Genomic DNA, 57,671 nt, shown 5'->3' with positions numbered 1-57,671 from the left:
TCCCGTCATATAAGAACGTGTGATTCGATTTGAATACACATCCAACATGCTGATTAACCAATCATATGCTTTGTTAAAACTCAATTTTCCTGGGAGTAACTTATAAACTCCATTCCATTTTTTCCGTGTTGAAACAAGAACTGTACCAATACCTACTACAACAAGTGACATTTGGAATGCAGTCGAATCAATGCCGTGCCAGAATTTAAGTTTTTTAACAACCTCACTTCCATACACTGACTCTGCAGCATGGGCGATAAATGTTCCATTAACTAAATTAGGGAACAGTCCAATTAAGATAACACCTAGGACAAGCACGATTGGAGATATCAACATACCAAATGGTGCTTCATGTGGTTTTTTAGGTAACTGGTTTAGTTGTTTTTTCCCTCTAAACACACCGAAGAAGAAATACAGCGAGTAGACAAAGGTGAAAATACTGCCTAATACTGCCAGGTAAGGAATCACTTGTACCAGAAAACCTGCTAAATCGCTTACTCCCTCTGTTAAATGAATTGCTGAATCAAAAAACAGTTCTTTACTGTAAAACCCATTTAGAAATGGTAATGGAACACCTGCCATAGAAAACGTACCAAATAAAGCTAGCGTGGCTGTCATTGGCATAAAGGTTAATAAACCTCCAAGTTTTCGAATGTCGCGTGTGCCTGTTTCATGGTCTACAATACCTGCGACCATAAATAAACTTCCTTTAAACGTAGCATGGTTTAAGATGTGGAATACTGCAGCAAAGACAGCAATTTTTGTCCCAAATCCAAGCATTGCCATAATCATACCCAACTGACTGATTGTTGAGAACGCAAGAATTGCCTTTAAATCAGTTTGGCGCACGGCCATATAAGACCCCCAGCATAACGTAACAATTCCAGCTATACTTACGATAATAAAAAACCACTCATAACCAGAAAAGATAGGAGAAAAACGTGCAACCAGGAAGAGTCCTGCCTTAACCATTGTCGCAGAATGGAGGTAGGCACTTACAGGAGTAGGTGCTTCCATTGCATCCGGCAGCCAGATATGGAAAGGGAATTGTGCTGATTTAGTAAATGCCCCTAGAAGTATGAATCCTAAGATGAGTGGCAGGTATTTGCTTTCTAAAATAATATCAGTTTGCGCAATCATCGCTTGAATACTGGTAGTTCCAGTAATGACAGATAATAATATAAAGCCACCAAACATACTTAAACCACCGAAGATAGTAATTAACATTGACTTCATTGCACCGTATCTAGACCGTTCGTTGAAATGCCAATATCCAATTAGTAAAAACGATGAAATTGATGTTAATTCCCAAAATGTGTAAAGAACAAAGATGTTATCTGATAATACTACACCAAGCATTGCGGCCATGAACATGATTAAGTAAACATAAAAGTGACCTAAACGCTCTGAATTATCAAGGTAATAAATAGAATAAAGAACAACAAGTGCGCCGATTCCACTTATCAGTAATGCAAACAGGAGACTGAGACCATCTAAATAAAAATTGAAATTAATATCGAGAGATGGGATCCATTTATATGTTTGATGGATTGGTGTGAATTCGTTCCCGATGAAACGAATAAAGTATAGAAATATCGTAAAGGGAATAATGAATACAAAAATACCGGTATGTATCTTGTCTTTAAACTTACTTATAAATGGAATAAAACAAGCAAGCAAAAGCGGGATTAATACTATGTAAATCATTTGTTTGTAGTCCTCCTTATTGAATACGGGTAGGTATGTATGAACGAAACGGGGAATCCATTTAGTTAATTTACGTGACTAGCTTTATTATTTATTATTATACCAAAATAGCTTATCATAATCTGATACTAGATAAAATAAAAAACCCCTATCATTTAATTGATAGGGATGAGTATAGTCACGATTATTCTATTGGCAAACCGATTCAACTTGAACATTTGATTTTGTGTGTTAATGATCTTTTCCTGATTTCTTTTTCAATAAGATATACAAAGTCGGGGCTCAAATTTAACTCATTTGCTTTATGGTAGGATTCTAATAACAGTTCGTCTGACAAATATTCCATAAATTTAGCCCTCCCCTAACTTTTTTTGCAGTTAAGAAAGAATAAATCTTTTCTTACTGCATAAGTGTAACTTATGCTTTCGCCATTGGCGAGAAGCAAAATCTAGTATGTCTTGTTCTTATATAATAATTTACCACGAATTGATAGGCAGAACAAGGTTGTAGTTATCTACAATCGCTTGTAGATAACTTGTGTATAAAAGGTAAAAATCCGTCGAAAATGTTGATTTTTCACTGTGGATTTTGTTGACAGAGTTATCCACAACTCGAAATTTGAAAGAAATTGTCGAACGGTTTTTGGCATAAATGACATGATTATAAATAAAAATAACACTTTGGGATTGGATTATTTCTTTATTAATGTAGAAAGTTATTATAGGATTAAGTTATAATATTTATTTGCACCTGTATCTACGGAAATAATATCCTGGGCAGAAAAATTACATAGAAAACAATACATTTGCAGCATAAATGAAGAGGTGTAACAATTGTTTAAAAAATTTTTACCAAATGAACATGTGAAAACCATTTTTGATATACATCCAGCCTTGCTGAAAAAAAAAGGAATTAATGGAATTATTACTGATTTGGATAATACACTTGTGGCTTGGGACGTAAAGGATGCTACTCCAGAAGTCATTCAGTGGTTTGAACAGATGAAAAAACAAGACATTAAAGTGACAATTATTTCGAATAATAAACAGGAGCGCGTTAAACTATTTTCGGAACCACTTGATACACCATTTGTGTTTAGTGCAAGGAAGCCATTAAGTCAAGCTTTTAAAAGTGCGGCTAAAGAAATGAAGCTGAAAAAGGAAGAAGTTGTAGTAATTGGAGATCAGCTTTTAACGGACGTGCTTGGTGGTAATTTCGCAGGATTTCACACGATACTTGTTGTACCTATAGTTCAAACTGATGGAAAAATTACTCGTATCAATCGAAAAATTGAACGACGAATATTAAGCTACATGAATAAAAAAGGTAAGATAAGCTGGGAGGAATGAGAATGGAGAAAATATACTGTCAAGGTTGTGGAGCCCTAATACAATCAACTAATCCTGATGAAGTCGGATACACACCAAAATCGACCCTTGATAAAGAATCTGTTCTATGTAAACGATGTTTCCGCTTGAAACATTATAACGAAATACAGGATGTTTCCATGACGGATGATGACTTTTTAACAATGGTAAGCCAGATTAGGGATACTGAAGGGCTTGTTGTTCATGTAATAGATATTTTTGATGTAAATGGAAGTATGATAAAAAGTCTTCCCCGCATTATAGGCGATAAATCAGTTCTATTGGTTGGCAATAAGATTGATTTGTTACCTAAATCAACAAACAAGCGTAAACTAACACAATGGCTTCAAGCCACTGCTAATGAGGCTGGTATAAAAGTGGAAGGTATATACCTTATTTCATCAGTAAAAGGATATGGTTTAGCAGAATTGACTGAGGCTATTGAAAAGTATCGAAACAAAAATGATGTTTATATTGTTGGTACAACAAATGTTGGGAAATCCACTTTTATAAATCGGTTGATACAGCAGTCAAATGGCGTAAATGATGTGATAACTACTTCCTATTTTCCTGGTACAACTTTAGGGTTTATCGAGATACCTCTGGATAGCGATACATCAATAATTGATACACCTGGTATCGTAAATAAACAGCAAATAGCACATTATATATCAGATAATGATCTCAAGCTAATAACACCAAACAAAGAAATCAAGCCTAGGGTATACCAATTGAATGATCAACAAACCCTCTATTTTGGAGGTTTAGCACGTTTGGACTTTGTCAAAGGTGAGAGGCAGTCGTTTGTTTGTTATTTTTCTAATGACTTAACGATCCATCGGACAAAGTTAGAAAAGGCTGATCAGCTATTAAGTGAACATAAAGGCGGTCTTTTATCTCCGCCGGATGATAAATCAATTGAAACATTACCTAGGTTAATTGAAAGCACGTATCGAATTACAGATAAACAAACAGACATTGTTTTCCCTGGACTAGGGTGGGTAACTATTCCAACTGGTAACGTTACAGTTGCTGCGCACAGTCCTAAGGATGTTAATGTTTCAATCCGAAGATCGTTTTTATAGGAGGACTAGTATAGTATGCATATGAAGCTGGGACTTATTGGTTTCCCCATAAAACACTCTCTATCTCCCTGGATCCATAATCAATTTCTGGAAAAATCCGGAATGAAAGGCACATATTCAATTATGGAAATTAGTCCAGATAATACGTTTGAGCAGGAATTAGAGCGAATAAAAGAAAGTGGATTAGATGGATTTAATGTTACCGTTCCGTACAAAAAGCAAATAATAAATTATCTGGATGACTTAGATAAGAATGCTGAAATAATTGGGGCGGTTAACACAGTAGTTTGTAAAAATGGTAAATGGATAGGCTATAATACCGATGGAATCGGGTATGTTATCGCCCTCAGAAAAAATTTTCCGGAAATCTTTCACGATAAAAAAAATAGAATTCTGATTTTCGGTGCCGGCGGTGCTGCTTATGGAATTTATTATGGGTTGAAATCAGAAGGATTTACGCAGATTGATATAGCAAACCGTACACATTCAAGTGCGAAAGCAATAGCAATACTTGGAGATAATAATGTTGAGACATCAATATTGTCGCTGGATGAAGCACAAGAATCCATTAATAGCTATAATTTAATTATTCAAACGACATCAGTTGGGATGAAACCAAATACTGAAGATACGATAATACCAATCAAATCACTTAATCAAAAGAGTGTTGTAAGTGATATTATTTACCAGCCGTTAAACACTAGATTTTTGATGGATGCGAAGAAAACAGGGGCGTCTATTCATTATGGCCATACGATGTTGTTGTATCAAGCACAATATGCATTTGAACTTTGGACAAATAAGAAAATACCTATTGATAATATGGATCAGCAACTAAAAACTATTTTGGAAGGAAGATAATGTATGCTAACAGGAAAACAAAAACGATTTTTGCGTTCAAAAGCAAACCAATTAAAGCCTATATTTCAAGTAGGTAAAACAGGTGTTAATGACAATATGATTGAACAAATTAGTGAAGCTCTTGAAAAGAGAGAATTAATTAAAGTTAGTATTTTACAGAACTGTATGGAAGACAAAAATACAGTTGCTGAAAAGTTATCGGCTGGGGCGGAAGCGGAAGTAGCTCAGATTATTGGCAATAATATTGTACTTTACAAAGAGTCTCAGGAGAATAAACATATTCAGTTACCTTAAAGGAGTTTGGAATGAAATATATAGGTATATTGGGCGGTACATTCGATCCGCCACATCTCGGTCATTTGATAATAGCTGAAGAAGTGCGAGTTGCATTGAAGCTTGATGAAGTCTGGTTTATTCCTTCACAAGAGCCGCCACACAAAGAGAAGGCTTTCATTGGGGCAATGCATCGGGTTGAAATGGTGAAAAGAGCAATCGATAGTAACCCGAATTTTAAATTAAACACGATTGAAGTAGATCGTTTAGGCAAGTCTTTTACGTTTGATACAATGAAATTATTGACTAAAGATAACCCTAACGTTGTATTTCATTTTATTATTGGTGCGGATATGGTAGAGTATTTACCAAATTGGAGAAATATAGATGATTTATTAACCATGGTTAAATTTGTTGGTGTCAAACGCCAAGGATATAAATTAAACAGTGAATATCCAATTATAGAAGTGGATATCCCTCTCATTGAGATATCTTCAACTAATATAAAAGAGCGATTAACCAATAATGTATCAGTTAGATATAGGCTGCCGGATTCGGTTGAAACCTATATAAAGGAGAAGCAATTGTATGAAAAAAGAGGAAGCGATTAGTCTTGTGAAACCTTATCTGAAAACGGAGAGGTTTGAACACACGTTACGTGTAGCTGAAACTGCGGTAAAATTAGCGAAGTTGTACAGCGAACCTGTCGATAAAGTGGAGCTGGCTGCCATTTTTCACGACTATGCCAAATATTTTTCATTGGAGTATATGAAACAGGTGATTAAAGAAGGTGAGTTGCCACAGGATTTACTCGAACACCATCATGAATTATGGCATGGACCAGTAGCTTCAATAATAATAGCTCGTGAATTTGGTATATCTGATACTGGTATCCATAGTGCAATTCACTATCATACAACAGGTAAGGCAGATATGAGTAAGATGGATATGATCATCTTTACAGCTGATTATATTGAGCCTGGACGGTCATTTCCAGGTGTAGAAGAGGTTCGGGAAATGGCTGAAGTAGATTTGTATCGTGCTACTTGGATGGCGTTACGGAATACAATTCAATTCCTGGTTAGTAAACATGTTTGTGTTTATCCTGACACCTTTTATGCATATAATGATTTAACAAGACGATTAAACGGAGGTAATTAAATTAATGGATAACAAAGAAATTATTCAACTAATTGCAAATGCATGTGATGATAAACGAGCGGAAGATATTGTTGCTTTGGATATGCAGGATGTATCGTTAATGACGGACTACTTTCTAATTTGTCATGGAAGTAATGAACGTCAGGTTCAAGCGATTGCGAGGTCGATAAAAGATTCTATGGAAGAAGAAGATATTATAATTAACCGTCTGGAAGGCTATGAACAGGCTCGCTGGATTTTAGTCGATTTAGGTGATATTGTATGTCACGTTTTCCATAAGGAAGAGCGCTCATATTATAATTTAGAACGATTATGGGGCGACGCATCAAAAGTTGAATTAAGTGTTGGACAATAATGGATAATCCTATGAGTTATCAACAAATGTCAACCATATACGACCGGTTAATGAATGACGCTCCATATGACCAGTGGCAATCATTTACAATTAATATTATCAGTCAATTAGGGAAATCAGTCGAAAAAATAGTTGACTTAGGCTGTGGCACAGGCCAGATTACTACGAGGTTGGCTCGTGAAGGATATCGTATGACAGGTGTTGATTACTCTAGTGATATGCTGAGCTATGCTGAACAGCGCGCAAGCACCGAAAGGCTTAATATACAGTGGATTCACCAGAATTTAATTAATTTAAATGGAGTTATAAATCAGGATGTAGCAGTAAGTTACTGTGATGTAATTAATTATATAACGCAAGAGGACGAGCTGCAAACTGTTTTTCAAAACGCAGCAGATTCATTGAAGATAGGTGGACTGTTTATTTTTGATGTTCACTCCCTTTTTCACGTTGAGCATAACATGGTAAATCAGACTTTTGGCGAAGTAAATGATGATGTTTCATATATCTGGTTTTGTTCGGAGGGAGAAGAACAAGGAGAAATGTATCACGACTTAACATTCTTTGTAGCTGATCAAAAGAAGTATTCCCGATTTGATGAATATCACCATCAACGTACATATTCAGTTGATTTTTATTCCCATTTATTAAAAAAGACCGGCTTTAAAATAAAGCATTTATCTGGTGACTTTTCGTTAATAAATGAAAATATTAATGCAGAATCCGAGAGAATCTTTATAGTAGCTGAAAAACGGTCGGAGAAATAATTTCCGATCGTTTAATTTTGAAAGAGGATTATTAAAAAGAATGTCGAATAGATAATTATAGACCCTTCAAATACCCTCTATTAAACCTCAAAGGAAGTGACTTCAAATTGCTTGAACTCCTCAGAAAAAATATTTTCTTGATTGTCATTGTTATAGCCATTAGTGGTTTTTTATTATTAAATAATGATGAAATTGATGAAAAAGCAACCCAATTAAATTCTGCATCTACCTCAACCAATATATTGAAAGAAGAAATTCCTGACCAGCCTCCAACAGTTATTATTGATGTAAAAGGTGAAGTTCTACAGCCGGGAGTTTATGAAATGGATTCAAAATCTCGTGTTGATGACGTAATTAAAATAGCCGGTGGCTTTACCAAAAGTGCAGATCAGACAATGGTTAATCTTGCTCAAAAAGTTCAAGATGAAATGATTATCGTTATTCCCAAAATAGGGGAAACCTCGGCAGGGAACGAACCGAATGTGAGTGGAAACGACAAGGTAAGGATAAATTATGCTACCAAAGCAGAAATCGAGGGTTTAAATGGAATAGGGCCATCGAAGGCACAGGCCATTTTGCAGTACCGCGAAGAAAATGGATTTTTTAAAAAAATTGATGACCTGCTACTGGTTTCAGGGATTGGCGAGAAAACACTTGAAAATCTGAAGGATGATGTACAAATTCCATAGGTTTGTTGACCAAAATAATAGAGAAATTGTAAACTATAAAATAATATGACATAAAGGTGGTTTAACAATGGAAAGGATAACTTGGGATCAATATTATATGGCACAAAGTCACTTATTGGCACTTAGAAGTACATGTACTAGGCTTATGGTTGGTGCAACAATTGTACGCGAAAAGCGAATTATAGCAGGTGGTTACAATGGAAGTGTTTCCGGAAGTGTTCATTGTATTGATGAAGGTTGTTATGTAATAGATGGTCATTGTGTACGTACAGTACATGCGGAAGCTAATGCGTTATTACAATGTGCCAAATTTGGAGTTCCAACAGAAGGTGCTGAGATGTACGTAACACACTTTCCATGCTTGCAGTGCTGCAAACAGATTATCCAAAGTGGGATTAAAACCGTATATTATGCTGAAGATTATAAAAACCATCCATATGCTATTGAGCTTTTTGAGGATGCTGGGGTGCAAACCAATAAGGTAGAATTGACATATTTAGCTGTGGATACGCAATATCAGGAAAAAGAAGCATACATAAATAATCTGCTTCAAGAACTTAAATCACAAACGAACAACAAGCAAAAGTATGATGCGTTAAAAATAGAAGCTGATAATTTATTTGATTTATAGGGACCAGACATGAAAGGATATTGGTATGTTCCGGCATTAGGAATTGTCAGCAGTGCGTTATCCATCATCTACCATAGCAATTGGTTTATACTGGTATTTTTTATATGGCTGCTTGTTTTGTACTATGATAGACGGCTAGGGAAGTTAATTACTTTTACTTCTATAGCCCTTTCCATCTTTTTCTACTTTTATATCCCCAATCTAGAAACAATCCTCCATACAGAAGAAACCAATACAGCACATGAAACTGACTTAGCAGGTCGGATAGTAAGCCCCATTAATGAATCATCTTCAAAAATTGATTTCGAATTAAAAGAGTATACTTCAAACAAAAAATTACTTATTGTTTACTATAAAAATAAGCAGGAGATAAAACATAGTTTAAAATTTGGTGCCACCTGTAATATTGAGGGTACTCCAGAATTGCCAAGTCAAAGCAGGAATCCAGGTCAATTTGATTATCAGCATTATTTGCTGTCAAAAGGGATTACACATGAAGTGGTAATTAACTCATTGGAAAGTCTTGACTGCAGTGGTTCATCAACTTTAAATAAAATCCACACAATCCGCACAAGTTTAATAAATTATACATTAGATAAGCTTAGTCCACAGACAGCTGTATGGTTAAATGCTCTCGTATTAGGAGATGATTCCCAGATGCCTGAAGATACTGTAGACTTGTTTCAGCGGTGGAATCTTTCGCATTTGTTAGCCATATCCGGGCTTCACGTTGGATTGATTGTTGGATTACTATATTTCCTGCTTATCAGGCTTAATATCCTGACAAGGGAAAAAGCACAGTGGGTGGTAATATTCTTCTTACCATTGTACGCTTTAATCGCTGGTGGAGAGCCGTCAGTATGGCGCGCAAGTTCAATGGTATTACTATTTCTGTTCATAAATAAAGTGCAGTATAAATTCAGTGTAACTGATGTACTCAGTATGGTATTTATCATGCTGATTTTTCTGGATAAATATATTATCTATAGTATTGGATTTCAATTATCTTTCAGCGTCACGATGGGGCTTCTTCTGTCAAAAAGGTGGTTAGCGCAAACAAATGTATCTTTCTTTTCGATTCTTAAAATAAGTTTTCTTTCCCAGATGGTAATTTTACCACTTCAATTATTATATTTTTCCACTTTTCAGCCACTTTCCATTTTATTAAATGTCATAGTTGTTCCTTATTTTTCGTTCTTTGTAATTCCGCTTATGTTCCTGCTGCTACCACTCTCTCTATTTGCGGGAACCCTCATACCATACATTGAAACACTTTTTAACTGGATACATGAACATTTCATATCGTTTATTTATTTTATTGATCAAATTTCATACTATCCATGGGTTATAGGATCGTTCTCACTTGGTAGTACAATAGTGTATTACTCGATTTTGCTTATATTTCTGAAAAAACTGGAACTTGCAAAGTTAAAACAATCTTTTATATATGGGTGTTTCCTGACTATGGTAATCATGGCTATTGCTCTAAGACCGTACTTTTCTCCGGTTGGATCTGTAACGATGCTTGATATAGGCCAGGGAGATGCGATGGTTGTTGAACTTCCCTACCGAAAAGGTGTAATTTTAATCGATGCAGGAGCAAGAATGTCTTTTGAAGATGGTCGGTATACTCCAGGTGTTTATAAGCAAATTATAAAACCATACTTACTCTCCAGAGGTATTCGGGAATTAGATGCACTATTTATTTCACATGAAGATAGTGACCATATGGGTAGCTTACCGTTTATGTTAGATAATGTTGAGGTGAATAAGGTAATTGTTAGTGAGTACTATGAATTTGATGAACAATTATCCCGTCTATTAGTTAAAGCAGAAACTCGAGTTGAACGATTTGAAACAGATAAAGAAATAATGGTTGGGGGACAGTCTTTTTATGTGCTTTCACCAAATCAGGATAAACAGAATTCGAACGAAAATTCACTTGTATTATATACAATTCTTGGAGGAAAGTCATGGCTTTTCACAGGTGACATTGGAAAGGAAACAGAAAAAGAAATCATATCTTTATATCCTAACTTAAAAGTTGACGTATTAAAGGTTGCGCATCATGGCAGTAATTCCTCAACCGGTAAAGATTTTCTTAAACAAATTATACCTGCATATGCACTAATATCTGTTGGTTTGAATAACAGTTATGGACATCCGCACAATGAAGTAATCACAACACTTGAAGAGCAAAACGTGGTATTACTCAGAACCGATAAGCACGGTGCAATACAATATTATTTTAAAGACGATGATGGAACGTTTTTCACCTATTTTCCATAGGCTGTAATTGTACACAAAAAGAGACTGCATGATGTCAGTCTCTTTTTAACAGGTAAGAAAGTAAAAGTACCTTCTAATTGCATAAGTGCAACTAAGGCACTCGACATTAATGCTTGGCGAATACCAAGTTTCTAATAATTAATTACGATTTTAAGAGCCAGCTACACTAATTACTGCACCTATGGTAAAAATTAGGACAAAGAAAAGAAATGAGAATCCAAAACCTTTAATTGAATCTACAACATCATTATTTTTTGACTGTACGTCCTTTTCAAATTCGTTCACATCTACCCCTCCTATACAAACTCAAGTATAAAATAAATACATAAAAAAATCTACTTATGAACTAAAAATTTCACACAAAATTAAAAGTCACCATATTTAGTAAGAGTTAACATCTATACTTTTGATTTTACAGGTAATTCTATAACTAAACAAACATCGTTTAAAATACAGTTTCTAGAGCTGGATTTTAAGCGTTTATATAGATGCGGAGGGGAATTATTAATTTAATCCCCCTCTTTCCTTTTTATCCTTGATTTTTCGGTAAGGTTTGTTGCTATTTACTCTTCGCTATTATAAAATGCGTTACTGCAGAAATGCGCACTTTTGAGCGGTATATTAGTTGTTGTTAGATTTTTGGAATATACCACAGAGACCTGGCGAATAACAATTTTTCTAATAAACAACGACAATTATATAGAAAATAGCCTTCTTAAAAAAACCCCTTGCTATTCTATGGGATACGTTTTACGATTGTTTATATCGTATTGGAGTGAATAGTATGGCATACTCAGAGGTATTACAGCAAGTAAAGAAGAAGCAAATAAAACCAGTATATTTATTATACGGAACAGAGTCTTATTTCATACAAAATATTACGAAGTACGTAACAAAAGCAGTGTTACCAGATGAGAGCAATGATAATTTATCTACATATGATTTGGAAGAGACACCTATTCAAGAGGTAATAGCTGACGCTGAAACTTATCCATTTTTTGGTGAAAAAAAGTTAATTATCGCCAGTAATGCTTCTTTTTTAAAGGCTAAACCAGATAAATTATCCTTTGAACATGATCTGGAAGTGTTAAGCCGTTACTTAGTACAACCTGTTGATTATTCGGTGATTATACTAATAGCGCCATATGAAAAAATTGACGAACGAAAAAAAGTGAGCAAGGCACTTAAAAAAAATGGCGTGGTCGTAGCTTGCAACCGAATAAAGGATTATGAACTGAGGGGCTGGATCACGAATCTTGCGGGAAGTTTGAAAATAACCATTGAAGAAGATGCCTATGAAATGCTTGAGACAGAGCTCTCTACTGACCTGCATCTGTTGCGAAATGAACTAACCAAACTCGCATTGTATGTTGGTGAAGGTGGAATTGTTACGAAAGAAATTGCTGAAAATCTAATATCACATACCGCAAGTAATTCTTCTTTGCGTCTGGTAGATGCCGTTATTGAACGCAACTTATTTAAAGCAATTTCCATTTACAAAGATTTAGAAAAGATGAAAGAAGAACCAATTGGGTTGATTGCTTTATTGGCTTTTCAATTTCGGACCATATTGAGAGTTAAACTATTAAAGCAAAAAGGATATAGTCAGGCACAAATGCAAAAACAGCTTTCAACTCATCCATATGTAATAAAAATCGCGATGAGCAGGGAAGGTAGGTTCTCTATCGGAAGATTACAGGATATCATTGTAAAATTAACTGAAGCTGATGCAAATATAAAGCAAGGGAAGATGGACAAAGAACTTGTCTTTGAGCTACTATTACATGATTTAGTAACCCCATAAAGACAAGGTAATATAAACTAAAACAAACAAAAAACGATCCTTTAACAGGGATCGTTTTATTTGTTTATTATGCGCTTAGTTCATTAACCTTTTTACTTAAGCGAGATTTTTGGCGATCACCGTTGTTTTGATGAATTACACCTTTTTGTACAGCTTTATCAATTTTCTTGATTGTAGTTTCTAATGCAGATTTTGCATTTTCAACATCTTTATTCTCAACCAATTTTTCAACACGTTTAATTTGTGAACGCATATCTGATTTATATTGCAGGTTTTGTTCATGTTTTGTTTTATTTGTTTCAACACGTTTGACAGCAGATTTAATATTAGCCATTGTTTCACCTCCTAATTAAACACCATATCGTTACATTATTAGAAAACTTGGCATACGCCAAGCCTTAATGGCGAGTGCCTTAGTTGCACTTATGCAGTAAGAAGGAATTTATACTTTCTTAACTGCTAACAAATGACATTCTACCAAACGAACCCAACCTTTTCAATAGCTTTATTTCGCTCTCGTATGTTTTTTATTGAAATAGTTAAGCCTATATATAAGGAAAAATCCTAAAAAAGTAAAAAGGGGTTTCGGTAATGAAAAATAACGAAGAGGAATACCAAGTAAGAACAGATCTCGCTGTAGAAGCAAAGGATATGTATGTGGATAAAGAGGATGAACAAAAACAGTTAAAAGGAGTTACAGTAAAAGAACGACAAGAAGATAATATAACTATATCCTATGTCGAAGTAGATGCTGAAGGCGAAAAAATGATTGGCAAAAAACCAGGATCATATATCACAATCTATGCTGATGGCGTTAAGAAGCAGGATACGAAGCGGCAGGAGTCAGCTGCAAAGATATTTGCGGGAGAGTTAGAACAATTGCTCGAGAAAAATGAAGTTCCGCTAGATGGCAATGGTCTAATAGTGGGACTGGGCAATTGGAACGTAACTCCAGATGCACTTGGGCCAATGACCGTTGATAAAATTATGGTAACAAGCCATTTGTTTCAATTGGAACATGAATCAGTATCGGAAGGCTATCGATCTGTTGCGGCAGTCACTCCTGGTGTAATGGGAGTAACTGGAATGGAAACAAGTGATATTATATTTGGTATAGTAGAAAAATTTAACCCTGACTTTGTTATTGCAGTTGATGCATTAGCATCAAGGTCGATTGAACGTGTGAATGAAACAATCCAGCTTTCGGATACAGGAATACACCCAGGATCTGGTGTAGGAAATAAACGGAAAGAGCTTAGTCAGGAAACATTGGGAATACCCGTTTTTGCAGTAGGAGTTCCAACAGTTGTTGATGCGGTGACGATTACGAGTGATACTATCGATTTTATATTAAAGCACTTTGGAAGGGAATGGAAAGAAAAAGATAACCCTTCCAAATCATTAGCACCTGCTGCATTATCTTTTGGAAACAAAGAATTTACAGAAGAAGACTTACCAGATGAAGAAAAACGTGAGACCTTTCTTGGAATAGTAGGTAATTTAACAGAAGAAGAAAAAAAATCTTTAATTAAAGAAGTACTGACACCAATAGGTCATAACTTAATGGTAACTCCTAAGGAAGTAGATGGCTTTATGAAGGATATGGCAACTTTAATAGCAACTGGCTTAAATGCAGCTCTCCATGAAAAAATAACTGTAGAAAACTTCGCTTCATATACGAGATAATCACTCTTGTAAATCTCTATCATTTTTATAAATTTAAAAGAATTTGTTCTATCTTCTGAAGTTATTTCATAGATTTTACCATTGAGGATTACTTCAGAAGGGGTGGAACCATGTATCTCGGGAATAGACAAAATAATGGGAAGAAAAACGTGTTAAATCATTTCTATAAGAAAAGTGGTGCTTACTTTATATGTTTGATTATTTTATTTGTTGTAATAGGGTTTTTAACTACAGTAGCACCAGCCTATCGATTCTCTTCCCATACGATAACAACTTGGACTAGTGACCTTGATAGTTCCACCTTTCTCTATCTTATGGGAATGGAAAATAGAGCATTTAAGGGAGCATACCCAGAAGATAAAGCATTACCAAACTTGTCAAGCGTTGCATTTCAAATGGCAACAAGTATCAAACCGAATGATACACGAAGCTTACTCGGGAAGGAGTTACCTGGATTTTCTACCTTTGAAAACGAAATAATTATTGCTGGTGAAGGGACCAACTATACCAACTTACCAGTTGAATCTGCACCACCTCTTGATGAAATTTTAAAAGATAGAGAAGCAGTTGTTGATGATTCAACTGAATCTGAAAACCCAACAAAAGAACCAGATAAAGATAAAGACGAAGAGCAGTTAGACACCGGTGATAAGGATGTAGTTTTTATTTACAACACACATAACAGAGAATCTTTTTTACCGCATTTGCCTGATGTCACTGACCCTGATTTGGCGCAGCATGGTGAAGTAAACATTACGAAAGTCAGTGATAGGCTCTCTAAATCATTAGAATCAAATGGCATTGGGTCAAGTGTTGACAATACAGATATCATGAAAATATTAAACAATAACGGATGGGGATATGGTCAATCGTATACGGCTTCGAGGAAAGTCGTGAAAGAAGCCTTTGCATCCAATGAAGAAATTCAATATGTCTTTGACTTACACCGTGATTCTCAAAGACGGGATAAAACAACAAAATCCATAAATGGAAAAGCATATGCGAAAATTGCTTTTGTTGTAGGGGCAGAATATGCTTCTCATGAAAAAAATCTAGCTTTAGCAACAAAACTTCATAATATGATTGAAAAAAAATATCCCGGATTAAGCAGAGGGGTAATTAAGAAAAAAGGTCCTAGAAGTAATGGTATCTATAACCAGGATCTATCTCAAAATTCGCTTGTAGTAGAATTCGGTGGGGTCGACAATAATTTAGATGAATTATATCGTACAGCAGATGCTGTTGCAGATGTATTTAGTGAACTGTATTGGGATGCTGAAAAGGTAAATAAAAATCAGTAGGAGGAAATTATATGCGTTCTCTAGTTGTTCTTTTGTTACTTGCACTATTCTTTCTGGTTGGTATCGTAGTGGGATTAGATCGAGGAGAAAATGCAACTGACAAAATCCAAAGTACTGACAATACTATAATCCAAGAAAAAGTGGATGAAAAACAGGTTATGGCAGTAGAAAAAACAACTAGTGAAGATATAATGACAGCAGAAGCGCCAGTACATTTCACGCAAAAAATGGCTACATTCTTAGAAGCAAGTGTGCAAGGATTTTATGAAATAGTCGTAGAAGTTATATATCAGATCGTTCAAGTCTTTTTTTAACGGGAATTCTATTACTCACTCCTTTAGTCCTTGATTGTATGTGATGCAGTTGCTATAATCAATGCTAGTTATTGACGTCTTAAATTTGCACTTTTATTGGTGAAACGGTAAAAGACAAGTAGGAGTGAGCATCACTTATGGTGAAGAAACAAAGTAATGTACGTAATTTTTCGATCATAGCGCATATTGATCATGGAAAATCAACCTTGGCTGATCGAATTCTTGAAAATACAAAAGCACTGACACAGCGGGAAATGAAAGAACAGTTTCTTGATGCGATGGACTTAGAACGGGAACGTGGGATAACAATAAAATTAAATGCTGTGCAGCTTCATTATGAAAATAAAGCTGGAGAAGATTACACGTTCCATTTAATAGATACACCTGGACATGTCGATTTTACATATGAAGTATCAAGAAGTCTCGCGGCATGTGAAGGTGCAATACTGGTAGTTGATGCAGCCCAAGGGATCGAAGCCCAGACATTAGCGAATGTTTACCTTGCGTTGGATAATGAATTGGAAATTATCCCCGTTATTAACAAAATAGATCTTCCAAATGCTGATCCGGAACGGGTAGCACAGGAGCTTGAAGATGTTATTGGTATTGATAAAGACGATGTTATTTTAGCTTCTGCGAAAGATAATATTGGAGTAGATGAAATCCTGGATCGGATTGTTACAGATATACCTGCTCCTTCTGGTGATCCAGACTCCCCTTTAAAGGCACTTATTTTTGATTCATTGTATGATCCCTATCGCGGTGTTATAGCTTATGTCTGTATTAAAGATGGTTCCGTAAAGGTTGGAGACAAAATTAAGATGATGGCAACTGAAAAGGAATTTGAGGTTAATGAAATTGGTGTCTTTACACCAAAACCAGTAGCAAAAGATGAATTAACTGTTGGTGATGTCGGATTTCTTACTGCATCGATTAAAAACGTTGGTGATACCCAGGTTGGTGATACTGTTACACATACCAATAACCAGGCAGAAACACCACTACCTGGTTATCGCAGGTTAAATCCTATGGTATTTTGCGGATTATTCCCAATTGATTCTAATAAATATAATGATTTACGTGAAGCCTTAGAACGACTGGAATTAAACGACTCATCATTACAATATGAAGCAGAAACATCACAGGCACTGGGATTTGGATTTCGTTGTGGATTTCTTGGTTTGTTACATATGGAAATCATTCAGGAGAGGATCGAACGTGAGTTTAATATCGATCTAATTACAACAGCGCCAAGTGTAATATACGAGGTAGAGCAGACTGATGACACTACAATTGTAGTGGATAACCCATCCGTTATGCCAGATCCTCAAATTGTTAAAGAAATTTATGAACCATTCGTAAAGGCGACAATCATGGTTCCAAATGATTATGTTGGGCCTGTAATGGAAATCGCCCAAAAGAAGCGTGGACAATTTATCGACATGGAATATTTGGATGATGTACGTGTGAACGTCGTTTATCAAATTCCTCTTTCTGAAATAGTGTACGACTTCTTTGATCAGTTAAAATCTCATACAAAAGGTTATGCCTCTTTTGATTATGATTTAATCGGCTACCGTCCATCAAACTTAGTAAAGATGGATATATGGTTAAATGGCGAAACGATTGATGCTTTATCATTTATCGTTCATCGTGATTTTGCCTATGAACGAGGAAAACTGATTGTCGATAAATTGAAAGATCTTATTCCAAGACAGCAATTTGAAGTTCCGGTCCAGGCGGCAATCGGAAATAAAATTGTCGCACGTTCCACTATTAAAGCAATGCGCAAAAATGTATTGTCCAAGTGTTATGGTGGAGACATAACACGCAAACGTAAATTATTGGAAAAACAAAAAGAAGGAAAAAAACGTATGAAAATGGTAGGATCGGTTGAAGTTCCACAAGAAGCGTTTATGGCCGTTTTACAAATGGATGATGATTAATTTTTTAAGGGAGAACTTAAGGCATTCCTGCTTAAAGTTCATCCCTTTCTTAGAAATTTTAGAAAGTAAGTATACTATGGCTTTTGCCATTAAAACTTGCACTACATAGAATGAGGGGTTCTAAGAAAGCAAAATATGCTTTCGAAGGAATCCCTTTTATGAGAAGCCAAGTTTTCTAAGCATTGGAGAGGATAATTGTGGTTAATTCCGTTTATATTCATATACCATTTTGCCAGCAGATTTGTCATTATTGTGATTTTACAAAGTTTTTCTACAATGAGAAATTAGCTACAGAGTATGTAGAGGCACTTTCAAATGAAATAAACACAAATATAAATGGTACGAAGAACAAGGTAGATACTATATTTATTGGTGGAGGTACCCCTACTTCATTAAACATGGAACAATTGCGTTCTTTAATGAAAATAATCGATAACAAGTTTGACGTTGAAAGCTGTAAAGAATTTACGATTGAATCAAATCCTGGTGATTTTGACGGAGAGAAAATTAAACTGCTAAGTAGCTATGGTGTTAACAGGATATCATTAGGTGTGCAAGTATTTGACGATGCGATGCTAGAAGAATTAGGGCGACTGCATACAGTGAAAGACGTATATACTACCATTAATCAATTGCAGCAACACGGTTTATATAATATTAGTATTGATCTTATATATGCATTGCCGAACCAGACAGTCGAACAATTTAAAAACTCTTTAGATGAGGCAGTATCGTTCGGGCTGCCTCATTACTCAACATATGCATTACAAATTGAACCAAAAACTGTCTTTTATCAACGGCATAAAAAGGGTAAACTGCATCGTCCTCCAGAAGAGTCGGAAGTTCAAATGTATGAGATTTTGAAAAATACAATGCGCCAAAAAGGTGTGAATCATTATGAAATTAGTAACTTTGCGAAAACCGGTTACGAAAGTCAACACAATCTGACCTATTGGAATAATGAATATTATTACGGGTTTGGAGCTGGAGCTCATGGATATCTCCCTGGCAAACGGACAGGAAATATCAGACCTTTACCCGCTTATGTAAAAGAAGCTATGAAAACAGGGAAGCCGATATTAAATACGGAAGAAATTAGTATCAAAGAAATGGTTGAAGAAGAAATGTTTCTTGGATTACGTAAAACGAAAGGCATTAATAAGAATCATTTTCATGAGAAATTTGGCTTTTCATATGAGACAATCTATAAACATGCAGTATCTTCCTTAATCCAAAAAGGATGGCTTGCCGAGAATACCAACAACCTTTATCTTACTGACCAAGGTATGTTATTTGGTAATGAGGTATTCGAACAATTTTTATTAGAAGAAAAAGATTTAATGCATGTACGTTGACAAAAAAATAAGGATTTGATAATTTATTATTAGCATTAGCACTCGAAAGGACGGAGTGCTAACAGAGGTGATCATCATGTTAACAGAAAGACAATTACTGATATTACAAGTCATAATTGATGATTTCATTGAGTCAGCACAACCAATAGGTTCACGTGCTATATCAAAAAAAGGTGATATAGCTTTTAGTTCCGCCACCATTCGGAATGTAATGGCTGATTTGGAAGAGATGGGGTTTCTGGAAAAGACGCATTCATCCTCTGGCCGAATTCCTTCTGAGAAGGGATATCGCTACTATGTCGATCACCTAGTCTCACCACAAGTAACAGAAGGTGATAAAAAGCTAATTAATAACGTTATACAAGATGGTTTTTTCGAATTTGAACAGATTGTTCAAAAGTCTGCTCAAATACTATCTGATATTACTAACTACACATCAATAATTTTAGGACCAGAAGTGTTTGAGACAAAATTAAAACAATTGCAGATTGTCACATTATCATCGCAAACTGCTGTTGCAATATTAGTTACTAATACGGGACATGTTGAACATCGCTCATTTTCTATTCCGGAAGAAATAAGTACATCAGATTTGGAAAAAATGGTTAATATCCTAAACGATCGGTTGTATGGAGTGCCAATTGTAAGGTTACCTGAAAAGTTAAATACTGAAATTGTACACCTTATGAATAAGTACATTACAGATTTTGAAAAATCGTATGATTATTTGAAAGCTGCCTTCTTTAATGAGAACCCTGTTAAATTATATTTTGGTGGTAAAACAAATATTTTAATGCAGCCCGAATTCAAAGATATTGATAAAATTCGATCATTTTATTCCATGATGGAAAAGGAAGACGAAATAGCCAATCTCTTAAAAGATACTACGAATGGTATTAAAGTGAGAATAGGCCATGAGAACAAAGTGGATGCTATCAAAGATTTAAGCCTGATTACTGCTACGTATCAATTAAATGAAGATCAAATGGGTACAATAGCACTGTTAGGTCCTACTCGTATGGAATATAAGCGGGTCGTTAATTTACTGAACACTTTATCACATGAAATGTCTGATGCATTGTACATGTGGTACAAAAATAATGAGTGAAGTAAGTCACTTCAAATTAATGGAGACAATTCCCGTTTCTTAATGTATATTTGTTTATTTATAAAGCTATTCGTGATATATTCTAACGTGGCAATTTTATAATAGGAGGTGGCAGTAAGTGGAAGAACAAAATAAGGGTAAAACTCAAGCAACTGAAAAAAATGAAGAAACTATTACTGATGTAATTGATAATGATGAACAAGATGGAATGCAGCAAATGGGCTCATCAGATGAAAGTAAAATGGAAAGCCTAAAAGCGGAAGTAGACCAACTTAAGCAGGAAAAAGATGAACTTCAGGAGCGAATGCTTCGAACAAAAGCGGAATTTGATAATTTCAAAAAACGTTCTCAAAAAGAGAAAGAAGCGGAACGTAAATATAAAGCAGAAGACTTTGTAAATGAGTTACTACCCGCAATTGACAATTTTGACCGGGCATTACAAGTCGAAGTAAATGATGCGGGTGAAGGCTTTGTTGATGGTATATCTATGGTATACCGACAATTAAAAGACGCATTAAAAGCACAAGGTGTTGAAGAAATAGAATGCGTAGGAAAAACATTTGACCCTAATATTCACCATGCTGTTATGCAAGTAGAAGAAGAGGAAATGGAATCTAATACAGTTGTGGAAGAATTACAAAAAGGTTATATGCTAAAAGATAAAGTAATTCGGCCAGCAATGGTCAAAGTGAATAAGTAATCGGATAAGTAGTGAAGGAGGAAATTAATTATGAGTAAAATAATTGGAATTGATTTAGGTACAACAAACTCATGTGTGTCAGTAATGGAAGGTGGAGAGGCAGTAGTTATCCCAAATCCAGAGGGTAACCGTACAACTCCATCTGTAGTAGCATTCAAAAATGGTGAACGTCAAGTTGGGGAAGTAGCAAAACGACAAGCAATTACAAACCCTAACACAATTCAATCAATTAAACGTCATATGGGTACAGACTATAAAGTGAAAATTGAAGATAAAGAGTATACACCACAGGAAGTGTCAGCAATTATCTTGCAGCACATCAAATCCTACGCAGAAGATTACTTAGGTGAAGAAGTAGAAAAAGCTGTTATTACTGTTCCTGCATACTTTAATGATGCAGAACGCCAAGCAACAAAAGATGCTGGTAAAATCGCTGGTTTGGAAGTTGAGCGTATTATCAACGAACCGACAGCTGCAGCATTAGCATATGGAATTGATAAAGAAGACCAGGATCAAACAATTCTTGTATATGACTTAGGTGGAGGAACATTTGACGTGTCCATCCTGGATATTGGTGATGGTACATTTGAAGTTGTTTCAACAGCTGGCGATAATCGTTTAGGTGGGGATGACTTTGATGAAGTTATCATGGACCACATGGTTAAAGAATTCAAAAAAGAGAATGGTATTGATCTTTCCCAGGATAAAATGGCTAAACAACGCTTGAAAGATGCAGCAGAAAAGGCTAAAAAAGACTTATCTGGCGTATCACAAACTCAAATTTCACTTCCATTTATCACTGCAGGTGACGCTGGTCCATTGCATATGGAAATGAATTTGACTCGTGCTAAATTCGATGAACTGTCATCCGATTTGGTTGAGCGTACTATGAAACCAACACGTAAAGCACTTAAAGATGCTGATTTATCAGCTAATAAAATTAATAAAGTAATTCTTGTTGGTGGATCTACACGTATTCCAGCAGTTCAAGATGCAATTAAACGTGAAATTGGCAGTGAACCTTCTAAAGGCGTAAACCCTGATGAAGTAGTTGCACTAGGTGCTGCAATTCAAGGTGGCGTACTTCAGGGTGATGTAAAAGATGTTGTATTATTAGACGTTACACCTCTTTCACTTGGTATTGAAACAATGGGCTCAGTAACTACTAAGCTAATTGAGCGTAATACAACAATTCCAACAAGTGAATCACAAGTATTCTCAACTGCTGCAGACAATCAAACAGCTGTAGATATTCATGTACTTCAAGGTGAACGTGAGATGGCAGCAGACAACAAAACATTAGGGCGTTTCCAATTAACAGATATTCCACCAGCGCCAAGAGGAGTGCCACAAATCGAAGTGTCATTCGATATTGATGCTAACGGAATTGTAAATGTTCGTGCGAAAGACAAAGGAACAAACAAAGAGCAGTCCATTACGATTAAATCATCTTCAGGTTTATCAGATGAAGAGGTTGAACAAATGGTTAAAGATGCAGAAGAGAATGCAGAGGAAGATAAGAAACGTCGTGAAGAAATAGAATTGCGTAATGAGGCTGAACAGCTTATCTTTACCACTGATAAAACAATTAAGGACCTTGGTGAAAAAGTTTCTGACGAAGAAAAACAAAATGCAGAAAATGCTAAGGAAGAACTGCAAAAAGCAATTGATGCAGATGATATTGAACAAATAAAAGAAAAGAAAGAAACTTTACAAGAACAAGTTCAACAGCTTTCTGTTAAGCTATATGAACAAATGCAGCAAGATGCAGAAGCAGAACAGGGTCAGGAAGAAGGACAAGGTTCTGAAGATGTAGAAGATGCTGATTATAAAGAAGTTGACGACGAAGAAAAGAATAAATAATTAAGCTGAATCAATTGATTAAAGTCAAAGTCAGGAGTCTCTTGGCTTTGACTTTTCACTCTTTTAAAAGTTTATTTGCTATAAAGGAGTAATTGATGATAAGATAAAATTTATGCAATAGTGTCCGGGAGAGTGATTTACAAGTGAGTAAGCGCGATTATTATGAAGTACTTGGAGTCGAAAAAGGTGCTTCAAAAGATGAAATAAAAAAAGCATATCGTAAAATGGCAAGACAGTACCACCCAGATGTGAATAGCGAAGAAGATTCAGCAGAGAAGTTTAAAGAAGCAAAAGAAGCATATGAAGTATTAAGTAACGACCAAAAACGTCAGCAATATGATCAATTTGGTCATGCAGGTGCACAAGGTCAAGGCTTTGGCGGCTTTGGAGGCGGAGCACAGGACTTCGGCGGTTTTGGTGATATTTTTGATATGTTCTTTGGCGGTGGGGGTCGCAGACGTGATCCAAACGCCCCGCAGCAAGGTGCTGATCTACAGTATTCTATGATTTTAGAATTTGAAGAAGCTATCTTTGGAAAAGAAACAGATGTAAGTATACCAAAGGAAGAAGAGTGTGAAACATGTGACGGTTCAGGTGCTAAGCCTGGTACAAAGACAAAAACATGTTCACATTGTGAGGGGTCAGGACAATTAAATACGGAACAAAACACTCCGTTTGGCCGTGTTGTAAACCGTCGTGTGTGTCATCATTGTAATGGTACAGGGAAGATTATTCCTGAAAAATGTAATACTTGTGGCGGAACAGGGAAGGAAAGAAAGCAAAGTAAAATCCATATCTCCATTCCAGCAGGTATTGATGAAGGACAACAAATTCGTGTCTCTGGCAAAGGTGAAGCAGGCGTTAATGGTGGACCACCAGGGGATTTGTATGTAGTGATTCAAGTGAAATCACACGACTTCTTTGAGCGTGAAGGTGATCATATATTCTGTGAGTTACCTGTAACTTTCGTTCAAGCAGCACTAGGTGATGAAATAGAAGTTCCAACTGTGCATGGTAATGTAATGTTAAAAATCTCAGCTGGAACGCAAACAGGCAAAGTCTTCCGCCTTAAGGGGAAAGGGGCTCCAAATGTTCGTGGAACTGGTCACGGAGATCAACATGTACAGGTACGAGTAATAACACCTAATAAGTTAACAGATCGTCAAAAAGAATTACTGCGTGAATTTAATGAAATAAGCGGAAATGAAGCAACAGATGAACAAGAAGGTTCCTTTTTCCAACGGTTTAAGAACGCATTTAAAAGCTAAATGATTGTTACACTTTTTCTATAAAATGCGAAGTAGACCGAAGGTAACCAATTCGTATTTTTAGTGTAGTTCTCTAACCACGCAGTTGGAATATACTCGCTTTCCGTGGGCTCCCCACGAGCCTCCTCGCTCGCAAAGAACGCTCCCTGTGGGGTCTCTTAGGATCGCTGTCCCACAGGAGTCTCGCATATTCCATCTGCTGAATTAGACGTTTTATTTTATTGAATAAGTGAGCAAATACAGCGGAGGAAATACACGCAGACTCCTGCGGGAGGAAAGGCATCGGCGAGACCCCACAGTGCGCAGCACGAGGAGGCTCGACAGCCGCCCTAGGTGCGCGAAGTGTATTTCCGAAGCGGTGTCATAGCACTCAGCAATTTTTTAAGTTAGTTCGCAGTTTATATCAACTGTGAAGATTTTATAGGAACAAAAGATACAAGAATTAAGAGCGGTGTTACAGCAACACCGCATACATAAACGATTTTATTTTTTAAAGAAATGAGTGGATTGATTTGAAGTGGTCAGAAATATGCATTCATACGACTAATGAGGCTATTGAACCAATTTCTAATATTCTACACGAAACCGGATCCACCGGTGTTGTTATTGAAGACCCACTTGATTTGACAGCTGAACGTGATGATTTCTTTGGTGAAATTTACGAATTAAATGCGGATGAATACCCAGAAGAGGGTGTTTATATAAAGGCGTACTTACCAGTGAATAGTTTTCTGGGAGAAACAGTTAATGAAATTAAGCAAGCTATTAACAATTTAATGCTTTACGATATTAATTTAGGCAGAAACCAGATAACATTAAGCGAAATACATGAAGAAGAATGGGCAACAGCATGGAAGAAATACTATAAACCAGTTAAAATTTCAAAAAAAATAACGATTATTCCAACCTGGGAAGACTATGAAGCTGTATCGAGTGATGAAGTAATTATCGAGCTTGATCCAGGTATGGCGTTTGGTACCGGAACACACCCAACAACAGTTTTAAGTATTCAAGGTATAGAACGGTATATAATGGAAAATGATAATGTAATAGATGTTGGCTGTGGTTCTGGAGTATTGAGCATTGCTTCAGGCTTATTAGGTGCCAATGAAGTTTATGCATTTGATTTGGATGAAATTGCAGTGAAGAGCACAAAATTAAATGCAAAACTGAATAAGGTAGATAAATCAATAATCACGAAACAGAATAACCTGCTTGATCGTGTTAATATGAAGGCAGATATGATCGTTTCCAATATTTTAGCTGAGATAATCGTCAGGTTTGTGGAGGATGCATGGAACAATCTCAAACCGAACGGTATATTTATTACATCAGGCATCATCCAAGCAAAGAAACAAATGGTGGTTGATAAGTTGAATCAACAGGGTTTTCGTATTCTGGAAATAAATGAAATGGAAGATTGGGTTTCCATAATAGCTAGAAAGAATCAATAGAAAAGTGGTGCTTAACTTGCAACGCTATTTTGTTCCTGAAACTAATTGGGGAAAAGATGAAGTTATTATTAAGGCAGATGATGCGCATCATATAAATCGAGTGATGAGATTACAGGCCGGAGACAATATTATATGTAATCACCCGAATGGTAAAGCAGCAATATGTGAAATTACATCGTCAGATAATGATAGTGTACAGTTGGTTATAACGGAATGGCTGGACGAGTCGTCTGAACTACCACTAGAGGTTACAATTGCTCAAGGATTACCAAAAAGTGATAAGTTTGAATTGGTGTTGCAAAAAGGTACAGAACTTGGTGCATCTGCATTCACACCAATACAAGCAGAACGATCTGTAGTCGTTTGGGATGCAAAAAAAGCCGAAAAGAAATTTAAACGATATTCTAAAATTGTTAAAGAAGCAAGTGAGCAAAGTCACCGAACCAAGATACCACAAATTAATGGCGTCACAACAATAGAAAAGTTAATTGAAGAAAGTTCTGTGTATGATATTAAATTGTTTGCGTATGAAGAAGAAGCTAAAACTTCGGAGTTCCAATCATTTGGAACGATTATAAGTGGAATGGAGCCTGGAAATCGAGTATTAGTTTGTATTGGCCCAGAAGGTGGTTTCTCAGAAAAAGAGGCAGATCAATTAAAGCAGCATGGTTTTACTTCCGTTCGGTTAGGACCACGAATATTACGAACTGAAACAGCTCCTTTATATGTGTTAGCAAGTATTTCTTACCAATTTGAAGAATTGAGGTGCAGATAATGCCGACAGTAGCATTTCATACTTTAGGATGCAAAGTGAATCATTATGAGACTGAAGGAATTTGGAACATGTTTAAAGATAATGGTTATGAACGTGTTGATTTTAATCATCAGTCTGATGTATATGTAATTAATACGTGTACAGTAACAAACACAGGAGATAAAAAAAGCAGACAAGTAATCAGAAGGGCTGTCCGTAAAAACCCTGAAGCAGTTATTTGTGTAACAGGCTGCTACGCCCAAACTTCTCCAGGTGAGATAATGGAGATACCGGGTGTTGACGTTATTGTCGGGACACAAAATAGAAAACAAATGATTAATTATATTGAAGAACACCAAAAAACACGTGAACCGATTAATGGTGTAACGAACATAATGAAAAACCGTGTCTTTGAGGAAATGGATGTACCTGAATTTACTGACCGAACACGCGCATCGCTAAAAATTCAAGAGGGATGTAACAATTTCTGTACATTCTGCATCATTCCATGGTCAAGAGGATTATTACGGTCCAGAGACCCCGAAAATGTAGTATCTCAAGCTCAGAATTTAGTTGACGCAGGGTATAAGGAAATCGTTTTAACCGGTATTCATACTGCAGGATATGGGGAAGATATGAGTGATTATAACTTTGCAAAACTACTTCATGAATTAGAAGCGAATGTTGATGGACTTAAACGGATTCGAATTTCATCTATTGAAGCAAGTCAAATTACAGATGAAGTAATCGATGTACTTAATAAATCAACTAAAATTGTCCGCCATTTGCACATTCCTCTGCAATCAGGTTCTGACTCAGTATTAAATCGTATGAGGAGAAAGTATTCCAGCGCATTTTATAAACAAAAGGTAGACAAAATCCGTAAAGCTCTACCCGGCTTGGCAATTACATCAGATGTAATTGTTGGCTTTCCAGGGGAAACGGATGAGGAGTTTATGGAAACCTACAACTTTATTAAAGATGTTGGCTATTCAGAACTACATGTCTTTCCATTTTCGAGAAGGACGGGTACACCTGCAGCACGCATGAAAGATCAAGTTGATGAGGACGTAAAAAATGACCGCGTACATCAAATGATTGAACTTTCAAAGCAATTAGCAAAAGAGTATGCTTCAGATTATGAAAATGAAGTTCTGGAAGTTATACCGGAAGAACGCGTGTCCGAAGAAGATACAGATTATTTGGTTGGCTATACAGATAACTATTTAAAAGTGCGTTTCAAAGGTACTCAAGATCTAATTGGAAAAATCGTTCGAATAAAGATAACAAAATCTGGCTATCCGTTTAATGAAGGTACATTTGTCCGTGTTATGGAAAGTGCCACAAACTCAAATATTAAAGCCACTTCTTAACTTCGAACACTCGTATTTTATAATTTAATATGCATGATAAATAGGATTAAATGTAGTTGGTATAACCATACATGAAAGGAAGATATACATGAATATGGATTTAGCAAAATATATTGATCATACCCAGTTAAAACCAGATACAAAAAAAGAGAAGATTGCCCAGATTGTAAAAGAAGCAAGTGAAAACGGATTTGCTTCAGTATGTGTTAATCCGTATTGGGTACCTTTTTGCTACGAAAATTTAAAGAATACTGAAGTTAAAGTGTGTACTGTTATTGGTTTCCCATTAGGAGCTACTTCTACAGAAACAAAAGTGTTTGAAACAAAGCAAGCAATTAAAGATGGGGCAACAGAAGTAGATATGGTTATTAATGTTGGGGAACTAAAGTCGAACAATGATGAAGCAGTCAAAAATGATATTAAAGCTGTAGTTAACGCTGCAGAAGGGAAAGCACTAACAAAGGTTATTATTGAGACTTCATTATTGTCCGATGATGAAAAAGTACGAGCCTGCCAACTGGCTAAACAGGCTGGAGCAGATTTTGTGAAAACTTCTACAGGATTTTCCGGTGGTGGTGCGTCTGTTCATGATATTAAGCTTATGCGTGAAACAGTTGGAAGTGAAATGGGCGTTAAGGCATCAGGTGGCGTTCGTGATCTTGAATCCACAAAAGCCATGATCGATGCTGGTGCCACTAGGATTGGTGCTAGTGCAGGTGTTGATATTATTGCAGGAAATAAAGGGACAGATAATTATTAGAAAACTTTGGAGTATGCTGTAAGAAAGCACTTTATACTTTTGATAAAAAGACATTTTAAGTAATAAAGTTTAAAAGTTAGTCAGTATAATTAATGTGATATCACTTATTCACGTTGATTTCCATTTTACCTATTTTCATAGATGGTGTTGGATGCAGATTCGGCATTCAGTCAGGTTTCTTAACTGCCTAATATAATGTTCTATGTATATAAGTACTATTTTTAAGTTGACCTGTAAGTAGGGTTATATTATAATTAGCAGAGACATGAGATATTATTCATGTCTGTACATTTTTGTTTTTTGCTTCGGAGGGAGGGAAATTAGCATGTCAAATACAACTCGCATTCGTAAAAACGAGAATCTTGAGGATGCTCTTCGTCGCTTTAAGCGTAGTGTGTCAAAAAGTGGTACACTACAAGAATATCGTAAGCGTGAACACTATGAAAAGCCTAGCGTTAAACGCAAGAAGAAGTCTGAAGCTGCTAGAAAGCGTAAATTCTAAAGAGGGTGCAAGAGCATGACAATATTAGAACAGCTGAACCAAGATATGAAGCATGCCATGAAAAACAAGGATAAAGATACCCTTGGTGTTGTTAGAATGGTGAAGGCTTCACTACAAAATGAATCGATAAAACTTGGTAACAAAGAACTTTCTGAAGACGAAGAATTAACTGTTCTATCTAAAGAGTTAAAACAAAGGAAAGATTCCCTCCAAGAGTTTAAATCAGCTGGACGTGATGATCTTGTTAAAAAACTTGAAATTGAAATCAATATTTTACAAGAATATATGCCAGAACAGATATCAGAAGATGAGTTAGAGGCATTAGTTCAGTCTACGATTCAGGAAGTAAATGCAACTTCCAAAAAAGATATGGGAAAAGTTATGAGTGCAATTATGCCTAAAGTTAAGGGTCAGGCTGATGGTGCACAAATTAACAGGCTTGTTCAAAAAAATTTAAATTAATTAGTAATATAAAAAGCCTTGTCAGATTTGACGAGGCTTTTTCATTTAACTTTTTACGAAATATACCATCTTTAGAACTAATTGTGATACTATTTAACTAATATGAACTAATATGGCTGAAATGAAACCATTTACATATATAAATCGTATGTAAAAATAAAGGTATTATAGAAAGGGGGGGATGCTGTGTGCCTGTTAATAGACTTAAACAATACATAATTTTAACGCTTGTATTTTTTTTATCGGCGTCACTGTTTAGCGCAATTTCAGTAATTAAAGCAGAAGACAGTGGTAGCGGAAAGGTCGTTTATGTTATTCCGATAGAAAATGAAGTGGAACGTGGACTGGAAGCCTTTCTTTCCCGAACAACAAAAGAGGCGGAAGCAAAGGGTGCAGATCATATAATATTTGAAATCGATACACCTGGGGGAAGAGTGGATTCTGCAAGACAGATTGCAGAACTGCTGCAGGACCTTGAGCTACCTACTACTTCTTTTGTTATTAATCAGGCATTGTCAGCAGGGTCTTATATTGCATTAAACACAGATAATATTTATATGAAACCACAAGCAAACATGGGAGCTAGTGGTGTTATTAATCAAGATGGAACTGCGGCGGATAAGAAGGCAGAATCCGCATGGTTAAGTGCAATGAAAAGTGCAGCTGAATCAAAAGGAAGGGATAAGTTATATGCGGCTGCAATGGCAGATCCGAGTATAGATCTCCCGGAATATGGTGCTGAGAAAGGTAAGTATCTTACTCTGGATCCTGAATCAGCTGTTAAGGTTGGTTATTCAAAAGCCACTGTTAAAGATCGGGCAGAAATGCTGAGCGATTTAGGGTTGAGCAACGCAACTATTATTGAGAAGGAACCCACATTATCTGAAAATATAGCAAGGTTCATAACTAACCCGGTTGTAGTCCCTATATTATTATCCATAGCAAGTCTCGGGTTGATTGTTGAGTTGTATTCACCTGGTTTTGGTATTCCAGGTATAATGGGATTGCTATCGTTAATTTTGTTCTTCTATGGACATGTAGTTGCGGGTCTGGCAGGAATGGAGGCTATTATTTTATTAATCTTAGGCTTAGTATTGATAATAGCAGAGTTCTTTGTTCCTGGAGGAATTGCAGGTTTGCTTGGTGTTGCGTCTGTGGTCGGTTCATTGATTATATCAGGACAGGATATCGGTCATATGTCGATGAGCATAGGTATTGCATTTATAGTGGCTATAATTGCTTCTATTATACTCTTTAAAACGATGGGGATGGAAAAAGGATTTTTTCGCCATATTATATTAAAGGACCAGACATCAACAGAACTTGGGTATGTTTCTACAGTAAACCGACTGGAATTAATAGGGTTGGAAGGTGTAACGGTAACTCAGTTGCGTCCATCAGGTACAGCTGTATTTGATGACGAACGTTTAGATGTTGTATCAGAAGGCGGGTTTATTCAGAGTAATAGGCCTGTGAAGGTGGTTAAGGTAGAAGGAGTTCGAGTGGTAGTCAGAGAAGTAAGAGAAGTAAGAGAAGTATAATATAAAAAGAATTATAGGAGGAATTAATATGGAATTACAAGAACTTATGCCGGTAATAATAATTGCGGTAATTTTAATTGTTGTTGCAGTATTATTTACATTTATTCCAGTAATGCTATGGATTAGCGCCCTAGCTGCAGGTGTTAAAGTGGGTATCTTTACACTTGTTGGGATGCGATTACGTCGGGTTGTGCCTTCAAGAGTAATTAATCCGTTAATTAAGGCACACAAAGCAGGATTAGAATTAACTACAAATCAGCTGGAAAGTCATTACTTAGCAGGTGGTAATGTAGATAGAGTAGTAAACGCGCTTATCGCTGCACATAGAGCGAATATTGAACTATCCTTCGAACGAGGAGCAGCGATTGATTTAGCAGGTCGTGATGTTTTAGAAGCTGTTCAAATGAGTGTTAATCCAAAGGTAATTGAAACGCCATTTATTGCAGGTATCGCTATGGATGGTATTGAAGTGAAAGCGAAAGCACGAATTACAGTACGTGCAAATATTGACCGCCTTGTCGGTGGTGCTGGGGAAGAAACAGTGATTGCCCGTGTAGGTGAAGGCGTTGTAAGTACAATTGGTAGTTCAGAAGCACATACAAAAGTGCTGGAAAATCCTGATTCAATCTCTCAAAATGTTTTAAGCAAAGGTTTAGATGCAGGAACAGCATTTGAAATTCTATCAATTGATATTGCTGATGTTGATATCGGTAAGAATATCGGTGCTATTCTGCAAACAGATCAAGCCGAAGCAGATAAAAATATTGCTCAGGCTAAAGCGGAAGAAAGAAGAGCGATGGCTGTTGCACAAGAGCAGGAAATGGTTGCTCGAGTTGAAGAGATGCGTGCAAAAGTTGTTGAAGCAGAAGCAGATGTTCCACTTGCACTTGCGGAAGCACTACGGTCCGGAAATCTTGGTGTAATGGATTATATGAACTATAAAAATATTGATGCTGATACAGATATGCGCGGTACAATTGGGAAATTGTCTGATAATGAAAAAGAAGACAATGACAATAAATAATGTATTAGATACAGGAGGGTTATTATGGATGTCATTCTTATAATCCTTGCAATTATTGGAGGACTTGCAGGTTTTTTAAAGGATAAGTCTGATACTAATTCCAATAAACAAAGACGAACAGCTAATCCACCTAAACCTTCACCGACTCCTTCCGGTGGGGTTGGTGAAACAGTCAGTAATAATCAGCCGCAAAGTACAGTAGCCAAAACGTCAATTGAAGAACAGCAACAAGAACAACGTGAACGCCTGGCTGACCGTATGAATACAGATACACAAAAAGCGCTGGATGAACGTAAACATGATGCAATTATTACTGACAATAGTGATAATAAGGAATCTGACAGAGAATTATCTGCTGAACAAAAAAGATTTAAAAGGCGGATAAAAAATAACTTGAATCAAAAAGGTTTAGTAAACGGGGTTATCATGGCAGAGGTTTTAGGTTCTCCTAGAGCAACCAAGCCATATCAAAGTGTTGTAAAGCAACGAAGAAAATAACTATCTTAATTAAAGAACCACTATCTAATGAGCTGTAGATGCTTATGCCGGTAGTGGTTCTTTTTTTTTGTTCTTATCCTGTCGTTAATTTCATAAATATGTATGTGAGAGGGGGCCACATCAGTGAAGAAATGGCAACAACGAATTGGTCCATGGTTAATGAACCATCTTGCACTTCCAACTGATGTCATGTTGGAGCTGCCACGGATAACAATGATTGGTCAAATACATGTTTATATTGAGAATCATAAAGGACTTGTTGTTTACTCAGATACCGAGTTGAAACTTAAAACCAATAAGGGGTATATAAAGATTTCGGGATCATCTTTTGTATTAAAAATGATGCTGCCTGAAGAAATATTACTGGAAGGATTGATAACTGAAGTCAAATTTATTCCAGATTAAGATATCAAAGGAGGAGGACATGAAACATATTCAAGGTTCATTTATAACTGGATATATGACTGTTTTAATTAAGGGGAAAAATCCTGAACTTTTCTTTCAATTTTGTATTGAACAAGGAATTACAGTTTGGAATATTAAAAAGGAATCCGAATATGCCTGTATAGGTAACGTCAAGTTAAGTGATATTGATATATTAAAGGATATTAAACGTCGGACAAGTTATAAACTAACCTTTATAAACAAAAGGGGTTTACCATTCTTATTTAAAAAATTTACTCGTAAAAGAGAAGTTATAATTGGCTTGTTGTTAAGTGTTATGCTAATTTTCTTTCTATCTAATATAATTTGGGAAGTTAAAATAATAGGTGTACCAAAAGATATCGAGGAAAAAATAAGTGAACAACTGACGGAATATGGTATTCATCAGGGTGCATGGACTTTTACCCTGGATCCACCTAGTGAAGTGCAACAGCAACTAGTAAATGATGTACCTGAATTACTGTGGGTTGGTGTCCACCAAAAAGGGACATCCTATGTTCTTGAAGGAGTAGAAAAAACGGTAGTAAAAGAAGACGAAGTACAGGGTCCACGAAATTTAGTGGCGACAAAAAAAGGCGTAATTCAAAAAATGTATGTATCTAAAGGGCTCCCGAAAGTTCAAGTCAATGACTATGTTGAACCTGGACAAGTACTTGTTTCAGGAAAGCTTAATTTTGACGATAGCAAAGAGGACAAGAAATATGATTTAGTAGCTGCTGAGGGAGAAATCATTGCGAAGACGTGGTACGAAACAGAAGTTACCATTCCGTTAAAAGCGAATCAAGAACTGTTGACAGGAAATCGTGAGAGTAAATTTCATTTAAGTATAAATAATTTCGAGCTCCCTGTATGGGGGTTCAGTTCACCTGATTTTAATGAAATTCATCGTGAAAGAAATGAAAAAGACCTTTATTTTTTAAAGTGGAAGCTTCCTGTTAAAATAATTGAAACTATTTTGAGTGAAAAGAGGTATAATAAAACAGAGAGAAGTAAAGATGAAGCAATTAAAATTGGAATTGATCAAGCAAAAAACGAGTTACAGTTACAGCTGGGACCTGATGCGAGAATTGTTTCTGAAAAAGTTTTGCATGAAACAATTGAGAATGGTAAAGTTAAACTAATCTTATATATGGCTGTGGAAGAAAATATTGTAAAAGAAGAATCAATAGATCAAGGAGATTGATTATGTCAGAAAACTTGAAGACAATTGAATTACAATTAACCAATCCGAATGAAGCATTAGCTTTGTTTGGTACAAATGATAAATATTTAAAGCAGATAGAACAACAATTAAATGTTTCCATTGTTACAAGAGGAGAGCAAGTAAGTGTTTCTGGCACTAATGAAGAGATTGAACTTGTTGAGGAGATTTTATCAACCCTTCTTACAATTGTACGAAAAGGATTGAATATAACAGAGCGAGATGTCGTATATTCAGTGGACCTCGCTAAAAAAGGTAAAATTAATCAATTTGAAACACTTTTTGAAGATGAGATAACTAAGAATGTTAAAGGGAAATCAATCAGAGTAAAAACATTAGGACAAAAGAGTTATGTATCAGCAATTAAAACGCATGACCTTGTTTTTGGTATTGGTCCCGCTGGTACTGGAAAAACGTATCTTGCTGTCGTAATGGCTGTCCATGCATTAAAAAATGGTGAAGTGAAAAGAATTGTCTTAACACGCCCAGCAGTTGAGGCTGGTGAAAGTCTCGGATTTTTGCCTGGTGATTTAAAGGAAAAGGTTGACCCGTATTTAAGGCCCTTATACGATGCATTACACGATGTTCTTGGAACTGAACATACAATGCGTTTAATCGAAAGGGATACCATAGAAATTGCCCCATTAGCCTATATGCGTGGACGAACACTTGATGATGCATTCGTTATACTTGATGAAGCGCAGAATACAACACCTGAACAAATGAAGATGTTTTTGACACGCTTAGGATTTGGCTCTAAAATGATAATAACTGGTGACATTACCCAGATTGACTTACCCAAAGGTGTAAAATCTGGATTACAGGTAGCAAATCAGTTATTGTCATCTGTAAATGGAATTTCAATTATTCATTTAAACCAAACTGATGTTGTAAGACATCCGTTAGTACAAAAAATTATTGATGCATATGAAAAAACGAACTAATCGATGAAATAGTGTAAGACCCCCAATAGTGGGTCTTATTTCTATATATATAGTTAATTGTAATACCTGCGTTTTTGATTTAATCAGTTACGAGGTGAAGATTATGGGAAAAATGCTGAAAAGTTCTGTAAAGGCACTATTTAAAATCCGAACAAAATGGCTAACAGTTATTTTGCCGGTGTCTATTTTAGGAGTCTTTTTTTTCCTTGTAACTGTTAACAACGTGTTTACAGAAACATATGATATTGAACGGTTTTCCAGTGCCAATGAGACTATTCGTTCCCCAATCACAATCGAAAATGAGCAGGAAACGAAACGAAAAACCCGGGAAACAGTTCAATCTGTTAAAGATAGATTTGATATATCAGCTGAAACTACTAAAGAGCAAGTAGCATATGTGGAAGAAATATTTGATGCTATTGAAAGAGTAGACGCGGAGGAATCAGAAAGTTCACCAGATTCACCTAATGAGAATAACGTAGGTGTAATGACAAACCAAGAAAAAGTTCGACGATTAAAGCAAATATTATCTCCAAATATAACAGAAGAGGTTAATGATGGTATTTTATATGAACTTGTTGAAGCACAGCCACAAATGCGTGCAGAGGGCAAGGAATTGTTAATTGTATCATTGGAAGAAGTTTTAGAAAATGGTGTCAGAGTTGAAAATATTCAAAGTGGTATAACCAAAATTGAACAAGATATAAAGTATTCCAATCTCTCAAACAATATAAAAGAACCACTAGTAAAGTTAAGTGAGTTCGCAGTGGTTGAAAACTCATTCTTTGATGTTGAAAAAACAATGGATGCAAGAAAAGATGCAGCAAGCAGCGTCGAACCTGTTGTAATTCGAGCAGGTGAAATAATTGTTAGAGAAGGCCAAGTTATTACAAATCAGCTTTATCAGGATTTAAAATTAGCTGGTTTATTGGATAAAGAAAGAAATATTTATCCAGTTATAGGTCTGGCTCTATTAATATTCTTAATAATCTTTGTTATTGGATATGAAATGAACCTTCTTTCAAAAGTTAATAGCCTAGATAAAGGTAAAATCTCTTCCATAATACTAATAAGTATTATAGTTGTAGCACTAATGAAAGTGGTAAGTATGATAACAGTTCCAGTGACCCAATTATTTTTCGTTGTCCCAGTTGCAATAGGATCCTTACTTGTAAAGCAATTACTCAATGAAAGGTTTGCAATTGTACTCTCTATATTGTATGCCATTTTGGGGAGCATAATTTTTAACGGGCAAATCCCGGGTGCATTAAATATTGAGGCTGGTATTTACTTCTTTTTTTCACAAATGGCAGGTATCATTTTTCTGACAAATGTCAAAGATCGCTTGGCTATTCTTAAGGCTGGTGTTGGTGTAACTGCTATTAACATTATTACAGTATTATTATTCCTTTTTCTTTCATTTGAAAAGTATTCAATAGGTGAGTTATTAATTCATTCTGGATTTGGAATAGCATCTGCATTTCTGTCAGCAGTGTTAGCAATTGGCTTATTGCCATTTTTCGAGACTGGTTTGGGTATACTATCAGACATTAAATTATTATCCTTAGCAAGTCCAAATCAGCCATTACTTCGAAAAATCCTAACTGAGTCACCGGGTACGTATCATCATTCAGTGATGGTGGCCAATCTCAGTGAAACGGCTTGTGAAGTGATTGGAGCAAATGGTCTTCTTGCAAGGGTTGGAGCTTATTATCATGATATTGGTAAGACAGTAAGGCCACATTATTTTATTGAAAATCAGTTATCGATTTCCAATCCTCATGATATAATTGAACCAAGACAAAGTGCAGAAATAATTATTAATCATCCATATGACGGAGCCGCATTGCTTAAAAAATACAAACTTCCAAAAGAGATTATTAATATTGCGATGCAGCACCATGGAACTACTTTATTAAAATATTTTTATTATAAGGAAAAAGAAAATAACCGATATGTAAAGGAAAATAACTTCAGATATCCAGGTCCAAAGCCGCAAACTAAAGAAGCTGCGATAATATGCATTTGTGACTCTGTAGAAGCAGCTGTAAGGTCACTAAATGAGCCAACAGAGAGTAAGATTGAAGAAATTGTGTCATCCATTGTAAATGATCGACTAATGGATGGACAATTAAATGAATGTCCACTTACATTGAAGGAGTTGGATAAAGTTCATCAAACAATCTGCGAATCATTAAAGGGAATTTTTCATTCAAGAATACAATATCCCATAAAGGAGGCAAAATAAAATGTATATTGATTTTCACGATCAAACAAATTCTGTCCCTACTGATTATATTGATATGCTCCAACGTTTACTTATCTTCACAGCAAAAAAAGAAGCTATTTCCCTGGAGGCTGAGGTATCGATAAACTTTGTCTCTAACAATGAAATTCAAGAAATTAATCGAAATTATCGACAGCTTAATAAGCCAACCGACGTATTATCTTTTGCAATGCAGGAACAAGCTGATGATGAACTGGATATTGTTGGTGAAGATATTCCGCTAGTTCTTGGGGATATTGTTATATCTGTTGAAAAAGCAGAAGAACAAGCTAAGGATTATGACCATTCGCTTGAAAGGGAATTGGGATTTCTAACGGTACATGGTTTCTTGCATCTACTTGGATATGACCATATGGATAAAGAAGGTGAACAGAAAATGTTTAAAAGGCAGGAAGAAATTTTGGGTGAATTTGGCATTGAACGATAATCAAAGGAAAAGATCGGTTGGTTTTTCTCATGCGTGGAGTGGCCTTAAGGAAGTAACTAAAACGGAACGGAATTTTAGGATACATTTAATAGCTGTAATAACAGTTATTATAGCAGGTATACTAATACAATTAACTTTCATTGAGTGGGCAATTATTATGCTCACAATTGGGTTAGTCTTAGTTGCTGAAGCTACTAATGCAGCCGTAGAAAAGCTAATTGATTATGTGAAGCCTGATACGCATCCGTTAGCTAAAACAATTAAGGATGTTGCTGCAGGGGCAGTTTTACTAGCTGCTTTAACTTCGCTAATCGTTGGTATGATTATTTTTTTGCCGAGAATATATGGATTATTTTAGCAAAACCTTCTATATACGAAGGTTTTTTTAGCAGTTAGAATGTATAAATACTTTCTATTGCATAAATGCAACCAAGAATTTTGCTTTTAGTGTCTGTATTCCAAAGCATCAGGGATTCCAAGAAAAGTAAAATATAATCATTATATGTCATTTTCTGAAGAATTATAGAAACCTTTTAAAGGTTTTGTCGGATACATGAAACTAGCTGGCTTTTGTAGTATGATGATAATATCAAATAGAAATAACTGCTTCGGAGGAATAACATGGACACTAAATTTAAATCAGGATTCCTAGCAATCATTGGTAGACCTAACGTAGGAAAGTCAACATTTATGAACAATGTAATAGGGCAAAAAATAGCGATAATGAGTGACAAGGCACAAACAACACGTAATAAAATTCAGGGCGTTTTAACGGAAGAAGATGCACAGCTGGTATTCATTGATACACCAGGGATCCATAAACCCAAGCATCGTTTAGGTGATTTTATGGTAAAAATAGCTGAGGATACATTGAATGAAGTGGATGCAATTCTTTTTATGATTAACGCTGATGAAGGTTATGGAAAAGGTGATCAATATATTATCGATCGGCTGCAGCAAGTAAAGCGCCCGGTTTTCCTGATCATCAACAAAGTGGACTTAATTCATCCAGATGAGTTGTTCCCTTTAATAGAGCGTTATAAAAATAAGTACAATTTTGAGGAGATTATTCCTATTTCAGCGCTTCATGGTAATAATGTTACACATTTACTTGATATATTAAAGAGACATCTGCCGGAAGGGCCTCAATATTACCCTGAGGATCAAATAACAGATCATCCTGAACGGTTCATCATTGGTGAGTTAATAAGGGAAAAAGCATTGCAATTAACCAGAGAAGAGGTACCGCATTCAATTGCAGTTGTTATAGAAAACATTGAAACAAGAGACTCAAATGCAGTTTTTATTCAGGCAGCAATTGTTACGGAACGGAAAACGCAAAAAGGAATTATTATCGGTAAACAAGGAAGTATGTTAAAAGATATCGGTAAAAAAGCCCGAAAAGATATTGAAGCTTTGTTAGGATCAAAAGTTTATTTAGAACTTTGGGTCAAAGTCCAAAAAGACTGGCGTAACAAGCAGTCACAACTGCGTGAATTTGGTTTCCGTAGTGATGAATATTAAACTTGGTAAAATTTAAAACTCATTGATTTAACATGTATGGTAATTCTAGTAGTAAGTACTTTTTCAACATGCTATAAAGGAAGGTGGGGTTTCTTGTGATCGACTTAACCTGGAGATTATTTAGTCAGACAGGAAACATTGAAACCTATTTATTATTGAAAGAGTTAGAAGAAAGAGCACGAGGTACGGGGAATTCGACCCAGCAGGAAGATGAGGAAGTATCATCGATTGACACAAAATTATAGTACATGGGGATTTTTCAATGGTTTGACCTAAGAAGGTGATACTATTTGCTTGAAAAAATGAAAGGTATTGTCATTAAAACGCAAGATTACAGTGAATCACATAAAATTGTTACGATTTATAGTAATAAACTAGGTAAAATCTCTGCAATTGCCAGAGGAGCCAAGAAACCAAAAAGCAGAATGGCTGCAGTTACGCAGCCATTCATTCTTGGTGAATTTTTTATCTATATCAATTCGGGATTAAGTACGATTCAACAAGGAGATGTAGTTGATTCGCTCCGGTTTATCCGGGAAGATATAATTAAGACAGCTTATGCCGCATATATCGTTGAGTTAACCGATAAACTAGTTGATTCACATTTACCGGATAATTATTTATTTGACCAACTATACCAGACGTTATCCTGGATTGCTGAACATGATGATACAGATGCAGATATTCCAATGATGATGTATGAGTTAAAATTATTTGCAAAAGGCGGATTTGCACCGACAGTAAGTAATTGTGTGAGTTGTGGCAGAAGAGATAGTCCTTTATATTTTTCAATATCTGAGGGTGGTTTACTTTGTTCGCGATGTAAACATATTGACTCAGAAGCAATTATGCTGCCAGATAATATAGCAAAATTGTTGCATATCTTTGTAAGTGTAGGGCTGGAAAGGGTTGGTAAAATATCAGTAAAACCAGCAAATAAAAATTTATTGCGACAGTTAATAGATGCCTATTACGACCAATATGGCGGCTATTATCTTAAATCCAAACGATTTTTAAATCAATTGGATAAATTAAAATAAACTACATTTGTTGACAAAGTCGGTGTTAATACAGTATTATTTGTACATATTTCGAATTAATACTTAATTGTGTTGAGGGAGAATAGTACTTATTGATTGCTATTTTGAGCGAGTCCAGAATAGTGGAAGCTGGATAATAGGACGATAAGGAATGGCGCTTCTGAGCAAACGGTATAAAGTGGCTCTTGTATAGAGCAAGTAGGGTGGAACCGCGGTATAAAAACCGTCCCTATGTCATTTTAAATGACATAGGGACGGTTTTTTTATTCAAGCAGTTAAGATACTGCATAAGTGTAACGTAGGCTTTCGCCATTAAAGCTTGGCGATAAGTCAATTTTTCTAATAAGGTAAATATGGAGGTTGTAAAAGATGACAATTCAAGAAATGATTTTAACCTTACAAAAATATTGGTCAGACCAAAATTGTATATTGATGCAAGCTTATGACGTTGAAAAGGGAGCTGGAACAATGTCTCCAATGACATTGTTAAGAAGTCTAGGTCCAGAACCGTGGAATGTAGCGTATGTTGAGCCATCAAGAAGACCAGCAGATGGCCGATATGGTCAAAATCCAAACCGACTTTATCAGCATCATCAATTCCAAGTAATTATGAAGCCGTCACCAGACAATATTCAAGAACTGTATTTAGATTCTTTAAAAGCACTTGGAATTAATCCGTTTGAGCATGACATTCGATTTGTAGAGGATAATTGGGAAAACCCAACTCTGGGTGCTGCAGGACTAGGATGGGAAGTATGGCTGGACGGAATGGAAATAACACAATTTACATACTTTCAGCAAATTGGCGGACTTGAAGCAAGTCCAGTAACCGTTGAACTAACGTATGGGATTGAACGTTTGGCATCGTATATTCAAGATAAAGAAAATGTATTTAATTTGGAGTGGACAGATGGTGTAACGGTTAAAGATATCTTTTTTCAGCCTGAATACGAACATTCTAAATATACATTTGAAGAGTCTAATACAGACATGCTATTTAAGTTATTTTCCATGTATGAAAATGAAGCTAAGGCTACAATGGAAAAAGGATTGGTATTTCCATCCTATGATTATGTATTAAAATGCTCGCATACATTTAATTTACTTGATGCTAAGGGTGTCATTTCAGTAACAGAACGAACAGGATATATTTCGAGAATACGAAACCTAGCTAGGAGTATTGCTAAAGCTTACGTGGCAGAACGTGAACGGTTAGGATTTCCTATGTTGACAAAGGAGGCAGAATAATGGCTAAAGATGTATTGTTTGAAATCGGCCTGGAAGAATTGCCAGCGCGTTTTATTGATAAAGCGGAAAGTCAACTTATTAGTAAAACAAAAGATTGGCTTGACGAGTTACGTATTTCGTATGATTCGATTACTTCATTTTCAACACCAAGAAGACTGGCCGTTTTAATTAAAGATGTTGCCGAAATGCAAACATCACTTGAAGAAGAAGTGAAAGGGCCAGCTGTTACGATAGCAAAAGATGATGAAGGAAGCTGGACGAAAGCAGCAATTGGATTCACAAAAGGTCAAGGGAAGACTGTAGAAGATATTTATACTAAGGATATTAAAGGGACAACATATATTTTTGTCAAAAAACAGATTATCGGTAAAGATACTTTCGACTTACTTCCTACATTCAAAGGAATTATAGAATCTCTTCAATTCCCAAAAAATATGCGCTGGGCCGAACAAAGCCTGCGATATGCACGTCCAATTCGCTGGATTGCTGCATTATATGAAGATCAAGTTATACCTTTTGAAATTGCTGATGTTAGAACAAGTAATTTTACATTCGGACATCGGTTTTTAGGAAGCAAAATCATTTTAAAATCACCATCAGACTATCAATTTGAACTGAAAGATAATTACGTTATATCAGATCCAAATGAACGTGAACATTTAATTACAGAGGGAATAAAACAAATAGAAAAAGAATATGGATTTCAAATACCAATTGATAATAGTTTGTTGAATGAGGTACGTAATCTCGTTGAGTACCCAACAGTATTTATTGGGTCATATGAAGAGTCCTTTTTAAAGTTACCATCAGATGTGTTAATCATTTCTATGAAAGAGCACCAGCGATATTTTCCTGTCAAGTCGAAGAGCGGAGAATTGCTGTCTTACTTTGTTGGCGTACGAAACGGTGATAGCAAAGCTTTAAAAACTGTAATTAAAGGTAACGAAAAGGTATTACATGCCAGATTATCTGATGCACAATTCTTCTTTGAAGAAGACCAAAAACATTCTATAAATTATTATTTGGAGAAGTTGGAGCGAGTTGTTTTTCAAGAAAAATTAGGAACAATAAGTGATAAAGTATCACGTGTTGTTAAAATTACAGAACAACTGGCAAAACAGCTTAATCTTGATGAAGAAACAAAAGAAAAAGCAGTCAGGGCTGCTGAAATCTGCAAGTTTGATTTGCCTACAAATATGGTGAATGAATTCACCGAGCTACAAGGAATTATCGGACAAACTTATGCACTAAATTTTGGTGAGGCAAAAGAAGTTGCTAAAGCAGTTGCTGATCATTATTTACCAGTTCATGCTGATGATCGTTTACCGGAGACTATTGAAGGTGCTATTGTAAGCATCGCTGATAAACTGGATACGATAGTAGGTTGTATTTCAGTAGGATTAATACCAACTGGTTCACAAGATCCTTATGGTCTTAGACGTCAATCGGTAGGTATCTTGAAAATATTAAAAGAAAATAAATGGAATGTTACGGTTGAATCATTACTGGATTTAACACAGAATCTTTTCTATAATCAGGCGATTGAACAAAATAATATCAATAAATTGAGAAATGAATTGGAACAGTTCTTTGGGCTGCGTGCCACGTATATACTTAAGGAAGTAAAGGCTGAGCAAGATATTATTCAATCTGTATTGCATCAAGAAATAGGTGTTATCGCTTATACGTTAGCAAAAGCAAATACTTTATCCCGCAAACGAAGCGATCATGATTTTAAATCTATTCAAGAAGCACTTGTCAGAGTAATTAACCTGTCCAAGAAAACGAATCAAACTACTATTAACCCGGACCTTTTTGAAACACCTTCCGAAAAGGAATTGTATCAGGTTTATTTGGAAGTAAAGGATTCTTATATTGATTCTAATAGTAACCAGCAAGCTGAGGATGCTCTGCTGCACCTAGGGAAATTGGCAGGGCCAATTCACAATTTCTTTGAGCATAACATGGTTATGGCGGACGATGAAAAAATACGTAATAATCGACTTTCACTCTTGAATCTAATAGCGACATTAACTTACGACTATGCTGATTTATCCTTAATTGAGTGGAAGCAGCAATTTTAATCATGCAAGTGTAAAAAGGCATTTATATAGAAATTCTCAGCTCAGTATTTTAAGATAACATTATTTCTTTTTCACTATATTTAGTCTATAATATTTAATAAATAGTATGTCACATTGAGTTGTTAGGTGGTGAAAAAGTGGAGTTATCAAATAGACAAGAGCAAATTATTGTAATTGTTAAGGAAAATGGGCCAATTACGGGTGAGAATATAGCCGAACGTCTAGGCTTAACAAGAGCAACATTACGACCAGATTTAGCTATATTGACCATGGCTGGTTTTCTTGATGCGAGACCACGGGTAGGGTATTTTTATACAGGTAAGACCGGAACTGAACTACTGACCGAAAAGATTAAGCAATTTAAAGTACAGGAATACCAGTCAGTCCCTATAGTTGTTAAAGAAGATGCTTCTGTTTATGATGCTATTTCAACAATGTTTTTAGAAGATGTTGGAACGCTTTTTGTGGTAGATAATAATGCGTGTCTAATAGGTGTTTTATCTAGAAAAGACTTATTGAGAGCGAGCATTGGAAATCAGGATTTAAACGCTGTACCGGTACATATTATTATGACGCGAATGCCTAATATTACTATATGTTATCGGGAAGATTTAATGATAGATGCTGCAAAGAAGCTGATTGATAAACAAATTGATGGGCTGCCTGTCATCAAAGATACTGAAAATGGCTTAGAAATTGTAGGACGTATTACGAAAACCACGATAACGAAAGCGTTTGTGGAGTTAATAATGGATGAGCATTTATAGAGAGGAGCCGAACCATGGGTGAGAAGCCACTAGTTTATGTTTTGTCCGATTCCGTTGGAGAAACTGCTGAATTAGTAATAAAAGCAGGTTTGAGTCAATTTAATAATGGGGAATATAATATACAGCGAGTGCAGTATGTAGAGGACAAAAAAACGATTGATGAAACCGTACAAATTGTACAAGAAAAGCAAGGTATTATCGGATTCACGCTCGTAGACCCAATTCTACGTAAATATTTAAATACAAAGGCAAAAGAAAAAGATATTCAAGCAATTGATATTATGGGTCCAATGATGGATGCAATGGAAAAATTCTTTGATCATAACCCGCGCCTTGAGCCTGGATTAGTCCATAAATTAGATGAAGACTATTTTAAACGTGTGGAAGCAATTGAATTTGCGGTTAAATACGACGATGGTAGGGATCCACGTGGTATTGCCAGAGCTGATATTATATTAATTGGTGTTTCACGCACATCAAAGACCCCTTTATCACAGTATTTAGCACATAAAAGGCTGAAGGTTGCCAATGTACCAATTGTTCCTGAAGTTGATCCACCTGAGGAGTTATACGAAGTAGATCCGAGAAAGTGTATTGGCTTGCAAATAAGCCCTGAAAAACTCAATGAAATAAGAAGAGAAAGATTAAAGGCATTGGGACTCGGTGACCAAGCAACATACGCGAATATGGAAAGAATACACCAGGAGCTAGAGTGTTTTGATGATTTAGTTAATAAGATTGGATGCAGAACTATAGATGTATCCAATAAAGCTGTGGAAGAGACAGCCAATATTATTTCTCATATGGTTAAAAAATAGCTTTAATTATCTTAAAAAACATTCTATGATTAAGTAGAATGTTTTTTAATGGTAATCATAACGTTTTTGTATTATAATTATTTTTTGTGTCAAAATAAAATAATAAACTATACAATGTTGATCATCTGACGTATTCAGAAAAATAAAACATTAAGATATAGGAAGGAATACTGCTCAATTATGTAGAAATACAGTGTATAGGCATTATAATAGTTTGTCATAGGGTTTATACAAGCCTGTCAAGAGGTACAATAATACAACAAGTTAAACAAATCCTTCTTAGTTTTATACTCCATAGAAGGAAATTTTTTCGACTTTCTAAAAAAACTTTGTCGAATCATGAAGGATTTTCTTAACAAGTATCGAACTATATTAAAGCATGGTGGTAAAAATGCCAAATCAAATACCGGAAGAGGTAATTGAAGAAGTACGTAAATCCAATGATATTGTTGATGTTATTGGAGAATATGTTCAATTAAAAAAACAGGGGAGAAACTTTTTCGGACTTTGTCCATTTCATGGGGAGAATACTCCATCCTTTTCGGTGACGCAAGAAAAGCAAATTTTTCATTGTTTTGGTTGTGGTAAAGGTGGAAATGTATTGACGTTTCTAATAGAGATGGAAGATTACTCTTTTTATGAGGCGCTAAAGTTTCTAGCCAATAGAAGTGGGGTAGACTTACCTGAAACAGGGATGAACAAAGAATCATCCATGTCGGAAGAAAATCAAAACATCCTATCTGCTTATGAATGGATTACTAAACTTTATCATCACTTATTACGATATACGAAAGATGGTAAAGAGGGCTATCAATACTTCAAAAACCGGGGTATTACTGATGAAACTATTGATGTTTTTCAACTAGGATTTGCACCAAATGTAAAAGACTTTACAGCTGAGTTTTTGCAGAAAAAAGGCTTTCATCAACAGATACTTGTTAAAGCTGGTTTACTTTCTCTAAATGAAGATAATAGTGTAACAGATCGGTTTCGAAGCAGGGTCATATTTCCAATTCGGAATCACTTAGGAAAGTCCATAGGTTTTGGTGGACGAACAATTGGAGATCAGGAGCCAAAATATTTAAATAGCTCCGAAAGTGAATTGTTTCAAAAGGGGCGTATCTTATACAATTTTGATTTAGCCAAAAAACACATTCGTAAACAAAACGAAGTGGTTTTATTCGAAGGGTATATGGATGTTATTTCTGCATATCAGGCAGAGGTGAAAAATGCTGTAGCAACTTTAGGAACTTCACTTACAGAATCACAAGCAAAATTATTAAGGCGTTATGTCGATACAGTGACCATCTGTTATGACGCTGATAATGCAGGCACTGAAGCAACATACAAAGCTGCTGTTTTGTTACAGAAAATTGGGTGTCATGTAAAAATAGCAAATCTAAGGGAAAACATGGATCCAGATAGTTTTATTCAGGAATTTGGTGCTACTGCATTTAAAGATGAGGTTATTAAAGCAAGTTATACGTTTACGAGCTTTTACATGCGATATTTAAAAAAAGATTTCAACCTTAGTCTTGAAAGTGACCGCATACAATATATTGAAAGTGTTCTTAAACAGCTTGCAATGATTGAGAGCTCTGTTGAACGGGAATATTACTTAAAAGAAATAAGTAATGAATATAATGTAACAATGGAATCATTAACACAAGAAATCCAGAACCATCAGCAAAAGATGAGCATTGGTAAGGATAAGAGAGAAAAGAACAGATATACTAATAGGGCACCACAATTTCAACAAACAAAAAAATTACTACCAGCTTTTCATAATGCAGAAAGACAGCTTATTGCATATATGTTGCAAGACACTTCTATTACTGATAAAGTGCAGGAGGAAATAGGTGCATCCTTTAATGTTGATGAGCATAAAATTATTGCTACACATTTGTATGCATTCTATGAAGAAGGTCATCAGGCCGATGTAAGTATGTTTATTGAAGCGTTGACTGATGAAAATTTAAGGCGTTTGGTTACAGAGGTTGCAATGATCCCTGTTCTTGAGAATATAAGTGATAAGGAAATCAGCGATTATATTCGAATAATTCGTGCTGAAAATAGCAGTAAAGATAGTATTCAAGCACTTAAAGAAGATCAAAAGTTAGCCGAACAACAAAATGACCCAATTAAGGCTGCAAAGATTGCAATGGAAATTATTGAATTGCAAAAGCAGTTAAAGAAGTTAAATTGAAATTGTAGTTGGAAGGAGGGGGACTCATGGCCGAAAATAAGCCTTCACAAACAAAAGAAAATGAAAATGAACTAACACTTGATCAAGCAAAAGATCAATTGCTTGAAATAGGGAAAAAGCGCGGAGCACTGGCTTATGAAGAAGTTGCTGATCGTTTATCTAATTTCGAGATAGAATCCGAGCAGATGGATGAATTTTATGGGTACCTGGCAGAGCAAGGTGTAGAGGTTATTGGTGATTCAGAGGAAGACCCTAAGATGCAGCAAATTGCAAAAGAAGAAGAATTTGATTTAAATGATTTAAGTGTACCACTCGGTATAAAGATAAATGACCCCGTTAGAATGTATTTAAAAGAAATAGGGAGAGTGGATTTACTTTCGGCTGCAGAAGAAATTGATCTAGCTCATCGAATTGAAAATAATGAAGATGAAGCAAAAAGACGTCTGGCTGAAGCTAACTTGCGTCTTGTAGTTAGTATTGCAAAGCGGTACGTTGGTCGAGGTATGCTTTTTCTTGATTTAATTCAGGAAGGTAATATGGGTCTTATCAAAGCTGTTGAAAAATTCGATTATCGTAAAGGTTTTAAGTTTAGTACGTACGCTACATGGTGGATTCGTCAAGCAATTACAAGAGCAATCGCGGACCAAGCGAGAACAATTCGGATACCAGTCCATATGGTTGAAACGATTAACAAACTTATTCGGGTACAGCGCCAATTGTTGCAAGACCTTGGAAGAGAACCAACACCAGAAGAAATCGGAAAAGAAATGGAACTTTCTCCTGATAAAGTTCGTGACATCCTAAAGATTGCTCAGGAGCCAGTCTCACTTGAAACACCAATAGGGGAAGAAGATGACTCCCATTTAGGTGATTTTATAGAAGATCAGGAAGCAGTTTCTCCGTCAGATCATGCTGCCTATGAACTTTTAAAAGAACAACTGGAAGACGTTCTAGATACACTTACTGACCGGGAAGAGAATGTATTACGTTTGCGTTTTGGTTTAGATGATGGACGAACAAGAACACTGGAGGAAGTCGGGAAAGTGTTTGGTGTTACAAGAGAACGAATTCGTCAAATTGAAGCAAAAGCTTTACGGAAGCTAAGACATCCTAGTCGCAGTAAACGATTAAAAGATTTTTTGGAATAAATCGTTTCAGTCATTAAGCACATTTGTTGGCAGTTAAGAAAGTATAGATACTTTCTTACTGCATAAGTGCAACTAAGTAGTTGTAGGTTATAACTGCACCGGGGTGATTCTTATGTCGGATAGGCGAATCGCAACAGTTGTTGAAGAAATCCATTACTGGAAAGAACATAATTTACTACCCGATGTGTATTGTGATTTTCTTTTGGCCATATATACAAATGGTGAGGGTGTTGAAGAAGAAATTGTTGGGAAAAAAATAAATATCGTAAAAGCTATTCAATTAACTTTGTTAAGTTTATTATTACCATTTGCTTTCCTAGTTATTTATTTTACCGAATTTCGTGCTTCACTACAAGTAAGTACCTTATTTTTATTTGTAATATATTCTTATTGGATGTCTAGAATATACAGTCAAAAGATTTCTATCTATTATCATCTTTCTATAGTAACTTTTCTGCTGCTGCTGCTTTTAATGTCGATATATATAAGTACCTTATTTACTGCTAATCAATGGTTTCTGCAATTTGTGATGATTATGAATGTGATTTCATGGTTTATTTTAAGTCGGCGATTCGATATAAAATACCTTAAAATTGTTAGCATATTTGGTATAGCATTTGTCATTTTATATATTGTTTTACAAAAATTTCACATCTTATCCCTTTAAACAAATTTGTTTTTCGAGTAAAATATATATAGCTTTTGAAACAAAATAGAGATTAAGGGGATTACATAAGGAGGAACTACGATGAAGAAGAACCCGGTCATCCCTTATGCAACTATTGCTGTAATAGGGATACTTTTGGTAGTTGTTATATCGTTTGTTGGTCTGGATCAGCGTCAAGCTATTGAAGATGAAGAACAAAACGGTGGCGAAAATACGGAAGAGAAGTCACAAGAGGGAGAAACTACTAGTGATCCTTCTAAAGTTTTTGAAAACACTTGTGCTAGCTGTCATGGTGCAGATTTATCCGGTGGTGCAGGTCCAGCACTAAATAAAGTTGGAAGCAAATATTCGCAAGAGGAAATTAGAGAAATTATCAAAACGGGATTTCCTGATTCCGGAATGCCTGGTAATTTATTACAAGGTGAAAAAGCCGATGCTGTTGCAAAATGGCTTTCTGAACAAAAGTAGTTATTTAGGATACTTATAGTTTATTATGCTAAAAGAGTAAGCTTACTGATATCATGCAGAAGGCTTGCTCTTTTATGCTATTAGATGTGTATAATTATGAAGGAGAAAATGATGAACAACACAATTAAACTCTCTAAGCGACTGAGCACTGTTGCAACGTTTATTACGAAAGGTGCCACTTTTGCTGATATAGGATCTGATCATGCGTATTTACCATGTTATGTCTGCTTATATGACAGCAAAGCACAGGCTATTGCAGGTGAAGTAAAAGAAGGTCCTTTTAAAAGTGCTCTTGAGACAATAAATAAATATGACTTATCAACTAGGGTAGAGATACGGTTAGGTGATGGGTTAGAAATTATACAGAATGGTGAAGTAAATCTGCTTGTTATTACGGGTATGGGAGGATCACTTATAAGATCCATTCTAGAAGATGGAAAAAGCAGACTAAGCTGTGTGCAACGAATCATCGTACAGCCAAATGTAAATGAACGAAATGTACGTGAATGGTTTTATAAAAACAATTACACCATTACTTGTGAAGAAATACTTGAGGAAAGTGGACATATTTATGAAATTATTGTAGCAGATCGCCAAGCTGACAAAAGTCCGTACAAAAAAGATTTATTGCAACAACAGCTATTATTCGGACCACTGTTATTAGAACATAAAACTGAAATATTTATTAAAAAATGGAATAATGAACTTTCAAAGCGGATTAGAGTTATCGATGAAATGAAGAAGGCAAAAGAACAAAATCAGGATAAAATTAGCGATTTTGAAAAAGAATTGTCTTGGGTACAGGAGGTCTTAAAAAATGGCAATGACAACTCGAAACAGTGATATTTTTCAATTGATGGAAACATGGGCACCAAAGCATCTGGCATACGATTGGGATAATGTTGGATTACAGGTTGGATCATTCAATAATCAAGTAACCAAGGTGATGGTAACATTGGATGTCCTGGAATCTGTAGTGGATGAAGCAATAGAAAAGAATGTTGACTTAATAATTGCACACCATCCGTTATTGTTTAAACCGGTGAAAAAAGTAAATGTAGATACATCTCACGGCCGAATTATTCAGAAATTAATACAGCATAATATTTCTGTCTATGCCTCCCATACAAATCTAGATATTGCTAATGGAGGCGTAAATGATATGCTTTGTGAATTGCTTAATATTAATCGAACAGAAGTATTACAACAGACCTATCAGGAGGAACTGGTAAAAATTGCTGTATTTGTACCAAAGACACATCTGAACGAAGTGCGAGATGCCATGAGTGAAAATGGAGCCGGACATATTGGCGACTATAGTCATTGTACATTTCAAACAGAAGGTCAAGGAACATTTATGCCACAGGAAGGGACAAACCCGTATATCGGTTCGGCTAATAATTTAGCATATGTGGATGAAGTTAAGGTTGAATCAATTATACAACAGCCTAAATTGGCTAGTGTGATTGAGGCAATGATAAATGCACATCCATATGAAGAAGCTGCCTATGATGTAATGCCTCTTCATAATTCAGGACAAACTTGTGGTATTGGACGTATTGGAACATTGGATAAAGGAGTAACCTTACAAGATTTTTCGGAACAAGTGAAACATGCACTTGAAGTTCCATCTCTGCGTGTGACCGGTGATTTAACTAAAAAAGTAAGAAGAGTAGCTGTTTTAGGTGGTAGTGGTGAAAAATATATTGATAAAGCTAAGAAAATGGGGGCAGATGTATACATTACAGGTGATATGACATTTCATGCAGCCCAGGATGCATGGCAAATGGGGTTATCGGTTATTGATCCGGGACATCATGTAGAAAAAGTTATGAAAGAAGGAACTAAGGATTATCTGGAAAATCACCTTAATAATAAGAGTATAGAAGTTATTCTGTCCAACTTAAACACTGAACCGTTTCAGTTTATATGATGCATGTATTATTAAACTACATTATAATAGAAAGAAGCTGGTATTTATTGGTAGTTAGGAAAACAAAATAGACTTTCATAAAAAAACCAGTAACAATAAGCTAAGTTCTCTAAGCTATTGGATGATTGATTATCATCAGAAGGAGTATTATCACATGGAAAATAATTTTAAACAGTTTTCGTTTCACCCAGTTTTGTCAGACATTATCGATCATTTAGGATTTAAACAACCGACTGAAATACAGCAAAAGGTGATACCAGCAATTCTTAAAGGTACTAGTGTTGTTGGGCAGTCACATACAGGGTCCGGAAAAACACATGCATATTTATTACCTTTATTTAACCAGATAGACGCTAGCAAACGCGAAGTGCAGTTTGTTATTACTGCTCCGACCCGAGAGCTGGCAATGCAAATACATGAAGAGGTTAAAAAGATTATTCATTATGCAGGAAAGAAAGAAATTTGGAATGCAAAGTTATTAGTTGGTGGAACTGATAAGCAAAAGATGATGGAAAAACTAAAGGAACCACCACATATTATTGTTGGTACGCCAGGCAGGATTTTGGATTTGGTTAAAGAGGATGCCCTTTCTCTATATTCTGCAAAATCGTTTGTAATTGATGAAGCTGACCTTATGCTTGATTTAGGGTTTATTAATGATGTTGATCAGTTACTGATTCGAGCAAGAAAAGACGTTCAATTACTTGTATTTTCTGCAACTATTCCTCAGCGATTAGAGCATTTTTTCAAAAAGTACCTGGAGAATCCTTTACATGTAAAGATTGATGATCAACTTTCGCCTGAAACAATGGAGCACCGATTAATTGCTTTAAAACACAGGGATGAATCTGATGTTATAATAGAAATCTCCAAAACAATACAACCCTATCTGGCAATTATTTTCACAAATGGCAAAGATATTGCTAATGCACTCGCAGCTTCTTTGCAGCAAAAAGGACTTGATGTCGGACTAATACATGGCGGATTAAAGCCCAGGGAACGTAAACGAGTACTAAAGGACATCCAAGGCCTTCGGTACCAATATATTGTAGCAACTGATTTAGCCTCACGTGGGATAGATATAAAAGGGGTAAGTCATGTCATAAACGCTCAATTACCTAAGGAAGAGGATTTTTATGTTCATCGTGTAGGACGAACTGCCCGTGCCGGGATGGAAGGTACAGCAATCAGTTTATATGCCGATCAGGACATAAACCTGTTACAAAAGCTGGAGCAAAAAGGTCTGACGTTCACATTTTTCGACATAAAGAATGGGGAATGGAAAGAAGCGAAATCCTGGAATGAGCGTGAACTACGCACCAAGACTAAAACAGATATTGATTCACAAGCCTGGAGACAGGTTAAAAAGACCAAAAAGGTCAAACCTGGATATAAGAAAAAGATGAAGAAAGAACAGGAAAATATTAAAAAACAAATGGTAAGAAAAAATTATAAAAAGAAAAAGTAAATTGAGGTGGAGTAATTGTTAAAAATTGGATCACACGTTTCGATGAGTGGGAAGAAAATGCTATTAGGCTCAAGTGAACAGGCAGCATCATATGGCTCTAATGCATTTATGATTTATACTGGTGCGCCGCAAAATACAAGAAGAAGGCCAATTGAAGAGCTTAATATTACAGCAGGAACAGAGCATATGAAAGAAAATGGGATTGAAGACGTTGTTGTTCATGCTCCTTATATTATCAATATAGGGAATACAGTAAAAAAAGAAACATTTGAACTAGGTGTAACGTTTTTACGAAATGAAATAGATCGTACTGCTGCAATTGGAGCCAAGCAAATCGTTCTTCACCCCGGTTCACATGTCGGTGAAGGGGCCGATAAAGGTATTAAAAGAATAATCGAAGGATTAAATGAAGTCTTAGAAAAAGATAAAGATGTTCAAATCGCATTGGAAACAATGGCTGGTAAAGGATCAGAGGTTGGACGTACCTTTGATGAATTAGCACGAATTTTTGATGGGGTTACACATAATGAAAAATTATCGGTCTGTATGGATACATGCCATATACATGACGCTGGATACAATGTTGTGAATGATTTTGATGGTGTTTTGGATGAATTTGATAAGATAATAGGTATTGATCGATTAAAGGTAATTCATGTTAATGACAGTAAGAATGAACTAGGTGCCCATAAGGACCGTCATGAAAACATTGGATTTGGTCATATAGGATTCGAGGCATTGCAACGTGTTATTCATCATCAACAATTAAAGCATTTACCTAAGATATTGGAAACGCCTTTTGTCGGTGAAGATAAAAAGAATAAGAAACCCCCATATAAATTTGAAATTGACATGATTAAAGAAGGCAATTTTATTCCTGATTTAAAAGAGAAAATAGTTAACCAGTAAACTCAAAGGGAATGACGTACTATACGTCATTCCCTTTTTGGCAGATAAGAAAGAATAAATCCTTTCTTACTGCATAAGTGCAACTAAAGCTTATCTATAAGGCCAGGCGATAAGCCAAGTTTTCTAAGTTTAGGAAACAGTAATTAGGGTATTAATTAAATAAGTGTTCCAGTCCATAAGCCTTGATAAGTTCGTGAAATAGTTTTTCTGATTTTTTAGCTGTTTCCCTATCGGTAATTCGTGATAGTTCTATGAGCATTTTATGCCTACCTTGATTGTCAAATGGATCCACGGAATGATTTTGTAAGTAGGATATAATCTGCTGAGCCTGTAAACGAGTAATAGTAACACCATTTTGCTTACTGTAATGGAGCAGTTCTTCCGGTGAAAGCTGCTTCATTTTTTTGATGGCCAAATCTTTAATAAATTTTGACATTATTATACTCCTTAAAAAGAATACTGATTTACTATATGCATAACCAATTAAAAAATTTACTTATTCAATAATCTAAAGGAGGTAATTAATTGGAACAACAACATTCACAATTATTTAAACAATTTATTGTATTTTTATGTATTAGTACTGTTTTTGCCGTTATATCTTATTCGTACATAAAAGAAAATAAACAATTAGCTTCTATAACTAATCACCTTGAAGCAGAGAATCAAAAATTAACATTAGAAAATGATTACTTAGACACAGAGCAGTTACTCGATGCCAAGAAAAATAGCTATCACTCATGGACATATGTAAATAAGCAAGCTAATAAATTGGTAAAGAATAGTAATGGCGAGTTTAAAAAGTCCTGGGCTATTTATTTAGTTCAGGAGGCCGAATCATTTGATATAAGCCCGTATATAGCTTACGAACTATTTAGAGTTGAAACAGGTAATACATTTGATCCTAATCTAGTGGGGCCCGAAACAAAATATGGTAAAGCGTATGGAATGGGGCAAATTATGAAGAATACAGCTCCTTGGATAGCTGAGATGTCTGGAATACCATATAAGGAGGAATTATTATTTAATCCATATTATTCCATTCACTTAACGTTTGTATATTTAGACTTTCTTTATAAACAATATGGCAATTGGGATAAAGCACTAACTGCATACCATCGTGGCATAGGAGGATTAAACAACTATCTTGATAAAAATGGACATGCCAAAAGCTGGTATGCGCTTGAAATCAAGAATAATGCTGAAGACTATAAACAATTTACAAATGCAAATTGAGGGTTACCATCAACTACCATCATTATTATTGTCAGGTTATCCATAAACTATGAACGCACCTCATTTAAAGGAAAGAGAGGTCTAGAATATGGATGAGTTTACCCGTCAAAACAATGTGGAAGATGATTTAAACAAGAAGGAACAACCAGAAACACGTGATATGGACATGGTTGGTACAAATCTAAGCGGCCAGGCACCGGTTGATTCAGAAGATGTACCAGAAACCCCAGCTGCAAGCAGTAGAAGGGATGATGAAGAGTTTGCTGCTGAAATGACAGCAGATGATATAGGTGACACAGTTAGAAATGAAGAAGATACCGAAGGCACCCAAGCAAACAGCGCTTTTGGATGGATGGCTTTAGCACTATCCATTATATCATTCTTTATCATGCCAATAATTCTTGGTGGAGCCGGGATAATAGTAGGCTTTATAGCAAGAAACCGTGATGCAGAAACACTTGGTAACACTGCAATAATTGCAGGTGCAGCTTCAATTCTTATTACACTTTTTGTTCTTCCATACGTTTAGAAAAGAGAGGCTGATTAGGTATCAGCCTCTCTTTCATATATTGGAAATGAATAAAATTCGTTTGGCTGTAATTGTTTAGGGTCTACTGTAGGGTTTAAAGCTTTAAAGTCAGATACAATTTTAGTAACATCTAAATTATTCGTTAGTTGCGGATTTATTTTTTCAACTATTGTAAGTAGTGTATCTCCTTGATTAACTTTCACTTCCATTGCTGATATATTTTTGGTATTTGTGACATATTCTTCTTGAGGTTGCTTATTTCTATTTATTGATGTAAGAGTTGTTCCAATACTTAAATCTTTATATATGCTTATAACAAATAATGCAATTAAAATATATATAATTGTTTTAAAAAAATTATTCATTTTTTTACTCCTCTTTTGAAACAATTTATATCATAAAAACGTACAATAATTGACGGGAAAAAGGAGGCTTGCACGTGGATATTTTTTCATTAAATTGGATAGGCTTCATTATCACCGGATTTGGGACTTTATTTCTCATCGGTGAAATGCTAGTCAATATGCGTGGTTTTTTCGGACTGTTAGGTTTAGGATTTATAACTGTTTATTTTGCGGTTTACCTGGAAACAGGCTCCTTTGTTATTATGCTTATTGTTTATTTACTTGGATTATTACTTATTATTATTGATGGAAAGGTAATTAATGATGGTACTCTTGCAACAATTGGGTTAGCTTGTATGCTAACAGCTGTAGCATTAACTGCACCAAATCTTTATGCAGGCATGTACGCAGTTATTGGCGTTCTTTTAGGTGGATTTTCATCGTTATTCTTCCTGAAAGTATTTAATCGGCGGGATATGTGGTCAAAACTAACGTTAGTAGACCAATTAACCAAAGAAGCTGGTTATAACTCGATGAGTGGGGAATACGAGCGGTTATTGAGCGAAGAAGGTAAAACAGTAAGCAATCTACGCCCGGTTGGTACAGTTCGAATTAAAAATAAAAACTACAGTGCTATTTCAAATGGTCAATGGATTCCTGAGAATACCTCTATTAAGGTTGTTGATGTTGATGGTACAAGAATTCTTGTAGAAAAAGTAAATAATGTTTAAAAGTAATACTTATTAATTGTTCATGGGTTCAGTTTTGGGAGAGGAAAATGCTAACATTAGAAATCACATCATAATTAGAGACATTTCTCCTCTATTGTTGATGAACCCATTTTTTAACGGAATGGGGATCTCGTTTACTGTTTTGGCGGATCCTCATTCCGTTATTTGCTTCAAAACCCTCGATTTAAGCTTGGATTCGGATCCTCATTCCGTTATTTGTCATTTTTGCCTCAAATTTGGCTGATTTTCTACTAATAGCTACTATGAACAAAACTGGCTCCTTAATCGTAAAGTCGTGGGTTAATTTGGTAGACTGTTTACTAAGAAAGAAAAACCCAAATCAGAGCCAC

General features: G+C 35.6%; 60 protein-coding genes and 1 other annotated feature (1 of these 61 running past the window's edge). Of the genes, 54 read left to right on the top strand and 6 right to left on the bottom strand.

Features of this window, described 5'->3' with window-relative positions; all coding sequences use genetic code 11:
- On the bottom strand, window positions 1-1,707 hold the 5' portion of the coding sequence (locus J2Z82_RS02565; RefSeq protein WP_209479234.1) for a Na+/H+ antiporter subunit A. 630 nt of this gene lie to the left of the window's left edge; the window shows 1,707 of its 2,337 coding nt (coding positions 1-1,707); it begins with the start codon at window positions 1,705-1,707; its stop codon lies off the left edge, out of view.
- Between the two features lie 205 nt (window positions 1,708-1,912).
- Window positions 1,913-2,053, bottom strand: coding sequence for a sporulation histidine kinase inhibitor Sda (sda, locus tag J2Z82_RS02560; protein ID WP_209479233.1), 141 nt, complete (start codon window positions 2,051-2,053; stop codon window positions 1,913-1,915).
- Window positions 2,054-2,540: 487 nt separating this feature from the next.
- Between sda and J2Z82_RS02555 the strand changes: the two genes are divergently transcribed.
- From J2Z82_RS02555 to J2Z82_RS02505, 11 genes are all read left to right on the top strand, one after another.
- Window positions 2,541-3,056 (top strand): YqeG family HAD IIIA-type phosphatase, encoded by a 516-nt coding sequence (locus J2Z82_RS02555; RefSeq protein WP_209479232.1) that lies wholly within the window; start codon window positions 2,541-2,543, stop codon window positions 3,054-3,056.
- 2 nt (window positions 3,057-3,058) lie between these two features.
- Window positions 3,059-4,159 carry a ribosome biogenesis GTPase YqeH gene (yqeH, locus tag J2Z82_RS02550; RefSeq protein WP_209479231.1) on the top strand — a complete coding sequence of 367 codons (1,101 nt, stop codon included), beginning with the start codon at window positions 3,059-3,061 and terminating at the stop codon, window positions 4,157-4,159.
- A gap of 15 nt (window positions 4,160-4,174) precedes the next feature.
- Entirely contained in the window at window positions 4,175-5,020 is an 846-nt protein-coding gene (gene aroE, locus J2Z82_RS02545; protein ID WP_209479230.1) for a shikimate dehydrogenase, read from the top strand.
- A gap of 3 nt (window positions 5,021-5,023) precedes the next feature.
- A complete protein-coding gene (gene yhbY, locus J2Z82_RS02540; RefSeq protein ID WP_209479229.1) occupies window positions 5,024-5,314 on the top strand; it encodes a ribosome assembly RNA-binding protein YhbY in 291 nt (96 codons plus the stop codon).
- 11 nt (window positions 5,315-5,325) lie between these two features.
- Window positions 5,326-5,904, top strand: coding sequence for a nicotinate-nucleotide adenylyltransferase (locus J2Z82_RS02535; RefSeq protein ID WP_209479228.1), 579 nt, complete (start codon window positions 5,326-5,328; stop codon window positions 5,902-5,904).
- On the top strand, window positions 5,882-6,454 hold the full coding sequence (yqeK, locus tag J2Z82_RS02530) for a bis(5'-nucleosyl)-tetraphosphatase (symmetrical) YqeK (RefSeq protein ID WP_209479227.1): 573 nt from the start codon (window positions 5,882-5,884) through the stop codon (window positions 6,452-6,454). Before J2Z82_RS02535 ends, yqeK begins: the two co-directional genes overlap by 23 nt.
- A gap of 4 nt (window positions 6,455-6,458) precedes the next feature.
- Entirely contained in the window at window positions 6,459-6,809 is a 351-nt protein-coding gene (gene rsfS / locus J2Z82_RS02525) for a ribosome silencing factor (RefSeq protein ID WP_209479226.1), read from the top strand.
- On the top strand, window positions 6,809-7,576 hold the full coding sequence (locus J2Z82_RS02520; RefSeq protein WP_245251052.1) for a class I SAM-dependent DNA methyltransferase: 768 nt from the start codon (window positions 6,809-6,811) through the stop codon (window positions 7,574-7,576). Before rsfS ends, J2Z82_RS02520 begins: the two co-directional genes overlap by 1 nt.
- A gap of 107 nt (window positions 7,577-7,683) precedes the next feature.
- Window positions 7,684-8,265, top strand: coding sequence for a helix-hairpin-helix domain-containing protein (locus tag J2Z82_RS02515; protein ID WP_209479225.1), 582 nt, complete (start codon window positions 7,684-7,686; stop codon window positions 8,263-8,265).
- A 67-nt stretch (window positions 8,266-8,332) separates the two neighbouring features.
- Window positions 8,333-8,896, top strand: coding sequence for a ComE operon protein 2 (locus tag J2Z82_RS02510; RefSeq protein ID WP_209479224.1), 564 nt, complete (start codon window positions 8,333-8,335; stop codon window positions 8,894-8,896).
- A gap of 9 nt (window positions 8,897-8,905) precedes the next feature.
- The gene (locus J2Z82_RS02505) at window positions 8,906-11,185 is read left to right on the top strand and encodes a DNA internalization-related competence protein ComEC/Rec2 (protein ID WP_209479223.1); all 2,280 of its coding nucleotides are present in this window, start codon (window positions 8,906-8,908) and stop codon (window positions 11,183-11,185) included.
- Window positions 11,186-11,335: 150 nt separating this feature from the next.
- Here the strand turns inward: J2Z82_RS02505 and J2Z82_RS02500 are convergent, their stop codons facing one another.
- Window positions 11,336-11,470: a YqzM family protein gene (locus tag J2Z82_RS02500; RefSeq protein WP_092492505.1), complete on the bottom strand. Its 135-nt coding sequence runs from the start codon at window positions 11,468-11,470 to the stop codon at window positions 11,336-11,338.
- A gap of 499 nt (window positions 11,471-11,969) precedes the next feature.
- Between J2Z82_RS02500 and holA the strand changes: the two genes are divergently transcribed.
- The gene (holA, locus tag J2Z82_RS02495; RefSeq protein ID WP_209479222.1) at window positions 11,970-12,989 is read left to right on the top strand and encodes a DNA polymerase III subunit delta; all 1,020 of its coding nucleotides are present in this window, start codon (window positions 11,970-11,972) and stop codon (window positions 12,987-12,989) included.
- Window positions 12,990-13,056: 67 nt separating this feature from the next.
- Here holA and rpsT read toward each other — a convergent pair whose 3' ends face one another.
- A complete protein-coding gene (rpsT, locus tag J2Z82_RS02490; RefSeq protein ID WP_209479221.1) occupies window positions 13,057-13,323 on the bottom strand; it encodes a 30S ribosomal protein S20 in 267 nt (88 codons plus the stop codon).
- A 257-nt stretch (window positions 13,324-13,580) separates the two neighbouring features.
- Here rpsT and gpr point away from each other — a divergent pair, with 257 nt between their 5' ends.
- The 39 genes from gpr (at window position 13,581) to J2Z82_RS02295 (ending at window position 54,481) form a co-directional block, all read left to right on the top strand.
- A complete protein-coding gene (gene gpr / locus J2Z82_RS02485) occupies window positions 13,581-14,675 on the top strand; it encodes a GPR endopeptidase (RefSeq protein WP_209479220.1) in 1,095 nt (364 codons plus the stop codon).
- Between the two features lie 110 nt (window positions 14,676-14,785).
- The gene (gene spoIIP / locus J2Z82_RS02480; RefSeq protein ID WP_209479219.1) at window positions 14,786-15,976 is read left to right on the top strand and encodes a stage II sporulation protein P; all 1,191 of its coding nucleotides are present in this window, start codon (window positions 14,786-14,788) and stop codon (window positions 15,974-15,976) included.
- 11 nt (window positions 15,977-15,987) lie between these two features.
- Window positions 15,988-16,290 carry a hypothetical protein gene (locus tag J2Z82_RS02475; protein WP_209479218.1) on the top strand — a complete coding sequence of 101 codons (303 nt, stop codon included), beginning with the start codon at window positions 15,988-15,990 and terminating at the stop codon, window positions 16,288-16,290.
- A 137-nt stretch (window positions 16,291-16,427) separates the two neighbouring features.
- Window positions 16,428-18,236 (top strand): translation elongation factor 4, encoded by a 1,809-nt coding sequence (gene lepA / locus J2Z82_RS02470; protein ID WP_209479217.1) that lies wholly within the window; start codon window positions 16,428-16,430, stop codon window positions 18,234-18,236.
- 194 nt (window positions 18,237-18,430) lie between these two features.
- Window positions 18,431-19,591: a radical SAM family heme chaperone HemW gene (hemW, locus tag J2Z82_RS02465; protein ID WP_209479458.1), complete on the top strand. Its 1,161-nt coding sequence runs from the start codon at window positions 18,431-18,433 to the stop codon at window positions 19,589-19,591.
- 76 nt (window positions 19,592-19,667) lie between these two features.
- The gene (gene hrcA / locus J2Z82_RS02460; RefSeq protein ID WP_209479216.1) at window positions 19,668-20,699 is read left to right on the top strand and encodes a heat-inducible transcriptional repressor HrcA; all 1,032 of its coding nucleotides are present in this window, start codon (window positions 19,668-19,670) and stop codon (window positions 20,697-20,699) included.
- A 118-nt stretch (window positions 20,700-20,817) separates the two neighbouring features.
- The gene (gene grpE, locus J2Z82_RS02455) at window positions 20,818-21,399 is read left to right on the top strand and encodes a nucleotide exchange factor GrpE (RefSeq protein ID WP_209479215.1); all 582 of its coding nucleotides are present in this window, start codon (window positions 20,818-20,820) and stop codon (window positions 21,397-21,399) included.
- 30 nt (window positions 21,400-21,429) lie between these two features.
- Window positions 21,430-23,262 (top strand): molecular chaperone DnaK, encoded by a 1,833-nt coding sequence (gene dnaK, locus J2Z82_RS02450; protein WP_209479214.1) that lies wholly within the window; start codon window positions 21,430-21,432, stop codon window positions 23,260-23,262.
- A 143-nt stretch (window positions 23,263-23,405) separates the two neighbouring features.
- On the top strand, window positions 23,406-24,530 hold the full coding sequence (gene dnaJ, locus J2Z82_RS02445) for a molecular chaperone DnaJ (protein WP_209479213.1): 1,125 nt from the start codon (window positions 23,406-23,408) through the stop codon (window positions 24,528-24,530).
- A gap of 512 nt (window positions 24,531-25,042) precedes the next feature.
- Window positions 25,043-25,984 (top strand): 50S ribosomal protein L11 methyltransferase, encoded by a 942-nt coding sequence (prmA, locus tag J2Z82_RS02440; RefSeq protein ID WP_209479212.1) that lies wholly within the window; start codon window positions 25,043-25,045, stop codon window positions 25,982-25,984.
- A gap of 16 nt (window positions 25,985-26,000) precedes the next feature.
- The gene (locus tag J2Z82_RS02435; protein WP_209479211.1) at window positions 26,001-26,759 is read left to right on the top strand and encodes a 16S rRNA (uracil(1498)-N(3))-methyltransferase; all 759 of its coding nucleotides are present in this window, start codon (window positions 26,001-26,003) and stop codon (window positions 26,757-26,759) included.
- On the top strand, window positions 26,759-28,111 hold the full coding sequence (gene mtaB / locus J2Z82_RS02430) for a tRNA (N(6)-L-threonylcarbamoyladenosine(37)-C(2))-methylthiotransferase MtaB (RefSeq protein WP_209479210.1): 1,353 nt from the start codon (window positions 26,759-26,761) through the stop codon (window positions 28,109-28,111). Before J2Z82_RS02435 ends, mtaB begins: the two co-directional genes overlap by 1 nt.
- 88 nt (window positions 28,112-28,199) lie before the next feature.
- Window positions 28,200-28,871, top strand: a complete 672-nt coding sequence (gene deoC, locus J2Z82_RS02425) for a deoxyribose-phosphate aldolase (RefSeq protein WP_209479209.1) — start codon at window positions 28,200-28,202, stop codon at window positions 28,869-28,871.
- 325 nt (window positions 28,872-29,196) lie between these two features.
- Window positions 29,197-29,373, top strand: a complete 177-nt coding sequence (rpsU, locus tag J2Z82_RS02420) for a 30S ribosomal protein S21 (protein WP_092492519.1) — start codon at window positions 29,197-29,199, stop codon at window positions 29,371-29,373.
- Between the two features lie 15 nt (window positions 29,374-29,388).
- Complete coding sequence (locus J2Z82_RS02415; protein ID WP_209479208.1) at window positions 29,389-29,835, top strand: GatB/YqeY domain-containing protein; 447 nt, start codon at window positions 29,389-29,391, stop codon at window positions 29,833-29,835.
- A 188-nt stretch (window positions 29,836-30,023) separates the two neighbouring features.
- A complete protein-coding gene (locus J2Z82_RS02410) occupies window positions 30,024-31,376 on the top strand; it encodes an NfeD family protein (RefSeq protein ID WP_209479207.1) in 1,353 nt (450 codons plus the stop codon).
- Between the two features lie 28 nt (window positions 31,377-31,404).
- The gene (gene floA / locus J2Z82_RS02405) at window positions 31,405-32,400 is read left to right on the top strand and encodes a flotillin-like protein FloA (RefSeq protein ID WP_092492522.1); all 996 of its coding nucleotides are present in this window, start codon (window positions 31,405-31,407) and stop codon (window positions 32,398-32,400) included.
- A 24-nt stretch (window positions 32,401-32,424) separates the two neighbouring features.
- Window positions 32,425-32,898 (top strand): hypothetical protein, encoded by a 474-nt coding sequence (locus J2Z82_RS02400; RefSeq protein ID WP_209479206.1) that lies wholly within the window; start codon window positions 32,425-32,427, stop codon window positions 32,896-32,898.
- A gap of 123 nt (window positions 32,899-33,021) precedes the next feature.
- The gene (gene yqfC / locus J2Z82_RS02395; RefSeq protein ID WP_209479205.1) at window positions 33,022-33,303 is read left to right on the top strand and encodes a sporulation protein YqfC; all 282 of its coding nucleotides are present in this window, start codon (window positions 33,022-33,024) and stop codon (window positions 33,301-33,303) included.
- A gap of 19 nt (window positions 33,304-33,322) precedes the next feature.
- Window positions 33,323-34,525, top strand: coding sequence for a sporulation protein YqfD (yqfD, locus tag J2Z82_RS02390; protein WP_209479204.1), 1,203 nt, complete (start codon window positions 33,323-33,325; stop codon window positions 34,523-34,525).
- Between the two features lie 2 nt (window positions 34,526-34,527).
- Window positions 34,528-35,487: a PhoH family protein gene (locus tag J2Z82_RS02385; RefSeq protein WP_209479203.1), complete on the top strand. Its 960-nt coding sequence runs from the start codon at window positions 34,528-34,530 to the stop codon at window positions 35,485-35,487.
- 103 nt (window positions 35,488-35,590) lie between these two features.
- The gene (locus tag J2Z82_RS02380) at window positions 35,591-37,735 is read left to right on the top strand and encodes an HD family phosphohydrolase (RefSeq protein ID WP_209479202.1); all 2,145 of its coding nucleotides are present in this window, start codon (window positions 35,591-35,593) and stop codon (window positions 37,733-37,735) included.
- A gap of 1 nt (window position 37,736) precedes the next feature.
- Window positions 37,737-38,201: an rRNA maturation RNase YbeY gene (gene ybeY, locus J2Z82_RS02375; protein ID WP_209479201.1), complete on the top strand. Its 465-nt coding sequence runs from the start codon at window positions 37,737-37,739 to the stop codon at window positions 38,199-38,201.
- Window positions 38,191-38,559 carry a diacylglycerol kinase family protein gene (locus J2Z82_RS02370; RefSeq protein WP_245251044.1) on the top strand — a complete coding sequence of 123 codons (369 nt, stop codon included), beginning with the start codon at window positions 38,191-38,193 and terminating at the stop codon, window positions 38,557-38,559. The genes ybeY and J2Z82_RS02370 overlap by 11 nt, the downstream gene beginning before the upstream one ends.
- A 263-nt stretch (window positions 38,560-38,822) precedes the next feature.
- Window positions 38,823-39,725 (top strand): GTPase Era, encoded by a 903-nt coding sequence (era, locus tag J2Z82_RS02365; RefSeq protein WP_209479199.1) that lies wholly within the window; start codon window positions 38,823-38,825, stop codon window positions 39,723-39,725.
- Between the two features lie 95 nt (window positions 39,726-39,820).
- Window positions 39,821-39,970, top strand: coding sequence for a YqzL family protein (locus J2Z82_RS02360; RefSeq protein ID WP_209479198.1), 150 nt, complete (start codon window positions 39,821-39,823; stop codon window positions 39,968-39,970).
- A 45-nt stretch (window positions 39,971-40,015) separates the two neighbouring features.
- Window positions 40,016-40,765 (top strand): DNA repair protein RecO, encoded by a 750-nt coding sequence (gene recO / locus J2Z82_RS02355; RefSeq protein ID WP_209479197.1) that lies wholly within the window; start codon window positions 40,016-40,018, stop codon window positions 40,763-40,765.
- Between the two features lie 63 nt (window positions 40,766-40,828).
- Window positions 40,829-40,999: a binding site (T-box leader), on the top strand.
- 135 nt (window positions 41,000-41,134) lie between these two features.
- Window positions 41,135-42,013, top strand: a complete 879-nt coding sequence (glyQ, locus tag J2Z82_RS02350) for a glycine--tRNA ligase subunit alpha (protein WP_209479196.1) — start codon at window positions 41,135-41,137, stop codon at window positions 42,011-42,013.
- On the top strand, window positions 42,013-44,097 hold the full coding sequence (gene glyS / locus J2Z82_RS02345; protein ID WP_209479195.1) for a glycine--tRNA ligase subunit beta: 2,085 nt from the start codon (window positions 42,013-42,015) through the stop codon (window positions 44,095-44,097). Before glyQ ends, glyS begins: the two co-directional genes overlap by 1 nt.
- Window positions 44,098-44,234: 137 nt before the next feature.
- Window positions 44,235-44,864 carry a transcriptional regulator CcpN gene (gene ccpN, locus J2Z82_RS02340; protein WP_209479194.1) on the top strand — a complete coding sequence of 210 codons (630 nt, stop codon included), beginning with the start codon at window positions 44,235-44,237 and terminating at the stop codon, window positions 44,862-44,864.
- Between the two features lie 14 nt (window positions 44,865-44,878).
- Window positions 44,879-45,682 carry a pyruvate, water dikinase regulatory protein gene (locus tag J2Z82_RS02335; protein ID WP_209479193.1) on the top strand — a complete coding sequence of 268 codons (804 nt, stop codon included), beginning with the start codon at window positions 44,879-44,881 and terminating at the stop codon, window positions 45,680-45,682.
- Window positions 45,683-46,073: 391 nt separating this feature from the next.
- A complete protein-coding gene (dnaG, locus tag J2Z82_RS02330) occupies window positions 46,074-47,888 on the top strand; it encodes a DNA primase (RefSeq protein WP_209479192.1) in 1,815 nt (604 codons plus the stop codon).
- A 26-nt stretch (window positions 47,889-47,914) separates the two neighbouring features.
- Window positions 47,915-49,036, top strand: a complete 1,122-nt coding sequence (gene rpoD / locus J2Z82_RS02325; RefSeq protein ID WP_209479191.1) for an RNA polymerase sigma factor RpoD — start codon at window positions 47,915-47,917, stop codon at window positions 49,034-49,036.
- Between the two features lie 112 nt (window positions 49,037-49,148).
- Complete coding sequence (locus tag J2Z82_RS02320) at window positions 49,149-49,703, top strand: hypothetical protein (protein ID WP_209479190.1); 555 nt, start codon at window positions 49,149-49,151, stop codon at window positions 49,701-49,703.
- An 81-nt stretch (window positions 49,704-49,784) separates the two neighbouring features.
- Window positions 49,785-50,171: a cytochrome c550 gene (gene cccA / locus J2Z82_RS02315; RefSeq protein WP_209479189.1), complete on the top strand. Its 387-nt coding sequence runs from the start codon at window positions 49,785-49,787 to the stop codon at window positions 50,169-50,171.
- Window positions 50,172-50,282: 111 nt separating this feature from the next.
- Window positions 50,283-51,014 carry a tRNA (adenine(22)-N(1))-methyltransferase gene (locus J2Z82_RS02310; RefSeq protein WP_209479188.1) on the top strand — a complete coding sequence of 244 codons (732 nt, stop codon included), beginning with the start codon at window positions 50,283-50,285 and terminating at the stop codon, window positions 51,012-51,014.
- On the top strand, window positions 50,989-52,104 hold the full coding sequence (locus J2Z82_RS02305; RefSeq protein ID WP_390313957.1) for a Nif3-like dinuclear metal center hexameric protein: 1,116 nt from the start codon (window positions 50,989-50,991) through the stop codon (window positions 52,102-52,104). Before J2Z82_RS02310 ends, J2Z82_RS02305 begins: the two co-directional genes overlap by 26 nt.
- 154 nt (window positions 52,105-52,258) lie before the next feature.
- Complete coding sequence (locus J2Z82_RS02300; RefSeq protein WP_209479187.1) at window positions 52,259-53,572, top strand: DEAD/DEAH box helicase; 1,314 nt, start codon at window positions 52,259-52,261, stop codon at window positions 53,570-53,572.
- A gap of 15 nt (window positions 53,573-53,587) precedes the next feature.
- Window positions 53,588-54,481, top strand: coding sequence for a deoxyribonuclease IV (locus tag J2Z82_RS02295; protein WP_209479186.1), 894 nt, complete (start codon window positions 53,588-53,590; stop codon window positions 54,479-54,481).
- 151 nt (window positions 54,482-54,632) lie between these two features.
- On the opposite strand, the gene J2Z82_RS02290 is transcribed toward J2Z82_RS02295, so the two are convergent.
- Window positions 54,633-54,917, bottom strand: coding sequence for a DUF2624 family protein (locus tag J2Z82_RS02290; RefSeq protein WP_209479185.1), 285 nt, complete (start codon window positions 54,915-54,917; stop codon window positions 54,633-54,635).
- 89 nt (window positions 54,918-55,006) lie between these two features.
- Here J2Z82_RS02290 and J2Z82_RS02285 point away from each other — a divergent pair, with 89 nt between their 5' ends.
- Together J2Z82_RS02285 and J2Z82_RS02280 are read left to right on the top strand one after the other, a co-directional pair.
- Window positions 55,007-55,717 (top strand): lytic transglycosylase domain-containing protein, encoded by a 711-nt coding sequence (locus J2Z82_RS02285; protein ID WP_245251042.1) that lies wholly within the window; start codon window positions 55,007-55,009, stop codon window positions 55,715-55,717.
- An 88-nt stretch (window positions 55,718-55,805) separates the two neighbouring features.
- Complete coding sequence (locus tag J2Z82_RS02280; protein ID WP_209479184.1) at window positions 55,806-56,246, top strand: MATE family efflux transporter; 441 nt, start codon at window positions 55,806-55,808, stop codon at window positions 56,244-56,246.
- Between the two features lie 14 nt (window positions 56,247-56,260).
- On the opposite strand, the gene J2Z82_RS02275 is transcribed toward J2Z82_RS02280, so the two are convergent.
- Complete coding sequence (locus J2Z82_RS02275; RefSeq protein ID WP_209479183.1) at window positions 56,261-56,611, bottom strand: hypothetical protein; 351 nt, start codon at window positions 56,609-56,611, stop codon at window positions 56,261-56,263.
- Between the two features lie 74 nt (window positions 56,612-56,685).
- On the opposite strand from J2Z82_RS02275, the gene J2Z82_RS02270 reads away from it, so the two are divergent.
- Window positions 56,686-57,321 (top strand): NfeD family protein, encoded by a 636-nt coding sequence (locus J2Z82_RS02270; RefSeq protein ID WP_209479182.1) that lies wholly within the window; start codon window positions 56,686-56,688, stop codon window positions 57,319-57,321.
- Window positions 57,322-57,671 lie beyond the last annotated feature (350 nt).

The organism is Virgibacillus litoralis (assembly GCF_017873675.1).
Taxonomy (GTDB): Bacteria; Bacillota; Bacilli; order Bacillales; family Amphibacillaceae; genus Lentibacillus; species Lentibacillus litoralis.
The sequence above is the reverse complement of the archived record's forward strand: the minus strand, read 5'-3'. Positions and strand labels throughout refer to the sequence as shown.

Bases quoted from the DNA above. Each gene is read 5' to 3' on its own strand.
- sda (WP_209479233.1), bottom strand. From the start codon at position 2,053: ATGGAATATTTGTCAGACGAACTGTTATTAGAATCCTACCATAAAGCA.
- yqeH (WP_209479231.1), top strand. From the start codon at position 3,059: ATGGAGAAAATATACTGTCAAGGTTGTGGAGCCCTAATACAATCAACT.
- aroE (WP_209479230.1), top strand. From the start codon at position 4,175: ATGCATATGAAGCTGGGACTTATTGGTTTCCCCATAAAACACTCTCTA.
- yhbY (WP_209479229.1), top strand. From the start codon at position 5,024: ATGCTAACAGGAAAACAAAAACGATTTTTGCGTTCAAAAGCAAACCAA.
- J2Z82_RS02535 (WP_209479228.1), top strand. From the start codon at position 5,326: ATGAAATATATAGGTATATTGGGCGGTACATTCGATCCGCCACATCTC.
- yqeK (WP_209479227.1), top strand. From the start codon at position 5,882: ATGAAAAAAGAGGAAGCGATTAGTCTTGTGAAACCTTATCTGAAAACG.
- rsfS (WP_209479226.1), top strand. From the start codon at position 6,459: ATGGATAACAAAGAAATTATTCAACTAATTGCAAATGCATGTGATGAT.
- J2Z82_RS02520 (WP_245251052.1), top strand. From the start codon at position 6,809: ATGGATAATCCTATGAGTTATCAACAAATGTCAACCATATACGACCGG.
- J2Z82_RS02510 (WP_209479224.1), top strand. From the start codon at position 8,333: ATGGAAAGGATAACTTGGGATCAATATTATATGGCACAAAGTCACTTA.
- J2Z82_RS02505 (WP_209479223.1), top strand. From the start codon at position 8,906: ATGAAAGGATATTGGTATGTTCCGGCATTAGGAATTGTCAGCAGTGCG.
- holA (WP_209479222.1), top strand. From the start codon at position 11,970: ATGGCATACTCAGAGGTATTACAGCAAGTAAAGAAGAAGCAAATAAAA.
- rpsT (WP_209479221.1), bottom strand. From the start codon at position 13,323: ATGGCTAATATTAAATCTGCTGTCAAACGTGTTGAAACAAATAAAACA.
- gpr (WP_209479220.1), top strand. From the start codon at position 13,581: ATGAAAAATAACGAAGAGGAATACCAAGTAAGAACAGATCTCGCTGTA.
- spoIIP (WP_209479219.1), top strand. From the start codon at position 14,786: ATGTATCTCGGGAATAGACAAAATAATGGGAAGAAAAACGTGTTAAAT.
- J2Z82_RS02475 (WP_209479218.1), top strand. From the start codon at position 15,988: ATGCGTTCTCTAGTTGTTCTTTTGTTACTTGCACTATTCTTTCTGGTT.
- lepA (WP_209479217.1), top strand. From the start codon at position 16,428: ATGGTGAAGAAACAAAGTAATGTACGTAATTTTTCGATCATAGCGCAT.
- hrcA (WP_209479216.1), top strand. From the start codon at position 19,668: ATGTTAACAGAAAGACAATTACTGATATTACAAGTCATAATTGATGAT.
- dnaK (WP_209479214.1), top strand. From the start codon at position 21,430: ATGAGTAAAATAATTGGAATTGATTTAGGTACAACAAACTCATGTGTG.
- mtaB (WP_209479210.1), top strand. From the start codon at position 26,759: ATGCCGACAGTAGCATTTCATACTTTAGGATGCAAAGTGAATCATTAT.
- deoC (WP_209479209.1), top strand. From the start codon at position 28,200: ATGAATATGGATTTAGCAAAATATATTGATCATACCCAGTTAAAACCA.
- rpsU (WP_092492519.1), top strand. From the start codon at position 29,197: ATGTCAAATACAACTCGCATTCGTAAAAACGAGAATCTTGAGGATGCT.
- J2Z82_RS02415 (WP_209479208.1), top strand. From the start codon at position 29,389: ATGACAATATTAGAACAGCTGAACCAAGATATGAAGCATGCCATGAAA.
- floA (WP_092492522.1), top strand. From the start codon at position 31,405: ATGGAATTACAAGAACTTATGCCGGTAATAATAATTGCGGTAATTTTA.
- J2Z82_RS02400 (WP_209479206.1), top strand. From the start codon at position 32,425: ATGGATGTCATTCTTATAATCCTTGCAATTATTGGAGGACTTGCAGGT.
- yqfD (WP_209479204.1), top strand. From the start codon at position 33,323: ATGAAACATATTCAAGGTTCATTTATAACTGGATATATGACTGTTTTA.
- J2Z82_RS02385 (WP_209479203.1), top strand. From the start codon at position 34,528: ATGTCAGAAAACTTGAAGACAATTGAATTACAATTAACCAATCCGAAT.
- J2Z82_RS02380 (WP_209479202.1), top strand. From the start codon at position 35,591: ATGGGAAAAATGCTGAAAAGTTCTGTAAAGGCACTATTTAAAATCCGA.
- ybeY (WP_209479201.1), top strand. From the start codon at position 37,737: ATGTATATTGATTTTCACGATCAAACAAATTCTGTCCCTACTGATTAT.
- era (WP_209479199.1), top strand. From the start codon at position 38,823: ATGGACACTAAATTTAAATCAGGATTCCTAGCAATCATTGGTAGACCT.
- glyQ (WP_209479196.1), top strand. From the start codon at position 41,135: ATGACAATTCAAGAAATGATTTTAACCTTACAAAAATATTGGTCAGAC.
- glyS (WP_209479195.1), top strand. From the start codon at position 42,013: ATGGCTAAAGATGTATTGTTTGAAATCGGCCTGGAAGAATTGCCAGCG.
- J2Z82_RS02335 (WP_209479193.1), top strand. From the start codon at position 44,879: ATGGGTGAGAAGCCACTAGTTTATGTTTTGTCCGATTCCGTTGGAGAA.
- dnaG (WP_209479192.1), top strand. From the start codon at position 46,074: ATGCCAAATCAAATACCGGAAGAGGTAATTGAAGAAGTACGTAAATCC.
- rpoD (WP_209479191.1), top strand. From the start codon at position 47,915: ATGGCCGAAAATAAGCCTTCACAAACAAAAGAAAATGAAAATGAACTA.
- J2Z82_RS02320 (WP_209479190.1), top strand. From the start codon at position 49,149: ATGTCGGATAGGCGAATCGCAACAGTTGTTGAAGAAATCCATTACTGG.
- cccA (WP_209479189.1), top strand. From the start codon at position 49,785: ATGAAGAAGAACCCGGTCATCCCTTATGCAACTATTGCTGTAATAGGG.
- J2Z82_RS02310 (WP_209479188.1), top strand. From the start codon at position 50,283: ATGAACAACACAATTAAACTCTCTAAGCGACTGAGCACTGTTGCAACG.
- J2Z82_RS02305 (WP_390313957.1), top strand. From the start codon at position 50,989: ATGGCAATGACAACTCGAAACAGTGATATTTTTCAATTGATGGAAACA.
- J2Z82_RS02300 (WP_209479187.1), top strand. From the start codon at position 52,259: ATGGAAAATAATTTTAAACAGTTTTCGTTTCACCCAGTTTTGTCAGAC.
- J2Z82_RS02290 (WP_209479185.1), bottom strand. From the start codon at position 54,917: ATGTCAAAATTTATTAAAGATTTGGCCATCAAAAAAATGAAGCAGCTT.
- J2Z82_RS02280 (WP_209479184.1), top strand. From the start codon at position 55,806: ATGGATGAGTTTACCCGTCAAAACAATGTGGAAGATGATTTAAACAAG.
- J2Z82_RS02275 (WP_209479183.1), bottom strand. From the start codon at position 56,611: ATGAATAATTTTTTTAAAACAATTATATATATTTTAATTGCATTATTT.